General features: G+C 72.8%; 44 protein-coding genes (1 of these 44 only partly in view). 30 read left to right on the plus strand and 14 right to left on the minus strand.

Annotated features, from left to right (window positions below):
- The first annotated feature begins 11 nt into the window (after positions 1–11).
- Positions 12–1571 carry a M1 family metallopeptidase gene (locus ACGF1Z_RS26125; RefSeq protein ID WP_393007971.1) on the plus strand — a complete coding sequence of 520 codons (1560 nt, stop codon included), beginning with the start codon at positions 12–14 and terminating at the stop codon, positions 1569–1571.
- 121 nt (positions 1572–1692) lie between these two features.
- Positions 1693–3186: a GTPase HflX gene (gene hflX / locus ACGF1Z_RS26130; protein ID WP_393007973.1), complete on the plus strand. Its 1494-nt coding sequence runs from the start codon at positions 1693–1695 to the stop codon at positions 3184–3186.
- Positions 3187–3271: 85 nt separating this feature from the next.
- Here hflX and ACGF1Z_RS26135 read toward each other — a convergent pair whose 3' ends face one another.
- Together ACGF1Z_RS26135 and ACGF1Z_RS26140 are read right to left on the minus strand one after the other, a co-directional pair.
- Positions 3272–4447, minus strand: a complete 1176-nt coding sequence (locus tag ACGF1Z_RS26135) for a trypsin-like serine peptidase (RefSeq protein WP_393007975.1) — start codon at positions 4445–4447, stop codon at positions 3272–3274.
- A gap of 154 nt (positions 4448–4601) precedes the next feature.
- A complete protein-coding gene (locus ACGF1Z_RS26140) occupies positions 4602–5780 on the minus strand; it encodes a trypsin-like serine peptidase (RefSeq protein ID WP_393007977.1) in 1179 nt (392 codons plus the stop codon).
- 320 nt (positions 5781–6100) lie between these two features.
- Here ACGF1Z_RS26140 and ACGF1Z_RS26145 point away from each other — a divergent pair, with 320 nt between their 5' ends.
- From ACGF1Z_RS26145 to ACGF1Z_RS26165, 5 genes are all read left to right on the plus strand, one after another.
- A complete protein-coding gene (locus ACGF1Z_RS26145) occupies positions 6101–7528 on the plus strand; it encodes a diaminobutyrate--2-oxoglutarate transaminase family protein (protein ID WP_393007978.1) in 1428 nt (475 codons plus the stop codon).
- A 47-nt stretch (positions 7529–7575) separates the two neighbouring features.
- Complete coding sequence (locus ACGF1Z_RS26150) at positions 7576–9477, plus strand: IucA/IucC family protein (RefSeq protein ID WP_393007980.1); 1902 nt, start codon at positions 7576–7578, stop codon at positions 9475–9477.
- Between the two features lie 401 nt (positions 9478–9878).
- Positions 9879–10589, plus strand: coding sequence for a GNAT family N-acetyltransferase (locus ACGF1Z_RS26155; RefSeq protein WP_393007982.1), 711 nt, complete (start codon positions 9879–9881; stop codon positions 10587–10589).
- 66 nt (positions 10590–10655) lie between these two features.
- Positions 10656–12452, plus strand: coding sequence for an IucA/IucC family protein (locus ACGF1Z_RS26160; RefSeq protein ID WP_393007984.1), 1797 nt, complete (start codon positions 10656–10658; stop codon positions 12450–12452).
- A gap of 50 nt (positions 12453–12502) precedes the next feature.
- Positions 12503–14479 (plus strand): ATP-dependent DNA helicase, encoded by a 1977-nt coding sequence (locus tag ACGF1Z_RS26165; protein WP_393007986.1) that lies wholly within the window; start codon positions 12503–12505, stop codon positions 14477–14479.
- Between the two features lie 180 nt (positions 14480–14659).
- On the opposite strand, the gene lexA is transcribed toward ACGF1Z_RS26165, so the two are convergent.
- Entirely contained in the window at positions 14660–15451 is a 792-nt protein-coding gene (gene lexA, locus ACGF1Z_RS26170) for a transcriptional repressor LexA (RefSeq protein ID WP_376628582.1), read from the minus strand.
- Between the two features lie 501 nt (positions 15452–15952).
- Here lexA and nrdR point away from each other — a divergent pair.
- The 3 genes from nrdR (at position 15953) to ACGF1Z_RS26185 (ending at position 20423) form a co-directional block, all read left to right on the plus strand.
- Positions 15953–16462, plus strand: a complete 510-nt coding sequence (nrdR, locus tag ACGF1Z_RS26175) for a transcriptional regulator NrdR (RefSeq protein WP_393008469.1) — start codon at positions 15953–15955, stop codon at positions 16460–16462.
- Between the two features lie 178 nt (positions 16463–16640).
- Positions 16641–19535, plus strand: a complete 2895-nt coding sequence (locus ACGF1Z_RS26180) for a vitamin B12-dependent ribonucleotide reductase (RefSeq protein ID WP_393007988.1) — start codon at positions 16641–16643, stop codon at positions 19533–19535.
- A 201-nt stretch (positions 19536–19736) separates the two neighbouring features.
- The gene (locus ACGF1Z_RS26185) at positions 19737–20423 is read left to right on the plus strand and encodes a DUF6215 domain-containing protein (protein WP_393007990.1); all 687 of its coding nucleotides are present in this window, start codon (positions 19737–19739) and stop codon (positions 20421–20423) included.
- A 45-nt stretch (positions 20424–20468) separates the two neighbouring features.
- On the opposite strand, the gene ACGF1Z_RS26190 is transcribed toward ACGF1Z_RS26185, so the two are convergent.
- Entirely contained in the window at positions 20469–20999 is a 531-nt protein-coding gene (locus ACGF1Z_RS26190) for a TerD family protein (RefSeq protein WP_393007992.1), read from the minus strand.
- 60 nt (positions 21000–21059) lie between these two features.
- On the opposite strand from ACGF1Z_RS26190, the gene ACGF1Z_RS26195 reads away from it, so the two are divergent.
- Positions 21060–21905: an arylamine N-acetyltransferase gene (locus ACGF1Z_RS26195; RefSeq protein WP_393007994.1), complete on the plus strand. Its 846-nt coding sequence runs from the start codon at positions 21060–21062 to the stop codon at positions 21903–21905.
- 32 nt (positions 21906–21937) lie between these two features.
- Positions 21938–22543, plus strand: coding sequence for a YdbC family protein (locus tag ACGF1Z_RS26200; RefSeq protein ID WP_393007996.1), 606 nt, complete (start codon positions 21938–21940; stop codon positions 22541–22543).
- 138 nt (positions 22544–22681) lie between these two features.
- On the opposite strand, the gene ACGF1Z_RS26205 is transcribed toward ACGF1Z_RS26200, so the two are convergent.
- Both ACGF1Z_RS26205 and ACGF1Z_RS26210 read right to left on the minus strand, forming a co-directional pair.
- Positions 22682–23365: a TetR/AcrR family transcriptional regulator C-terminal ligand-binding domain-containing protein gene (locus tag ACGF1Z_RS26205; RefSeq protein ID WP_393008471.1), complete on the minus strand. Its 684-nt coding sequence runs from the start codon at positions 23363–23365 to the stop codon at positions 22682–22684.
- 279 nt (positions 23366–23644) lie between these two features.
- Positions 23645–23815: a hypothetical protein gene (locus ACGF1Z_RS26210; protein ID WP_393007998.1), complete on the minus strand. Its 171-nt coding sequence runs from the start codon at positions 23813–23815 to the stop codon at positions 23645–23647.
- A gap of 102 nt (positions 23816–23917) precedes the next feature.
- Here ACGF1Z_RS26210 and ACGF1Z_RS26215 point away from each other — a divergent pair, with 102 nt between their 5' ends.
- From ACGF1Z_RS26215 to ACGF1Z_RS26225, 3 genes are all read left to right on the plus strand, one after another.
- Complete coding sequence (locus ACGF1Z_RS26215) at positions 23918–24577, plus strand: phosphoglycerate mutase family protein (RefSeq protein WP_393008000.1); 660 nt, start codon at positions 23918–23920, stop codon at positions 24575–24577.
- Between the two features lie 12 nt (positions 24578–24589).
- Positions 24590–25504, plus strand: a complete 915-nt coding sequence (locus ACGF1Z_RS26220) for an ADP-ribosylglycohydrolase family protein (protein WP_393008002.1) — start codon at positions 24590–24592, stop codon at positions 25502–25504.
- A 224-nt stretch (positions 25505–25728) separates the two neighbouring features.
- Entirely contained in the window at positions 25729–27714 is a 1986-nt protein-coding gene (locus ACGF1Z_RS26225; protein WP_393008005.1) for a DUF4153 domain-containing protein, read from the plus strand.
- A gap of 82 nt (positions 27715–27796) precedes the next feature.
- On the opposite strand, the gene ACGF1Z_RS26230 is transcribed toward ACGF1Z_RS26225, so the two are convergent.
- Positions 27797–29350, minus strand: a complete 1554-nt coding sequence (locus tag ACGF1Z_RS26230) for an MFS transporter (RefSeq protein ID WP_393008007.1) — start codon at positions 29348–29350, stop codon at positions 27797–27799.
- Between the two features lie 136 nt (positions 29351–29486).
- Between ACGF1Z_RS26230 and ACGF1Z_RS26235 the strand changes: the two genes are divergently transcribed.
- The 3 genes from ACGF1Z_RS26235 to ACGF1Z_RS26245 all read left to right on the plus strand — a co-directional run bounded on the left by ACGF1Z_RS26235 (position 29487) and on the right by ACGF1Z_RS26245 (position 31685).
- Complete coding sequence (locus tag ACGF1Z_RS26235) at positions 29487–30104, plus strand: TetR/AcrR family transcriptional regulator (RefSeq protein ID WP_393008009.1); 618 nt, start codon at positions 29487–29489, stop codon at positions 30102–30104.
- Between the two features lie 117 nt (positions 30105–30221).
- Complete coding sequence (locus ACGF1Z_RS26240; protein WP_393008011.1) at positions 30222–30932, plus strand: ribonuclease HII; 711 nt, start codon at positions 30222–30224, stop codon at positions 30930–30932.
- A gap of 129 nt (positions 30933–31061) precedes the next feature.
- Positions 31062–31685: a hypothetical protein gene (locus ACGF1Z_RS26245; protein WP_393008013.1), complete on the plus strand. Its 624-nt coding sequence runs from the start codon at positions 31062–31064 to the stop codon at positions 31683–31685.
- A 371-nt stretch (positions 31686–32056) separates the two neighbouring features.
- On the opposite strand, the gene ACGF1Z_RS26250 is transcribed toward ACGF1Z_RS26245, so the two are convergent.
- Positions 32057–32683: a hypothetical protein gene (locus tag ACGF1Z_RS26250; protein WP_393008015.1), complete on the minus strand. Its 627-nt coding sequence runs from the start codon at positions 32681–32683 to the stop codon at positions 32057–32059.
- A gap of 216 nt (positions 32684–32899) precedes the next feature.
- Entirely contained in the window at positions 32900–35083 is a 2184-nt protein-coding gene (locus tag ACGF1Z_RS26255) for a RecQ family ATP-dependent DNA helicase (protein WP_393008017.1), read from the minus strand.
- A gap of 133 nt (positions 35084–35216) precedes the next feature.
- Here ACGF1Z_RS26255 and ACGF1Z_RS26260 point away from each other — a divergent pair, with 133 nt between their 5' ends.
- From ACGF1Z_RS26260 to ACGF1Z_RS26290, 7 genes are all read left to right on the plus strand, one after another.
- Positions 35217–36731, plus strand: coding sequence for a DUF4192 domain-containing protein (locus ACGF1Z_RS26260; protein WP_393008019.1), 1515 nt, complete (start codon positions 35217–35219; stop codon positions 36729–36731).
- A 397-nt stretch (positions 36732–37128) separates the two neighbouring features.
- Positions 37129–39171, plus strand: coding sequence for a glycogen debranching N-terminal domain-containing protein (locus ACGF1Z_RS26265; RefSeq protein WP_393008021.1), 2043 nt, complete (start codon positions 37129–37131; stop codon positions 39169–39171).
- A gap of 142 nt (positions 39172–39313) precedes the next feature.
- Entirely contained in the window at positions 39314–40078 is a 765-nt protein-coding gene (locus ACGF1Z_RS26270; protein ID WP_393008023.1) for an NUDIX domain-containing protein, read from the plus strand.
- Between the two features lie 119 nt (positions 40079–40197).
- Entirely contained in the window at positions 40198–42318 is a 2121-nt protein-coding gene (locus ACGF1Z_RS26275) for an ATP-binding cassette domain-containing protein (RefSeq protein WP_393008025.1), read from the plus strand.
- Between the two features lie 160 nt (positions 42319–42478).
- Positions 42479–43363, plus strand: coding sequence for a FadR/GntR family transcriptional regulator (locus ACGF1Z_RS26280; RefSeq protein ID WP_393008027.1), 885 nt, complete (start codon positions 42479–42481; stop codon positions 43361–43363).
- Positions 43364–43791: 428 nt separating this feature from the next.
- Entirely contained in the window at positions 43792–45339 is a 1548-nt protein-coding gene (locus ACGF1Z_RS26285) for an RNA polymerase sigma factor (protein WP_393008029.1), read from the plus strand.
- 166 nt (positions 45340–45505) lie between these two features.
- A complete protein-coding gene (locus tag ACGF1Z_RS26290) occupies positions 45506–46324 on the plus strand; it encodes a serine protease (protein ID WP_393008031.1) in 819 nt (272 codons plus the stop codon).
- A 120-nt stretch (positions 46325–46444) separates the two neighbouring features.
- Here the strand turns inward: ACGF1Z_RS26290 and ACGF1Z_RS26295 are convergent, their stop codons facing one another.
- Positions 46445–46675 carry a hypothetical protein gene (locus tag ACGF1Z_RS26295; RefSeq protein WP_365340701.1) on the minus strand — a complete coding sequence of 77 codons (231 nt, stop codon included), beginning with the start codon at positions 46673–46675 and terminating at the stop codon, positions 46445–46447.
- Positions 46676–47105: 430 nt separating this feature from the next.
- Between ACGF1Z_RS26295 and ACGF1Z_RS26300 the strand changes: the two genes are divergently transcribed.
- The 3 genes from ACGF1Z_RS26300 to ACGF1Z_RS26310 all read left to right on the plus strand — a co-directional run bounded on the left by ACGF1Z_RS26300 (position 47106) and on the right by ACGF1Z_RS26310 (position 51477).
- Positions 47106–49223 (plus strand): type IIA DNA topoisomerase subunit B, encoded by a 2118-nt coding sequence (locus ACGF1Z_RS26300; RefSeq protein ID WP_393008033.1) that lies wholly within the window; start codon positions 47106–47108, stop codon positions 49221–49223.
- 185 nt (positions 49224–49408) lie between these two features.
- Positions 49409–49888, plus strand: coding sequence for a DUF485 domain-containing protein (locus ACGF1Z_RS26305; RefSeq protein WP_393008035.1), 480 nt, complete (start codon positions 49409–49411; stop codon positions 49886–49888).
- Positions 49885–51477, plus strand: a complete 1593-nt coding sequence (locus ACGF1Z_RS26310; protein ID WP_393008037.1) for a cation acetate symporter — start codon at positions 49885–49887, stop codon at positions 51475–51477. Before ACGF1Z_RS26305 ends, ACGF1Z_RS26310 begins: the two co-directional genes overlap by 4 nt.
- Before the next feature lie 6 nt (positions 51478–51483).
- Here the strand turns inward: ACGF1Z_RS26310 and ACGF1Z_RS26315 are convergent, their stop codons facing one another.
- A complete protein-coding gene (locus ACGF1Z_RS26315; RefSeq protein WP_393008039.1) occupies positions 51484–52203 on the minus strand; it encodes a response regulator in 720 nt (239 codons plus the stop codon).
- Entirely contained in the window at positions 52200–53879 is a 1680-nt protein-coding gene (locus tag ACGF1Z_RS26320) for an ATP-binding protein (protein WP_393008041.1), read from the minus strand. The genes ACGF1Z_RS26315 and ACGF1Z_RS26320 overlap by 4 nt, the downstream gene beginning before the upstream one ends.
- A gap of 213 nt (positions 53880–54092) precedes the next feature.
- Between ACGF1Z_RS26320 and ACGF1Z_RS26325 the strand changes: the two genes are divergently transcribed.
- Positions 54093–55154, plus strand: a complete 1062-nt coding sequence (locus ACGF1Z_RS26325; RefSeq protein ID WP_393008043.1) for a CobW family GTP-binding protein — start codon at positions 54093–54095, stop codon at positions 55152–55154.
- A gap of 47 nt (positions 55155–55201) precedes the next feature.
- On the opposite strand, the gene ACGF1Z_RS26330 is transcribed toward ACGF1Z_RS26325, so the two are convergent.
- Positions 55202–56653, minus strand: coding sequence for an FAD-dependent monooxygenase (locus ACGF1Z_RS26330; protein WP_393008045.1), 1452 nt, complete (start codon positions 56651–56653; stop codon positions 55202–55204).
- A 92-nt stretch (positions 56654–56745) separates the two neighbouring features.
- Here ACGF1Z_RS26330 and ACGF1Z_RS26335 point away from each other — a divergent pair, with 92 nt between their 5' ends.
- Positions 56746–57405: a TetR/AcrR family transcriptional regulator C-terminal domain-containing protein gene (locus ACGF1Z_RS26335; RefSeq protein ID WP_393008047.1), complete on the plus strand. Its 660-nt coding sequence runs from the start codon at positions 56746–56748 to the stop codon at positions 57403–57405.
- 93 nt (positions 57406–57498) lie between these two features.
- Here ACGF1Z_RS26335 and ACGF1Z_RS26340 read toward each other — a convergent pair whose 3' ends face one another.
- Positions 57499–57671 carry the 3' portion of a DNA topoisomerase (ATP-hydrolyzing) subunit A gene (locus ACGF1Z_RS26340; RefSeq protein WP_393008049.1) on the minus strand. 2284 nt of this gene lie beyond the right edge of the window, so the window shows 173 of its 2457 coding nt (coding positions 2285–2457); its start codon lies beyond the right edge, outside the window; its stop codon occupies positions 57499–57501.

Raw genomic sequence — 57671 nt, forward strand, 5'->3', positions numbered from 1 at the left:
AGCGGTAGCCCATGCCGCTCCCCTCCCGTACGCCCCGTAAGCCGCTCGTCTCCGTCCCGCGCCGTAAAGCGACGGCACGCGCGCGCGTGCTGCGCTCCGCCGTGCTCGTCGCCCTCTCCTCGGGCCTCGTCGCCGCCGCCCTGCCCGCGCCCGGGCCCCTCGGCATCGGGGACCCGCTCTTCCCGCACCTGGGCAATCCCGGCTACGACGTCCTGTCGTACGACATCGCGCTCACCTACCCGGGCCGCAACACCGAGCCGCTCGCCGGTGTCACCACCATCCAGGCGCTGGCCACCGACGACCTGCGGCGGATCAACCTCGACTTCACCCACGGCACCGTCTCCGCCGTCACCGTCGAGGGCGAGCCGGCCACGTGGGCGAGCAGCGGCGAGGACCTGGTCATCACCCCCGCCGAGCCGGTCGACCGCGGCGACGCGGTCGAGATCACCGTCACCCACACCAGCGATCCCCGCGGCCCGGCCGCATCGGGCGGCTGGGTCCGCACCGGCGACGGCCTCGCCATGGCCAACCAGGCCGACGCCGCCCACCGGGTCTTCCCCTCCAACGACCACCCCTCCGACAAGGCGTACTTCACCTTCCGCATCACCGCCCCCAGCACCCTGACCGCCGTCGCCAACGGGCTGCCCTCGGGCCGCACCCGCGAGGGCGCCACCACCACGTGGACGTACCGCACCGCCCACCCCATGGCGACCGAACTGGCCCAGGTCTCCATCGGGAAGTCGACCGTCGTGCACCGCGAGGGCCCTCACGGCCTGCCCGTCCGTGACGTCGTCCGGACCGCCGACCGGGACCGCCTGGAGCCCTGGCTCCGGCGCACCCCCGGCCACCTGGAGTGGCTGGAGCGCCGGGTCGGTCCCTACCCCTTCGAGAACTACGGGGTGCTCATCGCGGACGCCGACACCGGATTCGAGCTGGAGACCCAGACGCTCTCCCTCTTCGAACGCGACCTCTTCACGGAGCCCGGCTACCCGGAGTGGTACGTCGACTCCGTCATGGTGCACGAGCTCGCCCACCAGTGGTTCGGCGACAGCGTCTCGCCCCGCGCCTGGTCCGACCTGTGGCTCAACGAGGGGCACGCGACCTGGTACGAGGCGCTCTACGCGGAGGAGAAGGGCGGGCCGAGCCTGGAACGGCGCATGAAGGCCGCGTACGCCGCCTCCGACGACTGGCGCGCCGCCGGGGGCCCGCCGGCCGCCCCGAAGCCGCCGGCGCCCGGCGAGAAGATCAGCCTCTTCCGCCCCGTCGTCTACGACGGGGCCGCGCTCGCGCTCTACGCCCTGCGGCACGAGATCGGCACGGAGGCCTTCGAGCGCCTGGAGCGCCGGTGGGTCGAGGACCACCGTGACGGCACGGCGACCACCGCCGACTTCACGGCGCTGGCGGCCGAGAGCTCCGGGCGTGACCTCACCCGCTTCTTCGCCGACTGGCTCTACGCGGCGAAGACCCCGCCCATGCCCGGGCACCCCGACTGGCGCAGCCGGGCGCCGCGGGCGGCGGACCCCGGGGCCGGGCGGGCGCTGGCCGGGCGCAGCGCCGTGAAACCGGGATGACGGGCGCGGTCCGGACGTGTCACCATCTTCTGGTCGGCGGCGCGGCCGGAGCCCGGGAATTCTTCCGGGGCGTCACGCGTTGTGACTGCCGTAACGGACTTTTCTTCGACGTAAGGATCCAATGACCTCCTCTTCTTCCCCTTCCCAGGACAAGCAGAGCTTCGCGGAGACGAGCCGCACGGAGAGCCTTCGGGCCGATGCCCTGATGGAAGAGGACGTCGCCTGGAGCCACGAGATCGACGGAGAGCGGGACGGCGAGCAGTTCGACCGCTCCGAGCGTGCGGCCCTGCGCCGTGTCGTGGGCCTCTCCACCGAGCTCGAGGACGTCACCGAGGTCGAGTACCGACAGCTGCGCCTGGAGCGCGTCGTGCTGGTCGGTGTGTGGACCTCGGGGACGGTGCAGGACGCGGAGAACTCCCTCGCGGAGCTCGCGGCCCTCGCCGAGACGGCGGGTGCCCTCGTGCTCGACGGCGTGATCCAGCGCCGCGACAAGCCGGACCCGGCGACCTTCATCGGCTCGGGCAAGGCGCAGGAGCTCCGGGACATCGTGCTCGAGACCGGCGCCGACACCGTCGTCTGCGACGGTGAGCTCAGCCCCGGTCAGCTGATCGCCCTCGAGGACGTCGTCAAGGTGAAGGTGGTCGACCGGACCGCCCTCATCCTCGACATCTTCGCCCAGCACGCCAAGTCCCGAGAGGGCAAGGCGCAGGTCGCTCTCGCGCAGATGCAGTACATGCTGCCGCGACTGCGCGGCTGGGGTCAGTCGCTGTCCCGTCAGATGGGTGGCGGCGGCGGTGGCGGCATGGCCACCCGTGGTCCCGGTGAGACCAAGATCGAGACGGACCGGCGCCGGATCCGCGAGAAGATGGCGAAGATGCGCCGGGAGATCGCGGAGATGAAGACCGGCCGCGACATCAAGCGGCAGGAGCGGCGGCGCAACAAGGTGCCGTCGGTCGCCATCGCCGGATACACCAACGCCGGCAAGTCGTCCCTGCTCAACCGCCTCACGGGCGCGGGCGTGCTGGTGGAGAACGCGCTGTTCGCCACCCTGGACCCGACCGTCCGCCGGGCCGAGACGCCCAGCGGCCGGGTCTACACCCTGGCCGACACCGTGGGCTTCGTCCGGCACCTGCCGCACCACCTCGTCGAGGCGTTCCGCTCCACCATGGAGGAGGTCGCGGACTCCGACCTCATCCTGCACGTGGTGGACGGTGCGCACCCGAACCCGGAGGAGCAGCTGGCCGCCGTGCGCGAGGTGTTCCGTGACGTCGGCGCGGTGAACGTGCCGGAGATCGTCATCGTCAACAAGGCGGACGCGGCCGACCCGCTGGTGCTCCAGCGCCTGCTGCGGGTCGAGAAGCACTCCCTCGCGGTCTCGGCGCGTTCGGGCCAGGGCATCGAGGAGCTGCTCGCTCTGATCGACGCCGAACTGCCGCGCCCCGAGGTCGAGATCGAGGCCCTCGTGCCGTACACGCAGGGCGGTCTGGTCTCGCGGGTGCACGCCGAGGGCGACCTGATCTCCGAGGAGCACACCCCGGAGGGCACGCTGATCAAGGCGCGGGTGCACGAGGAGCTGGCGGCGCTGCTCGCGCCGTACGTTCCGGCCGCGCACTGACGCCGGCCGAGGCGCCGCACACGCGGAAGGCGCCGGCCGCCTCCCTCACGGGAGGCGGCCGGCGCCTTCGTCATTCGTCGTCAGGTCAGCGGGCGAACTTCTTGCTGACCATCTCGTGGGCCGCCTTGGCGCCCCTGCCCAGCTGCGGTCCCGCCAGCCAGCCGTTGCGGCCGGCGGGGCCGATGGAGGTGTTCGACACCAGCGCCGTGGTGCCGTTGGGCAGCGCACGGAACCAGCCGCCGCCGGACGAACCGCCGGTCATGGTGCAGCCGATCCGGTACATGGTCGGCGTGGCCGGGGCCGTGGACAGACGCGTCGCGCGGTCCAGGCACTTGTGCATGATCATGCCGTTGTACGGCGGAGCGGCCGGGTAGCCCCAGGCGCCGATGGTGCCGGCCTGCGAGGGGGCCGGAGCCGAGAAGTCGACCGGCAGGGCCACGCCCACCGTCTCTTCCAGGGACTTGCGGCCCTGCTGCGGCTGGACGTGCAGCACGGCGTAGTCGTACGGCCAGGCCTGGTTGGTGCCGCCGCTCTGGATCCACTCGCCGGAGGTCACGGCCCAGTCGGCCCAGTACTGGCCGTACGGGTAGACCTCGTGCGGCTGCGCGTTGCGCAGCGCGGCGGGGGACTTGCCCAGGTCGTTGAAGGCTGGGACGAAGGTGATGTTGCGGTACCAGCCGCCCTTCTTGCCCGCGTGCACGCAGTGGCCGGCCGTCCACACGAGGTTGGACTTCCCGGGGCGGCGCGGGTCCTTCACGATCGTGCCGGAGCAGACCATGTGCCCCTCGGGGGCATCGAAGAAGATCTTGCCGACCGGGGCCGCGTAGCGGTGGTACGGGGTCTTCTCGCGCTGCGCCGTCACCGGCCGCGGCACGGGGTCGCTGCCGCCGGAGGTCGCCTGGGTCTCGACGGTCGGGTCGGGGCTCTTCGCGGACTGCATCCGCTCGGTGTCCCAGAGACCGTCGATGACCGGGTTGACGAAGTCCTCGGCCTCACGGAGCCAGGTGTCCCGGTCCCAGTTCTTCCACTCGCCCTTCTTCCACTCGTCGAGGTCGACGCCGTGCTTCTTGAGCTTGCCGGCGATGTCCTTCGTCAGATCGGAACCGGCGTCGGAGCCGCCCTCGGAGGGGCCCGCGGCGGTCTTGCCGGCCGGCTTGTCCGACGCCGGGGTCTCCGTGGGGCCGCAGGCCGTGGCGGTCAGCGCGATGGCGAGCGCCGCCGCCACGCCGGTGACGGCGGGCAGGAGTCGTATGGAACGCATGAAGTGGTGTCCCCCTGGGGTGTTCGCGCGCCCGGTCCCGCGGTCAGCTGCGGCCGCACGGGAGTTATTGCCATGGACGCGTCACTAGCGGTGCACAGTATGCCCGTACGGGCCGGGCGGGACCGCAGGGGTCCCGCCCGACCCGCCGGGGCGACTACTGGTTCGCGTACTTCTTGCTCACGCCCTCGTACAGGGCCTTGGCCTCGGCGCCCAGCCGCGGACCGGCCAGCCAGCCGGCCGTCACCGGACCGATCGAGGTGTTCGACACCAGCGCCGGCTTGCCGTCCTTGCCGGTGGCCACCCAGCCGCCGCCGGACGAACCGCCGGTCATGGTGCAGCCGATCCGGTACATCGTCGGCTGCTCGGCCTTCACCGAGAGCCGGCCCGGCTTGTCGCTGCACTGGAACATCTTCTGCCCGTCGAAGGGCTTGCCCGCCGGGAAGCCGGTGGCCGTCATGCTCGCGATCTTCGGCACCGCCGGCGCGTTGAAGTCCACCGGCAGCGCCGAACCGACCGTCTCCTCCAGCGACTTGCCGGTGGAACCCTTCTCCGGCGTCACGTGCAGCACGGCGAAGTCGTACGGAGCGCCCTTGCCGCCGGTCTGCCCACCCTGGTCGATCCACTGCTGGGAGGTCTGCGCCCAGTCGCTCCACCACACGCCGTACGGCGCGATCTCCTCGCGCGTCGCGCTCTCCAGCGCGGCGGTCGACCTCCCGGCGTCGTTGTACGACGGGACGAAGGCGATGTTGCGGTACCAGCCGCCCTTCTTACCCGCGTGCACACAGTGCCCGGCCGTCCAGACCATGTTGGACCTGCCCGGGTGCGCCGGGTCCTGCACCACCGTCGCCGAGCAGACCATCGAGCCCTCGGGGCCGTCGAAGAAGACCTTTCCGGAGGCCGGCGCGTTCGTGTGGTACGGCGCCGGCACGGCCTTCGCCCGCACCGGCTCCGGCGTCGGGTCCGTCACACCCTTGTCACCCGAGAGGTCCTCCTCCTCGACCGGCTTGTCCGGGCGCTCGGCGTCCCGCATCCGGTCCGGGTCCCAGAGGTCCTCGATGATCGGGTTGACGAAGTCCTTGGCCTCACGCAGCCAGGTGTCCCGGTCCCAGTTCTTCCACTCGCCGCCGCGCCACTTGTCGACGTCTATCCCGTGCTCCTTCAGACGCTTCTTCACGTCGTCCGGAATCGTGATCTTGCCGCCTCCGGACGGGGTCGCGGTGGCGCTGGGCTTGTCACCCCCCGCGTTGTCCTCGGTCGGACCGCAGGCAGTCGCCGTCAGCGTCAACGCCGCGACGGCGGACGCTGCGGCCAGCAGCGGACGAATCGATCGCATCTCGTGATCCCCCTGGGACTACGTCAACTTGTGCATCGGTGAACAGCGTCGGCGCGGAGAGCCGCGTCGCGCGAAGCTCCCACTATGCCGGTGCCGGGTGGGACGGTACGACGCAGGTCCGCGGTTCCGCCCCCCACCGTGCCGTTGCCGTGCCGTGATCCCGGACACGCCGAGGAACTCGGCATTCGCCCGTGATCCCCGGCAGGCCCCGTCGTTGGTACGTACGGGGGACCCCTCGGCAGCCGTCAGACCGCCCGACGGGGCTGCCCCGCAACGTACCGATGTGTCATGCAACTGTTATCGCGGGAGGACACCGAGCCGTGGCCGTGACCGAACCAGCTCCGGCCGTACCGCCGGGCGCACCGCTCCACGAGGACCGTCGTGCGGCCGGCGACGGAGGCGCGCACGAGGGCATCCTGCGCCGCCAGGCGCAGCGCGAGTCCGCGGCGCGCACCTACGCGCGCTCGCTGCCCATCGTCCCGGTACGGGCCAGGGGACTCACCATCGAGGGCGCCGACGGGCGGCGTTACCTGGACTGTCTGTCGGGCGCGGGCACCCTCGCGCTCGGTCACAACCACCCCGTGGTCCTGGAGGCCATCCGCAAGGTCCTCGACTCCGGCGCGCCGCTGCACGTCCTGGACCTGGCCACCCCGGTCAAGGACGCCTTCGTCACCGAGCTGTTCGCCACCCTGCCGGAGAAGCTCGCCGCCGACGCCCGCATCCAGTTCTGCGGCCCCGCCGGCACGGACGCCGTCGAGGCCGCGCTCACACTCGTCCGCACCGCCACGGGCCGGCGGGGCGTCCTGTCCTTCAGCGGCGCCTATCACGGCATGACGGCCGGCGCCCTCGACGCCTCCGGCGGAGCCACCGACGTCCGCGTCGCCCGGCTGCCCTACCCGCGCGACTACCGCTGCCCCTTCGGCGTCGGCGGCGACCGCGGCGCCGAACTGGCCGCCCGATGGACCGAGACCGTGCTCGACGACCCCAAGAGCGGCGTCCCCGCCCCCGCAGGGATGATCCTCGAACCCGTCCAGGGCGAGGGCGGCGTCATCCCCGCCCCGGACGGCTGGCTGCGCCGCATGCGGGAGATCACCGAGGCCCGGTCCATCCCGCTCATCGCCGACGAGATCCAGACCGGCGTCGGCCGCACCGGTGCCTTCTGGGCCGTCGACCACAGCGGTGTCGTCCCTGACGTGATGGTCCTGTCCAAGGCCATCGGCGGCTCCCTCCCGCTCGCCGTCGTCGTCTACAAGGCGGAGCTCGACGCATGGGAGCCCGGCGCCCACGCCGGCACCTTCCGCGGCAACCAGCTCGCCATGGCCGCCGGCGCCGCCACCCTCGCCTACGTACGGGAGAACCGGCTCGCCGAACGCGCCGGCACCCTCGGCGCCCGCATGCTCGGACAGCTCCAAGGGCTCGCCGCCACCGACCCCCGCATCGGCGACGTCCGCGGCCGCGGCCTGATGATCGGCGTCGAACTCGTCGACCCCGAGGCGGCCCCCGCGGCCGCCGGGGCCCACGACCCCGCCGCGCCGCCGGACCCCGAACTCGCCCTCGCCGTCCGGCGCCACTGCCTCGACCGCGGACTCATCGTCGAACTCGGCGGCCGCCACAACGCGGTCGTCCGCCTGCTGCCCCCGCTCACCCTCACCGACGAGCAGGCGGCCGCCGTCCTCGACCGCTTCGCCGACGCCCTGGCCGCCGCCGAACGCACCCACCGGCCCCGCCCGTCCGGGTCCTCCCACTGAACCCGGCCCGCCCCCGCCCGGCCCCTTCCCCCTCCCAAGGAAGCCCCGTGAACCCCACCCCCGCCTCCGAGACCACCGGAACCGGCACCGCCTGCGGCCCGCTGACCGAGGAGCCCACCGTCCCCCGCCAGTACCCGGGCCCCCACCACCCCACCACCCACACCCCCCTCGGCACCCCGCCCGCCCCCGCCCTCACGCCCGCGCCCACCTCCTCGCCCGCCCCGGCGGGCGACCCGCTGGACGACCCCGACCCCGCCCGGGCGGCCGACACCGCCGCCGTCGAGAACCTGCTGCGCTGCTGGGTACGGGAGAAGAACCTGCCCGCCCCCGTCACCACCGGCCCCCTGCGCATCCCCCTCGACGCCAGCGGCACCGCCCTCCTCGTGCCCGTCCGCCACTGGTCGCCCACCGGCTGGCACCGCTTCGGCGCCCCCGCCCTCGAAGGCCTCCCCGCCACGGCACCCGCCGTCGACGCCGTCACCGTCGCCGCCCTGCTCAGCCGCGAGACCGGCCGTCCCGAAGGCACCGAGCTCGTCGGCCGCGTCGCGGACTCCGCACGACGCACCGCCGAGTTCATCGCCGAACGCCGCCGCGACCCGCACCCCCACCCCGAGGCCGACCTCTTCCTCAGCGCCGAACAGTCCCTGCTGCTCGGCCACCCGCTGCACCCCACGCCCAAGAGCCGAGAAGGACTCTCCGAAGCCGAAGCCCGGCTCTACTCACCCGAGTTGCACGGCGCCTTCCCCCTCCACTGGATGGCCGTCGACCACGCCGTCCTCGCCACCGACTCCGCCTGGACCGAACAGGGCCGCCCCGTGGCCGCCCCCCAGCTCACCGCCGGCCTGGCCGAGGGACTCGACCTTCCGGCCGGCACCGCCGCCCTGCCGCTCCACCCCTGGCAGGCCCGCGAACTCCGGCACCGCCCCGGCGTCGCCGCCCTCCTCGACGCCGGCCTCCTTCACGACCTCGGCGCCCACGGCGCCTCCTGGCACCCCACCTCCTCCGTCCGCACCGTGCACCGCCCCGGCGCCCGTGCCATGCTCAAGCTCTCCCTCGGCGTGCGGATCACCAACTCCCGCCGGGAGAACCTCCGCAAGGAACTCCACCGCGGCGTGGAGGTGCACCGCCTCCTGCGCACCGGCCTCGTCGACCAGTGGCAGGCCGCCCACCCCGGCTTCGACATCGTCCGCGACCCGGCCTGGCTCGCCGTCGACACCCCCGACGGCGAGCCCGTGCCCGGACTCGACGTCATGATCCGCCACAACCCCTTCGCCGCCGGCGACGACGCCGTCTGCCTCGCCGCGCTCACCGCCCCGCGCCCCTGGCCCGGCTCCCCCCGGATGCGCTCCCGCCTCGCCGAACTCGTCCTCCGGCTCGCGGCCCGCACCGGACGCCCCACCACGGCCGTCGCCGCCGAGTGGTTCCTGCGCTACCTCGACCTGGTGGTCCGGCCCGTGCTGTGGCTCGACGGCCAGGCCGGGGTGGCCCTGGAGGCCCACCAGCAGAACACCCTCGTTCTCCTCGACCCCGAGGGCTGGCCCACCGGTGGCCGCTACCGCGACAACCAGGGCTACTACTTCCGCGAGTCCCGCCGCGAGGAGCTGGAGAGCCGCCTCCCCGGCATCGGCACCGCCAGCGACACCTTCGTCTCCGACCAGGTCACCGACGAGCGCTTCGCCTACTACCTCGGCATCAACAACGTCCTCGGCCTCATCGGCGCCTTCGGCTCCCAGCAGCTCGCCGACGAGCGCGTCCTGCTGGCCGCCCTGCGCCAGTTCCTCGCCTCCGCCACCGGCCTCGGATCCCCGCTGCCGCACCGGCTCCTGGAGGCCGCGACCCTGCGCTGCAAGGCCAACCTCCTCACCCGGCTGCACGGCCTCGACGAACTCGTCGGCCCCGTCGACACCCAGTCCGTCTACGTCACCATCACCAACCCCCTCCGCTCCTGAACCCCCGGCCGGCCCGGGCACCCCGCGCCGGCCCCGAGCTGGCACCACCCACCCGCGGACGGCCGATTCCACGGACCCGACCCCCGGACGCCTGATCCGGGACCCCGATTCCACGGACCCCGACCCTCGCAACCCCGGATCCCGTACCCCCGAGCACCCGCCCCCGGACCGCCGAACCCCGGACGCCTGAGCTCGCCCGCCCCATCCCCTGGGGGGACCGGCCTCCGGGCCGCCGCCCGGTGGACGGTCCGAGCCACCGGTCCCTCCGACACCCGTCCCGGCGTCCCACCTCACCCCGTCCCGACCCGACCCCGTCACCCCGACCCGACCCGTCACCTCACCTCACCTCACCTCACCCCGTCCCGACCCCGTCACCGACCCGCCGAGAGGAGAGCGCCCCCGTGCCTCCCACCGAAGCGCACCCCGGCACCGGCACCCCGCCCGCCGCCGACCGGGGTGCCGACGACACCCTGGACCTCCACCTGCCCGGCGAACTCATCGCCCTCCTCGCCCCGGACCGGCCGAGCGGCAGTGCCCACCGCGACCTGCTCGACGACATCGCCGCGTGGCAGCCCGCCGTCACCCCGGTCGGACGCTTCCGGCTCGTCCCCGTCCGGCCGGACCGCGACCTGCCGCTCATCGCCCGCTGGATGAACGACCCCGCCGTGGCCGCCTTCTGGGAGCTCGCGGGCGCCGACAGCGTGACCGCCGAGCACATCCGCGCCCAGCTCGACGGCGACGGCCGCAGCGTCCCCTGCCTCGGCGTTCTCGATTCCACCCCGATGAGCTACTTCGAGATCTACCGCGCCGACCTCGACCCGCTCGCCCGCCACTACCCGGCGCGCCCGCACGACACCGGCATCCACCTCCTCATCGGAGGAGTCGCCGACCGCGGCCGCGGCGTCGGCACCACCCTGCTGCGGGCCGTGGCCGACCTCGTCCTCGACCACCGTCCCCGGTGCACCCGGGTCCTCGCCGAACCCGACCTGCGGAACACCCCCTCCGTGGCGGCTTTCCTCGGCGCCGGCTTCAGGCTCTCCGCGGAGGTCGAGCTGCCCGACAAGCGAGCCGCGCTCATGGTCCGCGACCGCGCCCTGCGTCACGTCCTCTGAACACCCCCTGCCTCACCTCCACCGCTCGACCCACAGCGGTTCCCAATCCGAGGAGTCCTCGTGTCGATGTCCCCTGCACCCCACGACTCCACACAGCCCGCACCGCCGGTCCTGTCCGCTCCCCCCGAGCTCACCCCCGAGACCTGGTCGCGGGCCTCCTCCCGGCTGCTCGCCAAGGCCGTCGCGGAGTTCGCGTACGAGGAGATCGTCGAACCCCGGCCGGCCGACGGCCCCGACCGCTACACGCTCACCCTCGACGACGGCGGCACCCTCGCCTTCACCGCCCGCCGCGGCGCGTACCACGGCTGGCGCGTGGACCCCGACTCGCTCACGCTCGACGGCCGCCCCGCCACCGACCCGCTGGACTTCCTCGTCCGCGCCCGCCGCCTCCTCGGCCTCGACGGCGCCACCCTCGGCCACCTCATCCGCGAACTCACCACCACCCTCGCCGCGGACGCCCGGCTCGCCCACACCGCCCTGCCCGCCGCCCGCCTCGCCGACCTCGGCTACGCGGAGCTCGAAGGGCACCAGACCGGGCACCCCTGGCTCGTGGTCAACAAGGGCCGGATCGGCTTCTCCGCCGGCGACGCCGCCCGCTGGGCCCCCGAGGCCCGCCGCCCCGCCCGGCTGCCGTGGATCGCCGTCAGCAGCCGGATCGCCGCCTACCGCGGCGTCCCCGGTCTCGAAACCCCCGACCGGCTCTACGTCCGCGAACTGGACCCGGACGTCCGCGAGACCTTCCACGCCACCCTGCGCGCCCGCGGCCTCGACCCGGACGCCTACCTCCTGCTGCCCGTCCACCCCTGGCAATGGGACGAGGTCCTGCTGCCGCTGTTCGCCCCCGCCATCGCCTCCGGGGCCGTGGTCCCCCTCCCGGCCGACGGAGACCTCCGGCTGCCGCAGCAGTCCATCCGCACCTTCCTCAACACCACCCGTCCCGACCGGCACACCGTCAAGCTGCCGCTGTCCGTCCTCAACACCCTGGTCTGGCGCGGCCTGCCCACCGAGCGGACCCTCGCCGCCCCCGCCGTCACCGCCTGGGTCCACGGGCTGCGCGACGCCGACCCCTTCCTGCGCGAGGAGTGCGGCGTGATCCTCCTCGGCGAGGTCGCCTCCGTCACCGTCGAGCACCCGCTGTACGACCGCCTGCCGGAAGTGCCGTACCAGTACAAGGAACTCCTCGGCGCCATCTGGCGCGAGCCCCTGCGGCTGCCCCCGGGCGAGCGCGCCCGCACCCTCGCCTCGCTGCTCCACACAGATCCCGGGGGACGCGCCTTCGCAGCCGAACTCGTGGAGCGCTCGGGGCTCGCCCCCCGAGCCTGGCTCCAGCGCCTCTTCGCGGCCCTGCTGCCCCCGCTGCTGCACTTCCTCTACCGCTACGGCACCGTCTTCTCCCCGCACGGCGAGAACGCCATCGTCGTCTACGACGACCAGGACGTGCCCGTCCGCCTGGCGATCAAGGACTTCGTCGACGACGTCAACATCAGCGCCGTGCCGCTCCCCGAGCACGCCGGCATGCCGGACGACGTGCGGGCCGTGCTGCTCACGGAGGAGCCGGACTTCCTCACCCAGTTCATCCACTCGGGCCTCTTCGTCGGCGTCTTCCGCTACCTGGCGCCGCTCTTCGAGGAACAACTGGACGTGCCCGAGGAGGAGTTCTGGACCCTCGTGCGCGCCGAGATCCTCCGGCACCAGGCGCGCTTCCCGGAGCTGAAGGAACGGTTCGAGCTGTTCGACCTCCTCGTGCCGCGGATCGACCGGCTCTGTCTGAACCGCAACCGCCTCCACCTCGACGGCTACCGCGACCGCCCCGAGCGGCCCCACGCCGCCGTCCACGGCACCGTCCCCAACCCGCTCGCGTGATCACCGTGACGGCCTCCGCTGTCGGTGCCGCCCCGTAGGGTGGAAGGGCTATGACGAAGCCATCCCTCCCCGATCTCCTCCACGCCGCCGTCTCCGCCGTCGGCGGTGTGGAGCGCCCCGGCCAGGTCACCATGGCCGCGGCCGTGGCCGAGGCCATCGACGACGGTTCCCACCTCCTCGTCCAGGCCGGCACCGGCACCGGTAAGTCCCTCGGCTATCTCGTCCCGGCGCTGGCGCAGGGGGAGCGGGTGGTGATCGCGACGGCGACGCTGGCGCTCCAGCGCCAGCTCGTCGAGCGCGATCTGCCGCGGACGGTCGACGCGCTGCATCCGCAGCTGCGGCGGCGCCCGGAGTTCGCCATGCTCAAGGGCCGGTCGAACTACCTCTGCCTGCACCGTCTCCACGAGGGCGTGCCGCAGGACGAGGAGGAGGGGCTCTTCGACCCCTTCGAGGCGGCGGCCCCCACCAGCAAGCTCGGTCAGGACCTGCTGCGGCTGCGCGACTGGTCCGACGAGACCGAGACCGGCGACCGGGACGACCTCACGCCGGGCGTCTCCGACCGGGCCTGGGGCCAGGTCTCCGTCTCCTCGCGCGAATGCCTGGGCGCGAGCAAGTGCGCGTACGGGGCGGAGTGCTTCGCCGAGGCGGCCCGCGAGCGCGCCAAGCTGGCCGAGGTCGTCGTCACGAACCACGCGCTGCTCGCCATCGACGCCATCGAGGGTGCGCCGGTCCTGCCGCAGCACGAGGTGCTCATCGTCGACGAGGCCCACGAGCTGGTCTCCCGGGTGACGGGGGTCGCCACCGGCGAGCTCACCCCGGGGCAGGTCAACCGTGCGGTGCGGCGGTCGGCGAAGCTGGTCGACGAGAAGGTCGCCGATCAGCTGCAGACCGCCGCCGAGGGTTTCGAGAGGGTGATGGAGCTGGCGCTGCCGGGTCGCCTGGAGGAGATCCCGGAGGACCTCGGCTACGCGCTGACCGCCCTGCGCGACGCCTCGCGTGCGGTGATCACCGCCCTCGGCTCCACGCGGGACCGCTCGGTGCAGGACGAGGACGCGGTCCGCAAGCAGGCCCTGGCCTCCGTGGAGACGGTCCACGGGGTCGCCGAGAGGATCACCCAGGGCTCGGAGTACGACGTCGTCTGGTACGAGCGGCACGACCGGTTCGGGGCCTCGCTGCGGGTCGCGCCGCTGACGGTGTCCGGCCTGCTGCGCGAGAAGCTGTTCGCCGACCGCTCGGTCGTCCTCACCTCGGCCACCCTCAAGCTGGGCGGTGACTTCAACGGGGTGGGCGCCTCACTGGGCCTCGCCCCGGAGGGCATCCAGGGCGAGGACCTGCCGGTGTGGAAGGGCATCGATGTCGGCTCGCCCTTCGACTATCCGCGGCAGGGCATCCTCTATGTGGCGAAGCATCTGAACCGTCCCGCGCGGGACGGTGAGCGCGGCGACATGCTGGACGAGCTGACCGAGCTGATGCAGGCCGCCGGGGGACGCACCCTGGGCCTGTTCTCCTCCATGCGTGCCGCCCAGCAGGCGGCCGAGGAGCTGCGGACCAGGATTCCCGAGCTGCCCATCCTGCTCCAGGGCGAGGACACCCTCGGCGAGCTGATCAAGAACTTCGCCGCCGACCCGAAGACCTGCCTGTTCGGCACGCTGTCCCTCTGGCAGGGCGTGGACGTCCCCGGGCCGAACTGCCAGCTGGTCGTGATGGACAAGATCCCCTTCCCGCGACCGGACGACCCGCTGATGAGCGCGCGCCAGAAAGCGGTCGAGGACGCGGGCGGCAACGGCTTCATGGCGGTGGCGGCGACGCACGCCGCCCTGCTCATGGCTCAGGGCGCCGGCCGGCTCGTACGGGCGACGGGGGACCGCGGTGTGGTCGCGATCCTCGATCCCCGGCTGGCGACGGCGCGGTACGGCAGCTATCTGAAGGCCTCGCTGCCCGACTTCTGGTACACGACGGACCGCAACCAGGTGCGGAAGTCCCTGGCGGCCATCGACGCCGCCGCCCAGGCCACGGCGCAGGCATAGCGGCCGACGACTTCGTGGGGCCCTGCCCAGGACCCCACGAAGTCGGAAGCGGCGCTGCCCGCCAGGGCGGACCGCGTCGTGGTGACCCTCGGCAACGAGGCCGAGGGTCACCGGGGAAACAGCAGACCCCGGGACCGGCGCAGTGGGTCCCGGGGCCCGGTCAGGGCGGACGAGGTGGGGTCACACCCGTCGCAGTACGGCGACGACCTTGCCGAGGATGGTGGCCTCGTCGCCGGGGATCGGCTGGTACGCCGCGTTGTGCGGCAGCAGCCAGACGTGCCCGTCCTCGCGCTTGAAGCGCTTGACCGTGGCCTCGCCGTCGAGCATGGCGGCCACGATGTCCCCGTTCTCGGCGACGGGCTGGCGGCGGACCGTGACCCAGTCCCCGTCGCAGATCGCGGCCTCGATCATGGAGTCGCCGACCACCTTGAGGACGAACAGCTCACCGTCGCCGACCAGCTGCCGGGGGAGCGGGAAGACGTCCTCGACGGACTCCTCGGCCAGGATGGGGCCACCGGCCGCGATGCGTCCGACCAGGGGGACGTAGGAGGCGGCGGGCTTGCCCGTGGTGTCCGTCGGCTGCGTGCTCGGCTGGTCCGAGCCGCGTACCTCGTAGGCCCGCGGACGGTGCGGGTCACGGCGCAGGAAGCCCTTGCGCTCCAGGGCCATGAGCTGGTGCGCCACGGACGAGGTGCTGGACAGGCCCACGGCCTGCCCGATCTCGCGCATGGACGGCGGGTACCCGCGACGCTGCACCGAGTCGCGGATGACCTCAATGACCCGGCGCTGGCGGTCGGTGAGACCCGAGCTGTCCGCCCTGATCCCTGGAGGTCGTCCGGGGAGCGAGCGCGCGGGTCGTCCGGGCTCCCCCTCCCCGTTCATGACTGAGTCATTCATCGCGTGCACCGGCTCGAGTCGGCCCTGGGAGCGGTCCTGGGCAGTGATGGTGGCACTGTCTGCGGTGGTGGTCACGTCGGCGGCCCCTCTCGAATGGTCTCCCTGGCTGGCACAACGGTAGTAGCTTTCGAAAGGTTGCGCCAAACACACGTTCGAGTGAAAATTCGCAGTTCGCCTTACGTGTGTATGCGTGGGGGTGTATAGGCAGAACCGGTCGACGTCCCAAATCGGTCATTACGGTAGTCTTCACCGCCGAGCCGGATCGGCGGGCCGTCCGGTCCGGGGCGCCCTCCCAGTGTGGCACCGGCGACCCCGGAACAGCCGCAGCCGCGCCCTTCCCGTACCCTCGTGGCCGGTCGGGGACTCCTCCGGACGCCCGCTCCCGGTGCGACACGCGCAGGGGTGAAATGGCGGACCAACCCAAGATCTAGTGGTTGCATGTCAGCTGCCACCCACAAGTAGTGGTCCCCGGTCTGCCGGGGGTGCTCGGATCGCCTATGCTGGTGGTCGCTTCGAGGGGCCTTGACGGGCCTGGCGAAGCCATTCAGTCGTGCCGTGAGGGAGGGTCGGAACCACATGCACTGCCCCTTCTGCAGGCACCCCGACAGCCGTGTCGTCGACAGTCGCACGACCGACGACGGGACGTCCATCCGCCGCCGCCGCCAGTGCCCCGAGTGCTCCCGTCGTTTCACGACGGTCGAGACGTGTTCGCTCATGGTGGTCAAGCGGTCCGGGGTCACCGAACCCTTCAGTCGCACCAAGGTCATCTCCGGCGTCCGCAAGGCATGCCAGGGGCGGCCCGTCACCGAGGACGCCCTCGCCAAGCTCGGCCAGCGGGTCGAGGAGGCGGTGCGCGCCACCGGGAGCGCCGAGCTGACCACCCACGACGTGGGGCTGGCCATCCTCGGCCCGCTGCAGGAACTCGATCTCGTCGCGTACCTGCGATTCGCGTCCGTTTACAAGGCTTTCGACAGCCTGGAAGACTTCGAGGCCGCCATCGCGGAACTCCGTGAGCGGCCTCCCGCCGGGGACGGTGGGACTGGGGCGACCCCCGGGGTCCCCGTTCCCGCCACCGCCGCCGACTAGGCCGGCGGGCCGGACCCGCCGGGTCCGGCGACCGGGCCGCCACGCGGCCCCCGGAAGACCTGCCCCGAGCGATCCGCGAGGCGTTCGTGGCAAGAGCACTACAGACGTCAGTACAGAAAACGGAGCCCTGGAATTTTCCTGGCGCTCCAGTGTGTTTTGCCCGTATATGGGAGGCGGCATGACAGAGACGGCGAGCGGTCCGGCACGTGGTTCCCGCACCAAGGGAGCCAAGGCGGCGAGCAAGGGCCTGCGTATCGAGCGCATCCACACCACCCCCGGCGTGCATCCGTACGACGAGGTGAACTGGGAGCGCCGTGACGTCGTCATGACCAACTGGCGCGACGGCTCGATCAACTTCGAGCAGCGTGGCGTCGAGTTCCCCGACTTCTGGTCGGTGAACGCGGTCAACATCGTCACCAGCAAGTACTTCCGCGGGGCCGTCGGCACCCCGCAGCGCGAGACCGGTCTCAAGCAGCTCATCGACCGGATCGTGAAGACCTACACGAAGGCCGGCGAGGAGCACGGCTACTTCGCCTCGCCCGCCGACGCCGAGATCTTCGAGCACGAGCTGGCCTACGCCCTCCTGCACCAGATCTTCAGCTTCAACTCCCCGGTGTGGTTCAACGTCGGCACGCCGCAGCCCCAGCAGGTCTCCGCCTGCTTCATCCTGTCCGTCGACGACTCCATGGAGTCGATCCTCGACTGGTACAAGGAAGAGGGCATGATCTTCAAGGGCGGCTCCGGCGCCGGCCTGAACCTCTCCCGGATCCGCTCCTCCAAGGAGCTCCTCTCCTCCGGCGGCAACGCCTCCGGCCCGGTCTCCTTCATGCGCGGTGCCGACGCCTCCGCGGGAACGATCAAGTCGGGCGGTGCCACCCGCCGCGCCGCCAAGATGGTCATCCTCGACGTCGACCACCCGGACATCGAGGACTTCATCGAGACCAAGGTCAAGGAGGAGGAGAAGATCCGCGCCCTCCGTGACGCGGGCTTCGACATGGACCTGGGCGGCGACGACATCACGTCCGTCCAGTACCAGAACGCCAACAACTCCGTCCGCGTGAACGACGAGTTCATGAAGGCGGTCGAGGCCGGCAGCACGTTCGGCCTGCGCGCCCGCATGACCGGTGAGGTCATCGAGGAGGTCGACGCCAAGTCGCTCTTCCGCAAGATGGCCGAGGCCGCGTGGGCCTGCGCCGACCCGGGCATCCAGTACGACGACACGATCAACCGCTGGCACACCTGCCCCGAGTCCGGCCGCATCAACGGCTCGAACCCGTGCAGCGAGTACATGCACCTGGACAACACGTCCTGCAACCTCGCCTCGCTGAACCTGATGAAGTTCCTCAAGGACGACGGCAAGGGCAACCAGTCCTTCGACGTCGAGCGCTTCGCCAAGGTCGTCGAGCTCGTCATCACCGCGATGGACATCTCCATCTGCTTCGCCGACTTCCCCACCCAGAAGATCGGCGAGAACACCCGCGCCTTCCGCCAGCTCGGCATCGGCTACGCCAACCTCGGCGCCCTGCTGATGGCGACCGGCCACGCGTACGACTCCGACGGCGGCCGCGCCCTCGCCGGCGCCATCAGCTCCCTGATGACCGGCACCTCGTACCGGCGCTCCGCCGAGCTGGCCGCGGTCGTCGGCCCCTACGACGGCTACGCCCGCAACGCCGAGCCGCACCAGCGCGTCATGAAGCAGCACGCCGACGCCAACGACAAGGCCGTCCGCATGGACGACCTGGACACCCCGATCTGGGCCGCCGCCACGGAGGCCTGGCAGGACGTCGTCCGCCTCGGCGCGAAGAACGGCTTCCGCAACGCGCAGGCCTCGGTCATCGCCCCGACCGGCACCATCGGTCTCGCGATGTCCTGCGACACCACCGGCCTCGAGCCCGACCTCGCCCTGGTCAAGTTCAAGAAGCTGGTCGGCGGCGGCTCGATGCAGATCGTCAACGGCACCGTCCCGCAGGCCCTGCGCCGCCTGGGCTACCAGGAGGAGCAGATCGAGGCGATCGTCGCCCACATCGCCGAGAACGGCAACGTGATCGATGCTCCCGGCCTGAAGACCGAGCACTACGAGGTCTTCGACTGCGCCATGGGCGAGCGCTCCATCTCCGCGATGGGCCACGTCCGCATGATGGCCGCCATCCAGCCCTGGATCTCGGGCGCCCTGTCCAAGACGGTCAACATGCCGGAGACGGCGACCGTCGAGGAGGTCGAGGAGATCTACTTCGAGGCGTGGAAGCTGGGCGTCAAGGCGCTCGCGATCTACCGCGACAACTGCAAGGTCGGCCAGCCGCTCTCCGCCAAGAAGAAGGAGGACGAGAAGGCCGAGGTGACCGCGAAGACCGAGGCGACGATCCGCGAGGCCGTCGAGAAGGTCATCGAGTACCGCCCGGTCCGCAAGCGCCTCCCGAAGGGCCGCCCGGGGATCACCACCTCCTTCACGGTCGGTGGCGCCGAGGGCTACATGACCGCCAACTCCTACCCGGACGACGGTCTCGGCGAGGTCTTCCTCAAGATGTCCAAGCAGGGCTCGACGCTCGCCGGCATGATGGACGCCTTCTCCATCGCCGTCTCCGTCGGTCTGCAGTACGGCGTGCCGCTGGAGACCTACGTCTCGAAGTTCACCAACATGCGCTTCGAGCCGGCCGGCATGACGGACGACCCGGACGTGCGGATGGCGCAGTCGATCGTCGACTACATCTTCCGCCGCCTGGCGCTCGACTTCCTGCCCTTCGAGACCCGCTCCGCGCTCGGCATCCACTCCGCCGAGGAGCGCCAGCGCCACCTGGAGACCGGCTCGTACGAGCAGTCCGTCGAGGACGTCGACATGGACGTCGAGGGACTGGCCCAGTCCGCCCCGCGCGCCCAGGAGCTGAAGGCCGTCGCCGCCCCGGTGAAGGCCGAGGTCCCGGCCCCGAAGCAGGCCCACACCTCCGCGGAGCTCGTCGAGATGCAGCTCGGCATCAGCGCGGACGCCCCGCTCTGCTTCTCCTGCGGTACGAAGATGCAGCGCGCCGGCTCCTGCTACATCTGCGAGGGCTGCGGCTCGACCAGCGGTTGCAGCTGACCGTCCTGAACAGCGCGTGAGATGAGGGCGCCGGCCCTGAGCCGGCGCCCTCTTCCGCGTCCGCGGCCCTGAGCCGGCTCCCCTCGTCCGTGTCCGCGGCCCTCTGCTCCCGCCCGGTGCGCGGACCGGGCGGGTGCGCCCGGAAAGGATCACCGGTTAGGCTCTGCGGCGCGCGAAGAGCGCGGTGAGCAGGGGGGAATCATGGCTGGTGAAGGGGCCGGGGAGGCCGCGCGTCCGCATGTGGGTGCACAGGTGGCGACGGCGCTGATCCTGGGCGGCATGCTGGCCGGGGGCTTCTGGTACATGGCCGGGAACTCGCCGGAGAGCAGCGCCGCGGAGCGGCCCGCGGTCTGCACGGCGGCGACGGGGACCATGCCGGCGCGGTACGTCTCCGGCACGCGGCTGTGCGAGGTGCTGAACCGTCCGGATCTTCCGGCCCTGCTGGGCACACCCGGGGAACAGGCGAGCACGGCCTGGGGCAGCGACGGGTGGACGGACGGGGACGACAGGAGCCCCTCGCCCGAGGGGAACGTGACCCTGCCGACGTACTCCGTGAAGCTTGCGGTCTCCTACGACAGGCTCCCGGTCTCCCGACTCGGCCGCCTCCTGGGGAACACGGCGGAGCCCACGAAGGTTCTGGGGCGCCAGGCGGTCTTCTACTCGGACCGCACCCTCGCGTTCGCCGTGCCGCTCGGCGGCGGGGGCAAGGCCGAGACCCGCACGGGCGGCATCGCCCGCCATCTGCTGGTCGCCAAGGACGCCAAGGACGGCGGCGGGGCCTACGAGATCGTCATCTGGCGCTACGACCAGGCCTGGCCCGACGACGCGGCACTGCTGCGGATCGCCGAGAGCGTGCTGCCGACGGTCCCGGGCTGGTCGGGACGCTGAGCACGGGAGGAACCGGCCCCCGCGAGCCGGTCCCTCCTCCGTGCCTTACGCGCGCCGTTCGCCCATCACCGCGCCGAAGTCGCCCGGATCCGTGTCGAGTCCGTGGAGGAGGGGGCGGAAGGTCCAGCCCTCCTCGCCGTCGCGGACGAACTCGGCGGCCGTCGCCGCGGTGGCGTCCGCCAGGGACGACAGGTCGTCGACCAGGAGGTCCGTGTAGCCCTCACGCACGCGGACGCCCAGCCCCGCCACCTGGCCGAAGGTGAGCCGTCCGCCGCCCTGCTGTATCGCGAAGCCCACCACCACGCGCGCGTACCGCGGCGCGAGCCGCGTCAGCTCCAGGGTCATCGCCTCGTCGTAGCCGAAGCCCTGACCCGTACGGCTGTCGCGGTGCAGGGTGATGGTGCCGTCGGGGGAGCGGCTGTCGAAGTGCACGAGATAGTCCGGAGGACCGTACGGGGCGTCCGCCGTGTAGACACCCGCCACGATGTCCAGGTCGTGCGCGGGCGCGCCGGCCGGACTGGGGTCCCACTTGAGCGCCACCTCGACCTTGCCGACCCCCTTGTTGAGCCCGCTCATGGTGAATCCCCTCTCTCCGCACGGTTCCTGACGATCTGTTCATGGTGTCATGTGATCAACATGTCATCCGAACAAGGGGGCCACGGGATGTGGGGCGGGGAAGAGCTGGATCTGGACGCATATCTGGCGCGGATCGGGTACTCGGGGCGCCTCACGCCCGACCTCGCGACGCTGCGCGCCCTGCACCGGGCGCACGTGTCGGCGATCCCCTTCGAGAACCTCGACGTCGCGCTGGGGCGCCGGATCTCCCTCCACGTCAGGGATCTTGAGGCGAAGCTCGTCGGCCGGCGGCGCGGCGGCTACTGCTACGAGCAGAACAGCCTGCTCGCCGCCGCGCTGGAGCGTGTCGGCTTCGAGGTGCGGGGGCGCGGCGCCCGGAACCGTACGCGCGGGGACGTGCTGACGCCGATCACCCACGCGCTGCTCGTCGTCACCCTCGACGGTGAACAGTGGCTTGCGGACGCCGGGTTCGGGTGGCAGGGCCCGTTGGAGCCGGTTCCGCTCGCCGACGGCGCGCGCGTCGAGCAGGACGGATGGGTCTTCGGCGTCGGCGCCGAGGCGGAGGGCGTCCACGTGCTGCGCTCGCTTCGCCCGGAGGGGTGGACCGATCTCTACTCCTTCGCCCCGCACGCCCTGTACCCCGTCGACTTCGAGCTCATGAACCACTACAGCTCCAGCCATCCCCGCTCGCGCTTCCTCGGGCAGGTGGTGGCCCATCTGCCCGGCGCCGAGACGCGCAGGGCGCTGGTGCGCGACCGCCTGACCTCGGTCCGTGTCGACGGGACGCCTGAGGAACGACGGGTGGGACCGGCCGAGTTGGCCGGGACCCTCACCGAGCTCTTCGGCATCGCACTGGACGAGGAGGAGACCGAGGGGCTGGTGCGGGTGCACTCCGGCGAGGTCTGACGGCGCGTCGCTCCGCCCCGTACCATGGCGCGGTGCTGGTCAAGTGGATTCGCTGCACCGTGGTGGACCGTCGAGGGTTCGAGCGGGGGCAGCGGAAGTGGGCGGGGCTGCTCGGAGAGCCGGGATTCCGGGGGCAGGGCGGGGGATGGAGCCGGCTGCGGCCGGATGTCGCCCATGTCTTCGCGTTCTGGGAGAGCCGGGCGTTCTACGACTCGTTCATGGCGCGGTCGCACGACCGGCTCGCCGCCGCGCAGGTCGGCACGCACCGGGATCTCCAGGTGAGGCTCTTCGACCACCGCTTCGACGTGAAGACCGGCTTCGAGCCGCGCTTCGCCGACGCCGACGTGGCCCGGGTCGCGCACTGCCGGGTGCATGCGGAGCGCGTCGAACACTTCGCCCTGATGCAGGAGAAGGTGTGGAACCCGGCGATGGCCGGGTCCCCCGGGATGCTCCGTGGCATGTTCGGCGATGCGCCCGGGCACGAGTTCCTGGTCCTGTCGATGTGGAACTCGGCGGCGGAGCACGGCAAGTACCGGGCGGAAAGGGTCGAGCGCCTCGGCCTGCGGGCGCAGACCGAGGCGGACGTGGCCGCGATGACGGGCGACGTGGTGCAGCTCGAACCGACGTGGACGGTGTGAGGGGCGGGACCAGGCCGCGGGGTGGGCCGTGGGCGGGTGCCCGCCGTGTCCCCCGGGGGACGTCCCGAGGACCGTCTCGTGGGCCCGTGTGCGGGGCGGCCCGTGGGCCTTCCCCCGGGCGGGGACGACGGCCGGCGCTCAGGCGCCCGCGCCGTTCGAGGCCCCGACCGCGGGCCCGGCGTGCTCCCGCGTGAAGGCGCCCGCCTCCACCGCCGCCAGGACCGTCCGCGCCGCCTGGTCCGCGACGGCGGCGTCGACCGGCTCCCGCGTGACGAACAGCCGGAGGAAGAGGGGTGCCGAGACCGCGCGCACGACCGCGCCCGCGTCCGTGCCGGCCGGTGCGTCGCCCCGCGCCACGGCATGTTCGACGACACTCTCGCAGCGCCGGAAGCGCTCCTCGTAGAACGCCCGCAGGGACGCGGCGGCCTGCGCGGACTGGAACGCGGCGGCCACCAACGCCGCTGGCGCCGCGGCCTGCCCCGGATCCGCGAAGGCGTCGACCACCTCATGGGCCAGCGCGCGCAGATCGCCGGCCAGGCTCCCCGTGTCCGGGGGCGTCCACTCGTCCTCGCCCGCGAGCGCGTCCGCGACCATCCCCTCGACCCCGCCCCACCGCCGGTAGAGCGTCGTCTTGTGGACCCCCGAGTGCTCCGCGACGTATTCCACGGTGAGTGCCGGATAGCCGTGCTCGGCCAAGCCCGTGAGCACGGCGTCGCGGACGGCGGCGCGGGTGCGGGCGGTGCGGCCGCCGGGGCGCCGGCTGCCGGGAGCGGGGGCGGGAGCGGGGGCGGGAGCGGGGGTGGGCGGTGACGCGTTCGCCATGCGCTGCGACTCGTTCAATTGCTACTCCCGTTGCGTTAGTGGGATGAGTGTGCCACACTCGTCGTAACGCGACACCTGTTGCGTTAGCTGAGCCTCAAGGCCCTGGGGGGCGCCCCTTGCCCACGCAGATCTCACTTCACGACGTGACCGTGACCCGCGGCGGACGCATGCTGCTCGATCGGACCTCGCTCGCCGTGCGCCCAGGCGAGCCGATAGGGGCCGTGGGCGAGAACGGCGCGGGTAGGCCCACCCTTCCGCGCACAGCTCACCGCCTTCCCATCACGCGGCGGATACGAGGCCGACGCGCGCGTCGGCAAGGCGATGCACGGCCTCGGTCTGGCGCACATAGGCCGTGAGCGACGGCTCGGCAGCCTCTCCGGCCGCGAGCAGGCCCGCCCCGGCATCGCCTGCCTGGAGCGGTGGGAGGGGGCCGTGGTCGTCGTCTCCCATAACCGCGAACCGCGCCGCAGGTTCACCGGTCGCACACGCCGGACGGACTTTGGACGCCTGCTCGACCGAGCCGTCCGGCCGAGGGCCGTCTAGGGTCGTCGCATGGCACGACCGCGGCGCATCGTTCTCGTACGGCACGGAGAGTCCGAGGGCAATGTCGATGACACGGTGTACGAGCGGGAGCCCGACCACGCCCTGAGGCTCACCGCGACGGGGTGGCGACAGGCGGAGGAGACCGGACTGCGACTGCGGGAGCAGTTCGGGGAGGAGCGCGTGAGCGTCTACGTCTCGCCCTACCGCCGCACCCACGAGACGCTGCGCGCGTTCCGGCTCGACCCCCGTCGCGTCCGGGTCAGGGAGGAGCCCCGGCTGCGCGAGCAGGACTGGGGAAACTGGCAGGAGCGGGAGGACGTGCGCCTCCAGAAGGTGTACCGGGACGCCTACGGGCACTTCTTCTACCGCTTCGCCCAGGGCGAGTCCGGGGCCGATGTCTACGACCGGGTCGGGGCCTTCCTGGAGAGCCTCTACCGGAGCTTCGAGGCGCCCGACCACCCGCCCAACGTCCTGCTCGTCACGCACGGACTGACCATGCGCCTGTTCTGCATGCGCTGGTTCCACTGGACGGTCGCCGAATTCGAGTCCCTGTCCAACCCCGGCAACGCCGAGACCCGGACGCTGCTGCTGGGGGAGGACGGGAAGTACCGGCTCGACCGGCCCTTCGAACGCTGGCGTACCCCGGAACCGTACGGCCCCACCGGATAGAGTGGCAGGGCGATGACCGCTGACTCCTCTCTCGACCGGCGCTTCGACCGCGCCCTGGCCAGCCTGCGCGGACTGGCTGTGGGAGACGCCCTGGGCTCCCAGTACTTCGTTCCCGCCAACTATCCCCTGCTGAAGCGGCGCGAGCCGCCGACCGGTCCCTGGCAGTGGACCGACGACACGGAGATGGCCTGCTCGGTCCTGGCCGTGCTGGTCGCCCACGGCCGGATCGACCAGGACGCGCTCGCCGAGTCCTTCGCCCGTCACCACGACTTCGACCGCGGCTACGGCCCCGCCGTCAACCGGATGCTCCGGCTCATCCGTGAGGGAGGGGACTGGCGGCAGCTCGCGGCCGGGCTCTTCAAGGGGCAGGGCTCGTGGGGCAACGGCGCCGCCATGAGGATCGCGCCCCTCGGCGCCTGGTACGCCGACGACCCCGAACAGGCGACCCACCAGGCCGAGATCTCGGCGTACACGACCCACCAGCACCGCGAGGCCGTGGTCGGGGCGATGGCCGTCGCCGCCGCGGCCGCACTCGCCGCCGACCCGGCCGGTCCGCCCACACCCGAGGCGCTGCTCGACGGAGTCGTCGCACTGGTGCCGCGCAGCGCCGTCGGGGCCGGGCTCCGCCGGGCCCGCGACATGCTCGACTACGGCGACGCCGGGACGGTCGCCGCGGTCCTCGGCAGCGGACGGCGTACCAGCGCGCACGACACCGTGCCGTTCGCGCTCTGGTCGGCGGCCCGGGCCCTCGGCGACTTCGAGCGGGTGTTCTGGACCACCGCGGGGGTGGGCGGTGACGTGGACACCACGTGCGCGATCGCCGGTGGCGTCGTGGCCGCCGCCGGTCCGGCCGGGGCTCCGCCGGCCGCGTGGCTGGAGCAGACCGAGGCACTTCCCGACTGGGTGCCCGCGGGGGTCCGTTCCTAGAAGCGTGCCGTCCCGGGGCGCCCGCGCCCCGGGACCCGGCCGTCGTCGGGCGGGCCCAGTGTCACGGTCCTGCCACAGCTGCGGCCGGGCCGGTTCACCTGCGCCTGCCGCGGTTAGAGTCGGCCACTCCGCAGCGCTGATCATGACAACAGCGTGCCGACGAGACACCCGGGACCGCCGCCCTCCGCCGCAGGACCGCGCGGACCGGGCCGGGAGGGGGTCCCGTGACCGACACACCGTCCGCAGAACCGCCGAAGGACAGCCCACCGTCCGCAGAGCCGTCGAACGACGGCCCGGAGCCGAGGGACGGGGGCGAGCCCCAGCAGACCGCCGTCGGCGACGCCGCGAGCATCACCGCGAGCGGGAAGGCCGCCGAGCCGAAGCCGGAGACAGGGCAACAGGTCGCCGCGTCTGCGGCGCCGCCGGCCGACGGCCCGCCGCCGGCCGATGCCCTGCCCACGGGCGCCGGCTGGCCTGTTGCCGCACCGGCCGGCGCCGCGGCCGCCGTCCCGGCCGCTGCCGTGCAGCCCGGCCCGGCCGGCGCCGCGACCGCCGCCCAGGCCGCTGCCGTGCAGTCCGGGCCCGTACCCGGAGGGCCCGGACCCGGTCGCCCCGGACCCGGGGGGCCCGTACCAGTCCCAGGGGGACCCGTACCGGGGCCGTACGGGCCGGGGGCGTATCCGCCCTACCAGGCCTGGGGTCAGCCGCGGAAGCCCGCCCCCAGCAGGCTGCGGCCCGCGGAGCCCGCCCGCCCGACCGCCGCGACGCTGGGGGCGATCCTGGCGACCGCACTGTTCGCCGCGCTCTTCCTCGGGGCGGGCGCGGGTGTGAACCTGCTGCTCGTCGCCGTGCCGGCGACCTTCGCCGGGGCCCTCGCCGCCCGCGCGGCCGGCCGTCGGCTGCGCCCCTGGACGCTGGTCTGGGCGATCGGCGGTGCGGCCCTGCTCGTCGTGCCCGCCCTGAGCGACGCCGGCTGGCCGACCTTCCTCGCGATCGTCGCCGCCCTGGGGCTCACCGGCTTCGCCCTGCACGGCGGCCGGAGCTGGCCCAGCATGCTGTTCGGACCGATCGGCCTCTTCGACTCCGTCGGCACCGGCATGCTGTGGACATGGCGCGGTGTGCGCGAGCGCGCGAGCGGCTCGCAGGGCCGCTGGGTACCGGTGCTGCGCACCGTCCTCATCGCCCTCGGCCTCCTGGTCGTCTTCGGCGCGCTGTTCGCCGGGGCGGACGCCGCATTCGCCGACCTGCTCGGCTCGCTCATGCCGGACATCTCGGTGGAACAGGCGCCCTGGCGGGTGCTGTGCTTCCTCCTCGGCCTGTTCGGCGCCCTCGCGGTCGCCCGCACCGGCGCGGCCCCGCTGCGCTGGGACCGGATGACCTTCAGCCCCGGGCGGGCCCGCGGCCGCTTCGAGTGGGCGCTCCCGCTGATCGTCCTGAACCTGCTCTTCGCGGCCTTCATCGCGATTCAGCTCGCGGTGCTCTTCGGCGGCTACGACAAGGTCCTCAGCGAGACCGGCCTCACCTACGCCGAGTACGCGCGCCAGGGCTTCTGGCAGCTGCTGTGGGCCACCCTGCTCACCCTCGCGGTCATCGGCCTGGCGCTGCGCTGGGCGCCGCGCGAGAGCGCGGGCGACCGGCGGCTGGTCCGGGGCGTGCTCGGCACCCTGTGCGTCCTCACCCTGGTCGTGGTCGCCTCGGCGCTGCGCAGGATGGACCTGTACGTGGACGCGTACGGACTCACCCGGCTGCGGATCTCCGTCGCGGCCATGGAGATCTGGCTCGGCGCGGCGATCCTGCTCATCATCGCCGCGGGGATCTGGGGCGCCCGGATGCTGCCCCGCGCCCTCGCGGTGAGCGCCGCCGGTTTCGTGCTGGCCTTCGGAGTGATCCGCCCCGACGCCGTCATCGCCGAGCAGAACGTCCAGCGCTACGAGCGGCTCGACAAGATCGACGTCCGCTATCTGCGGGGCCTCTCCGCCGACGCCGTACCGGCGCTCGACCGGCTGCCCGAGCCCCTGCGCTCCTGCGCCCTCCGGGACATCGCCGACCAGCTCGAGGACGCCCGGGAGAAGAGCTGGTACGAGACCAGCCTTTCCGAGGCCCGGGCCAGGGGCATCCTGGCCGAGCGGGGCGTGAGCGGTCGGGCCGCATGCGGCGGAGCCACCCGCGACGAGCAGTACGACCCGGACGCGGACCCCTACGCGCCCTGATCCCCCGGCCCCCGCACAGCGGACGGCGTGCCGCCCCCCGTACGAGAGGGACGGCACGCCGTCGTGTGCCGGAGGTCAGGTGTCAGGCGACCGGACCGGCCGCCTCCGCCTTGCCGCTGAGGGCCTCCAGGTCGCTCTTGCGGACCCGGATCACGGTCACGGCGGTGACGAGCGCGATCAGCGCCATCGCGACGGCGGCGGTGAAGGCGCTGGAGATGCCGGCCGTCAGCACGTCGTGGGACCAGGGCGCCGGCAGTTGCTTCTCCCTGAGGAACGCCGCCTTCTGCTCCGGGGTCGCGTGGGCGAGGAAGTCCGGCACCTGCTGCTCCCCCTCGTTCCTGCTCGCCGTGCCGAAGACGGTGACCAGGATCGACAGACCGAGCGAACCTCCCACCTGCTGGGTGGCGTTGAGCAGGCCCGAGGCGGCGCCCGCCTCGTGCTGCGCGACTCCCGAGACCGCGGTCAGCGTGAGCGTCACGAAGTTGAGGCCCATGCCGACGCCGAAGGTGACCATGGGGCCCAGCACGCCGCCCAGATAGGAGCTGTCCGGTTCGATGAAGGTCAGCCAGAACAGACCGGTCCCGGTGAGCGCCGCACCCGTCACCATGAACGGCTTCGGGCCGAGGACGGGCAGCAGTCGCTGGGCCAGCCCGGCGCCGACGCCGATGGCGAGCGTGACCGGCAGGAAGGCGAGGCCGGCCTGAATCGGGGTGTAGCCGAGCACGTTCTGCACGAAGAGGACGATGAAGAAGAACATGCCGAACATGGCGGCGGCCAGGCTGAGCATGATCACGTACGTGCCGGAACGGTTGCGGTCGGCGAACATGCGCAGGGGCGTGATGGGTTCACGCGCCCGCGACTCGACGACGGCGAAGGCGGCGAGCAGGATCACCGCGGCGACGAACGACCCGATGGTCAGCGAGTCCTTCCAGCCCTCCTCCGAGGCGCGGATGAAGCCGTAGACCAGGGCGGCCATGCCGAGGGTGGAGGACAGGGCCCCGGCGAGGTCGAAGCGACCCGGGTGACGCTCCGACTCGTTGATGAAGCGCGGGGTCAGGAAGGCGATGAGCAGGCCGATCGGGACGTTCACGAAGAACACCCAGCGCCAGTCGAGCCATTCGGTGAGCATGCCGCCGGCGAGCAGGCCTATCGCGCCACCACCGGCGGAGACCGCCGCGAAGACGCCGAAGGCGCGGTTGCGCTCGGGGCCTTCGGGGAACGTCGTGGTGATCAGGGCGAGCGAGGTGGGCGAGGCGATCGCGCCGCCGGCGCCCTGGAGGGCGCGCGCGGCGAGGAGTTGCCACGGCTCCTGGGCGAAGCCGCCCAGCAGGGAGGCGAGGGTGAAGAGCAGGATGCCGGTCAGGAACACCCGGCGGCGCCCGAGGATGTCGCCTGCCCGGCCGCCGAGCAGGAGCAGACCGCCGAAGGTCAGGGTGTACGCGCTGAGCACCCACGACAGGTCGGTGGTCGAGAAGGAGAGCGCCTCCTGGATGTGCGGCAGCGCGATGTTCACGATCGTGGCGTCAAGGACGACCATCAACTGACAGGCGGCGATGACGGCGAGGGCGATTCCCGGCCGATTCGGATACCGGGCGGTGCCCGGATCGAGCTGGGTGTCCACCGGCGATGTTGTCACTGTGCATCCCCCACGGAAGAATTCAGTGAACGCACTCGTTCACTGTCGTCCACGGTAGTGACTCCCCCTCAGGGAACGCAACCGTTCACTGAGCACCGCCGGGATGACCCGTTTCGATCTCAACAGAGAGGTTCTGATGGGTACTTCGCACTCCGAGGCCGCCGCTCGGCCGCACGGGTCGGCACCACGGCGCCGCGGTCCGGTGCTGGAACGCGCCATTCTGGAAGCCGCCCTCGAACAGCTCGGCACCGTCGGCTGGAACGGCCTGACCATGGAGGGCGTCGCCGTCGGCGCGCAGACCGGCAAGGCCGCGGTGTACCGCCGGTGGTCGTCGAAGGAGGACCTGGTCGCGGACGCGCTGAGGACGGGCCTCCCCGCCCTCGACGAGGCGCCCGACCACGGCGGGGTGCGCGAGGACCTCTACCAGCTGTGCCGCAGGGTGCGGGCCGCGATGTACTCGAAGCCCGGCTATGCCCTGCGCGCCGTCCTTCACGAATGCGACAGCGAGGCCTCCGAGCGGTTTCAGGAACTGATCCTCACCGGGGTGATCGAGCCCTCGCAGAGACTCCTGCGCGCCGTGGTGGAGCGCGGCATCGCCCGGGGTGAGGTGCGTGAGGACGCTGCCCACGAGGCGGTCTACGACGTGATGCCGGCCATGATGATGTACCGGTCCAAGGTGTGCGGAAGCGAATGGAGCGACGCCGAGATCGCCGAGATGATCGACCTGGTCATGGTGCCCCTGCTGCGGCGCTAGCGGGCCGGCCGGGCGGCCGGGCAGGCCGAGATGGGCACCGTGTTTCGGCCCTCAGGGGATCATCACGTGGAATCCGGGTACCGGGCTGGGCTTCCGGCGGCGTAACCTGAGGGCGCCATGCCGTACGAACCACCCACCCACAGTGTCGAGCGCTCGATCCGAGCCACCACCGGCGCCAAGATCATCGCCGGGATCGACGAGGTCGGACGCGGGGCATGGGCCGGTCCCGTCACGGTCTGCGCCGCCGTCACCGGCCTGCGCCGCCCGCCCGCCGGGCTCACCGACTCCAAGCTGATCACCCCGAAGCGCCGGACGACGCTCGCCGCGGAACTCGAGCAGTGGGTCACCGCGTACGGGCTGGGCGACGCCTCGCCGGCCGAGATAGACGAGCTCGGGATGACCGCCGCGCTGCGGTTGGCCGCGGTCCGCGCCCTGCAGGCCCTGCCGGTCCGTCCCGACGCCGTGATCCTCGACGGCAAACACGACTACCTGGGCAGCCCCTGGCAGGTTCGCACGGTGATCAAGGGCGACCAGTCCTGCGTCGCCGTCGCCGCGGCCTCCGTGATCGCCAAGGTCCGGCGCGACAACCTGATGGCCGAGCTGGAGACCGAGGCGGAGGGCTATGCCGCGTACGGCTTCGGGGCCAACGCGGGCTACCCTTCGCCGGTCCACAAGGCGGCGCTCGCAGAGCTGGGGCCCACCCCGCACCACCGGCTTTCCTGGGCCTACCTCGACGCGATGCCGCGCTGGCGGCATCTCAAGAAGGTTCGCATCTCCGCCGAGGCGGCCGCACTGGAAAGCGGGGGCCAGCTCGGCTTCGACTTCTGACTTCCGGCTCCTGGATTCTCCGGTGTTCCCCCTGGGAACCCTCCGGCAGAGCCCCTTTCAGCAGCCGGGGCACACCTGTGTGCCCACCCGCCGGAGCCCCGCGCGACGGCGTTTGATAGATATCCACCCATGCCTCTCATCCCCGAGGAGCCTCAGATTCACGAGAGTGCCCAGGGTCCCCGCGCGACCGCGGCCGCCGGCCGCCCCGTGCCGACCCCTCGACCCGTACCCGGCCCGCGTTCCGCGGCCTCTCCGCGTCCCGGACGTCCGGGCCCCGGACCGGCCAGGCCCGCACCGCCGATGCCGCGCCCGCCCGCTGTCGTCCCCGCCTCCCCGGCGGAGAATCGTTCCGACGCGGGTTCCGCACCGCAGATCCAGGTGATCCCCGCCCCCGCCGACGGCGCGATCGACGCCGCCGAGGAGGCCGTGGACCTGCTCCTGGAGTCCGGCCGGGCGCCCGGCGACGTCCTCGTGCTCACCACCGGTGAGCAGCACCCCTGGGCGGCCCACGAGCTGTCCTTCGGCGAGGCCGCCTACTGGGCGCAGCAGGACGCCCGCGAGGACGTGTTCTTCGCGGACGCCTCCGCCGTGGCCCGGGCGGCCGTCCGCCCCGTGGTGGTCGTCGCGGTCAACGGCGGCTCCGACGAGGACGTCGCGCGCCGACTGCCCGAGGCGATGACGCGGGCGAGTGCCCTGCTGATCGTCTGCGGTGACCCGAAGCGCGTCGACGCCGTGCTCGGCGCGGGCGTCTGATCACACCCGTCCGCACCCCGGCCGCCCCTCGGGCGGCCGGGCGGACTTCCGCGGCGGGACGACCGCCGCAGACGGCCGCTCCGGCCCGTGGTAACGGGCGGTCGTGACCGCCCGCTTCCGGAGACGGCGAGCCGCCTCCCCGGCGCAGCCGCGGATCCGTCCAGCTCCCGCGCCGATCACCAGGTCCGCCGGTGCGCCGCTCTGGAATGGGCGACCCTCGACGCCGGACCGTGCTCCCGACGTTGGTCGCGCCGGTCCTCCGCGGCTCCTGTGGCCGGTCGTTCGGGCCGGTTCGTGGCGTGCGCTGCCGGTTCGTGCCGGGCGCGCGCTGCCGGTGCGATCGGTCCGTACCCCTGTGGCCGGCAGTCCGCTCAGCGGGCGGCGGCCCGGCGCAGGGGTTCGGGCGCACCGCTCGCGATGCGCGGCACCAGCCGGTCGAGGGCGGAGTCCTCGCCCAGCGGCGTCGGCGGCGAGTCGGAACCGGGACTGCGCCCGCCCCGGCCCTCGCCGAGCACCTGCCAGCCGCCTCCGGTCAGCGTGATGTACGCGCCGCAGCGCAGCCCATGGAGCGTGCAGGCGTCCCGCAGCCCCCACATCCAGGCGCCGTCCTCCTCCGTCCAGCGCTCGTCGCCCTCGCGGCAGTAGAGCAGCACGGCCGTGCGTACGGGGACCCGGCGGCGCAGATCGTGCGGGATGACCCGGCGCAGGTGGGCGAGCAGGGCGTTGCGGAACTCCCAGCCGTCGGCCGGGGTCGGCCGACGGGTGAACGAGGCACTGGCGACGAGCCGTTCCTCGTGGTCGAGGACGGCGACGACCGCCGTCGAGGGCGTGGGCGCGTGTCGGGAATGGAGGCCGCTGACGACCTCACGGGGACTGCGCAGCAGAGGGATCCCCGCCGCGGTCCACTCCGCCGGTTCGAGCATCCGGGCGAGGCGGCTGGGCGAACCGGACGACGACGCGGCAGGAACGGCTGAGGACGGAGCGAATCCGAGGGTCACGATCCTCCCTTCGGAGACGCGCCCGCTCCGCGGGCAGGGTCGAGTGAGGGCGCACCACGGCACGGTCCAACCGGACCGCGTTCGGGCCGTGCGGGGCTGCTTCCCAATTCTTCCTGGCCCGTGCGCGGGCGGCAACGAGCAATTGAGGCCGCTGACTGGAATCAACCGGTATGACTCTCATATCCCTGCCCAGTTACCTATTGTTCACGCCCCGTTTCACCCCTGGATGGCGAGTACCAGCGGAAACACTCCCTCGGCTCCCGCCCGCCGCAGGAGCCTCGCCGCCACCGCCAGCGTCCAGCCACTGTCGGCGAGGTCGTCCACGAGCAGCACCGGGCCTCCCGCGGAGACCAGACGCTCCGTCAGCTCCCCGGGGACGACCAGGGCCCGCTGCAGTCCCAGCACCCGCTGCGCACTGTTCGTCCGGGAGATCCGCAGGTCCTGCGCCTCCGGCGCGTACTCCACCGAACCCAGCAGCGGCATCCGCCCGATCTCGGCGATCCGGTGCCCGAGCGACCCCACCAGCCGAGGCCTGCCCTGCGAGGCGACCGTCACCACACCGGCCGGCCGGGGCGGTGCGTCCGCCGCACCCGAGGCCCAACCCCCGGGCCCCTTGGCCCAGTCGGCGAGCACCCGCACCACCGCCTGCACGACGTCGTCCGGCACCTCCCCGTCCGGAGCCGAGTCGGCGAGCATCGGACGCAGGCGATTGCCCCAGCCGATGTCCGAGAGCCGGCCCAGCGCACGGCCGGTGTACGACTGCTCGCCCGCGGGGATGCGCCCCTTCAGATCCACGCCCGCGGCGGGGAGTCCGGTCGGCCACATCTTGCGCGGCTCCACCTCCACGCCCGCCCGGCCCAGCTCGCCACGGGCGGTGTCCAGGGCCGCGTCCGACACCTTCGGGTCGAACCTGGCCCCCGCGCAGTTGTCGCACCGGCCGCACGGTGCCGCGGCCTCGTCGTCCAGCTGACGGCGCAGGAACTCCATCCGGCAGCCGCCCGTCGCCGCGTACTCCCGCATCGCCTGCTGCTCGGCGTCCCGCTGCCGGGCCACCCACGCGTACCGCTCGGTGTCGTAGACCCAAGGCTGCCCGGTGCTCTCCCAGCCGCCCTTGACCCGCTTGACGGCCCCGTCCACGTCGAGGACCTTCAACATCGTCTCCAGCCGCGTCCTGCGCAGCTCGACCAGCGGCTCGAGGGCGGGCAGCGACAGCGGGCGGCCCGCGTGGGCCAGGACGTCCAGGGTGCGCCGCACCTGCTCCTCCGGAGGGAAGGCCACCGAGGCGAAGTACTGCCAGATCGCCTCGTCCTCCTTGCCGGGTAGCAGCAGCACCTCCGCGTGCTCCACACCGCGCCCGGCCCGGCCCACCTGCTGGTAGTAGGCGATGGGGGAGGAGGGCGAACCGAGGTGCACGACGAACCCCAGGTCGGGCTTGTCGAAGCCCATGCCCAGCGCCGACGTCGCCACCAGCGCCTTGACCCGGTTGGCCAGCAGATCGTCCTCGGCCTGCTGCCGGTCGGCGTTCTCCGTCCGGCCGGTGTACGAGGCGACCGCGTACCCGCACTGGCGCAGGTGGGCCGTGACCTCCTCGGCCGCCGCCACCGTCAGCGTGTAGACGATCCCGGAGCCGGGCAGCCGGCCCAGGTTCTCGGCCAGCCAGGCCAGCCGGTGCGCCGCGTCCGGCAGCCGCACCACGCCGAGGCTCAGGCTCTCGCGGTCCAGCGGGCCGCGCAGCACCAGGGCGTCCGTGTCCGTGCCGGTCCCCAGCTGCTCGGCGACGTCCGCGGTCACCCGGGCGTTGGCGGTGGCGGTCGTCGCCAGCACCGGCACCCCGCGCGGCAGGTCCGCGAGCATCGTGCGCAGCCTCCGGTAGTCCGGCCGGAAGTCGTGCCCCCAGTCGGAGATGCAGTGCGCCTCGTCCACGACCAGCAGACCCGTCGCCGCAGCGAGGCGCGGCAGCACCTGATCACGGAAGTCGGGGTTGTTGAGCCGCTCCGGGCTGACGAGCAGCACGTCGACCTCGCCGGCCGCGACCTCCTGCTGGACGGTGTCCCACTCCTCGGTGTTCGACGAGTTGATCGTGCGGGCGCGGATGCCCGCCCGCGCGGCCGCGTCCACCTGGTTCCGCATCAGCGCGAGCAGCGGAGAGACGATCACCGTCGGACCCGCGCCGCGCTCGCGCAGCAGCGAGGTGGCGACGAAGTACACCGCGGACTTGCCCCAGCCGGTCCGCTGCACGACCAGCGCCCGGCGTCGGTCCGCGACGAGCGCCTCGATGGCCCGCCACTGGTCCTCGCGCAGGCGGGCGGCATCCGTCGGGTCCGAGACGAGGCGGGCGAGCACGGAGTCGGCGGCCGCGCGCAGGGCGGCGCGGTCCTCGGGGCGGTCTGCGTTGGTCATGCCCCCATGCAACCCGATCGGTCCGACAAAGCGCGAACGAGCCGCCAGGCCTGTGGATAACTCCGGCGACCGCCCCGCCCGAGTTATCCACAGGGGTTTCGCGATCGGCGGTGCTCGCGGGACCGTCGTGACCATGAACGCGAACCACCACGAATCACACGGATCGTCCACGAGCCGGCAGATCACCCTGCGCGGTCCGGCCGAGCTGGCCGACGCCCTGCCCTTCATGCTCGGCTTCCACCCCAGCGACTCCGTCGTCCTCGTCGCGCTGCACGGCGAGCGCGGACGGTTCGGCGGCCGGGTCCGGGTCGGCATTCCGGGCTCGCCGCGCGAATGGTCCGCCATCGCCGACCACCTGGCCGAGTGCCTCGTCGAGGGCAGCACCCGCCGCAGCGAGGACCGCCCCGACGCCATCGTCGCCTTCCTCTGCCAGGAACCGGCACCGGGCGAGACCGGCAAGCGGGTGATGGAGCGGCTGCGTCCCTTCGCCCAGCGCCTGCGCACCGCCTGCGGCGCGCTGGACATCCCCGTCCTCGAAGCCCTCTGCATCTCCGACGGCCTCTATTTCTCCTACTGCTGCCCCGACGCCCGCTGCTGCCCGCCCGACGGCACACCGCTCGCCCTCTCCGGTACGTCCGTGATGGCGGCGTCCGCCGCCTACGCCGGGATCCAGGTGCGGGGCACCCTCAAGGACATGGAGGCCCGTCTGAAGCCGCGCGGATCGGACGGCGACGCCGTGCAGCGTGCCGCCCTCGACGAGGCAGCCAAGGTCATCGTGCCCCGCCTGCTCGACGCGCCGGCGAGCGGTCCTGCCCGGCAGGAGACGCGGGAGACGACCCTGGCCGTCGTCCGCCGCCTCATCGAGCGGTTCTCGCGACCGGCGGAGCGCCCGGCGACGGACGCGGCCCTCAGGGAATCCAGGGATGCGATTCCGGTCGGCCTCGCAGGCCTCGCGAGCGGGGCGGTGACGGGCACGGCGACGGCCGACGCACACGACGACGCCCTCCTGACTCCGGACGAGGCGGCCACGGTCATCCTCGGACTTCAGGACCGGGAGACCCGCGACCAGGCCGCCGAATGGATGGAGGGTCCGGACGCCCTCCCCGCCTTGCGGCTGTGGCGCGCCCTGTGCCGCCGCTGCGTCGCTCCCTATCAGGAGTACGCGGCGGCCCCGCTGACCCTGGCCGGCTGGGTCGCCTGGTCCACCGGCGACGAGCCCTCCGCCCGGGTCGCCCTCGGTCTCGCTCTGGAAACCGACCCGGACTACCTCTTCGCACGCCTCCTGCACCAGGCCTGCAACGAAGGGCTGGACCCGGAGTCGCTGCGCGACTGTCTGCGCAGGGAACGGGACGCACGTGTCGCAGCGGAGGTCCCACCGGGACAGGACGCGGTCCCCGGCTCGAGCACCCCGGGCGACGGCCGGATTCCCGCACCAGTCGCCGACCCACCCGTCCGTGAGCGCCGACGGGCCCGCCAGGCGGCCCGCCGCACCACCCGCCGGGCCGCCCGGCGTGCCGCCGGGGCGGGCCGAGGCCCCGCGCGAACGGCCTCCGTCCGTCACGACGCGGAATCCAGGCGCCCCAGGGCCGGAGGCGCGCGGCGGACCCGGACGCGTACCCGGCGGCGTGGGGCCAGGAGCGGCGAATGAGGGGGGCCGGCGCCGTGACCGGGCCGCCACGCGGTGCGGTCGGCCCCGGGGGCGCCGGGGGCCCGGCCGCGGACACGCCGGTCCGCGCCCCGGTGGTCCGCGTCGGGGGCCGGGGCGGGGGCCGGGGCGTGGGACGGACGCGCGCCGCCGGGGCGTCCTCCCTCCCCCGTCGCCCGATCGCCCGGAGGAAGGCCGGGATCGGACGGTCCGCTCCGCTCCCGGCCGTGACTCCTCGGCCCGTGCGGGCGTTCAGGTCTGTGGCGGTCCCGCAGGAGCCGTGCCGCCGATCCACGGCCGCGCCCGCGGACCGCCGGTGCCGCCCACGCGGGTCCGACGGCGGACACCCCCGGGGCCGGTCGAGCCACCCGGACCGCACAGAGAGCCCCGAACTTCCGTCATGGTCCCCAGTTCCGCCCAGGCCCCCGGACACCCCGCCCGTAACGGAGCTCCGTCACCGGGGCCGGAAACCGGGGCGGTTCGCCCCGGTGACCTGCCCGCCGTGCACGACATGCTCGTCGGTGTCGCCCTCCCCGCCCTCGTCGTCAGCCCCCGGCACGGCCAGCTCACGGGCGCCGGCCTCGAGGGGGTCTTCCTCGCCGGACGCCGCCTTCTCGCGCGCTGTGTCCTGCGGGTCGCCGGCCGCGAGCCCGTCCCGCTCCGGGGCCGTTCGACCGCCGCGGACCGTGCCGACTTCCTCGGCGTCCTGCGGCTGCCCGGGGACACCGGCCCGGACCCCGGCCTCGTCGTCGAGCGGTCGCGCGAAGCCGACGGAACCGAGCGCATCACCCTGCGCAGCTCCGCCGCCCGGCCGCTGCGGCTCCCGGTGGAGCTCGTTCTGGGCACGGATCTCGCGGACCTGGGCCCGGTGGCGGCCGGGCGCCCCGGCGCCGAGCTCTCCGCGAGCGTCCACGGCACCGGCCTTCGCTGGACCGCGGACGACGGAGCCGCCGTCACCGTCTCGGCGGACCCACCGCCCAGCGACGCCCTGGCAGCGGCCGGACTCCTCCGCTGGGAAGCCGAAGTGGCCCCGGGAGACTCCTTCGCCCTCACCCTCCGGGTCCGTGGTGAGCGCTCCGGCCGACCGCTCGGCGCGAGCGGCGGCCGGCCCGGCGGGCACGTCCTCGCCGACGCGGTCGCCGAGGGGGACGACCCGCGGCTCGGACCCCTGCTCCGGGCCTCCGTCGCCGATCTGCGCGCCCTGCTCCAGCGCGACCCCGAGCACCCCGCCGACGTGTACCTCGCCGCCGGAGTGCCCTGGCGCTCGGGACCCGTCACCGCCGAGGCGCTCTGGGCCGCCCGCATGGCCCTCCCGCTCGGTACCCGGCTCGCCGCGACCACCCTGCGGGCCCTCGCCCGCACTCAGAGCGCCGGGACGGGGCCCGACGCGGGAAGGATCCCCGGACCGCTCAGGGACGCCGGCCCGCACCTACCGCCCCGGTGCACCGGCGTCGAGGCCACTCTCGCCTTCCCCGCCGTCCTGGCGGAGGCCCGACGCTGGGGGATGCCCGAGCAGGACCTGGCCGAGCTGCTCCCCGCCGCCGAGCGCTGCCTCGGATGGCTGCGCGGTGCCGTCGAGGACAGCGGGTTCGTGCCGGACCCGTGGCCCGCCGGACCGGCGAGGGCCGAGACCCAGGCGCACGCGCACCGCGCCGCCGTGCTCGGTGCCGACCTCCTCGACGCCTGCGGCCGCCCCGGCGGGGAGTGGTGGCGCGAGTGGGCCCGCGAACTGCGCGAACGCTTCCGGAGCGGGTTCTGGATCGACGACCCCTCCGGCGGCCGGCCCGTGCTGGCCCGCACGGCGGACGGCCGGCCGCTACCCCACCTGGGCGGCTGGGCGGCCCATCTCCTCGACAACGGGCTGACCGCTGCCGGATGCGACGCCCCGGGACTGCTGAACAAGTCCCAGACGGAGCGCCTGGCCCGGTTGCTCGCCGCTCCGGGGCTCGACTCAGGCTGGGGCCTGCGGGGGCTGGGGGAGAAGGAGCCCGGGTACAACCCCTTCGGGCACCGGTCGGGGGCGGTCCGCGTGCACGAGACGGCGGTCGCCGTCGCGGGCCTCGCGGCGGCCGGGCACGAGAGCGAGGCGGCGGCGCTGCTGCGCGGGGTACTCGACGCCGCCGAGGCCTTCGACCACCGGCTGCCCGAGATGTACGCGGGGGAGCGCCGGACGACCGGGGCCCTGCCGGTACCGCACCCCGCGGCCTGCCGACCCGCGGCGATGGGCGCCGCGGCCGTGGTGCAACTGCTGACCGCGGTCCTCGGCGTCCGGCCCGACGCCTCGGGGCGCACGGTGGCGCTGCATCCGCTGCGGTCGGCTCCGCTCGGTGAGGTACGCCTGTCGGGGTTGAGGGTCGCCGGCGAGCCGTTCGCGGCACGCGTCGGCCGGCTCGGGCTCGGCATGGTCGAGGAGGCCGCGCCCGGCCTCCAGCTGGGGGTCTGACCTCGCCGCGGGCGTTTCCACGGCGGAAGACGAGCCCCGGCGGAAGAAGAGCGGGACGGGGAGCGGCGGGGCGGAGAAGAACTGGCTTCGGATCCCTCCGGCGGGCGTGTTTATCGTCAGGGAGACGACTATGATCACGGGCATGTCTCCCTACGACCCGTCGGCCTTTCCGCCCTTCGCCGTCACCGTCGATCTGGTCGTGCTCACCGTGCGGCGCCATGCCCTGTGCGCCCTGGTCGTGAAACGCGGGGAGGCCCCGTTCCAGGGCCGCTGGGCGCTGCCGGGCGGCTTCGTCAGGGCCGACGAGGACCTCGACACGGCCGCCGCGCGCGAGCTGGTCGAGGAGACGGGGCTCTGCGTTCACGACCCCGGCCAACCGGAGCGCGAGGCCGGCAACGGCGCCCACCTGGAACAGCTGGCGACCTACGGGGCGCCCGACCGGGACCCTCGCATGCGCGTGGTCAGCGTCGCCCACCTGGCGCTCTCGCCCGATCTGCCCGCGCCCCGGGCCGGCGGCGACGCCAACAGCGCGCGCTGGGCGCCCGTGGAGGAACTCCTCGGATCGGGTGCGGCAGCCGAGGGAGAGCCGCCGGCGCCGCTCGCCTTCGACCACGCCAGGATCCTGGGCGACGGCGTGGAGCGCGCCCGTTCCAAGATCGAGTACTCCTCCCTGGCGACCGCCTTCTGCCCGCCCGAGTTCACTGTCGGCGAGCTCCGCAGGGTCTACGAGGCCGTGTGGGGCGTGGCCCTCGATCCGCGCAACTTCCACCGCAAGGTGACCGGCACGCCCGGCTTCCTCGTACCGGCGGGCGGCACCACGACCCGTCAGGGCGGGCGCCCCGCCCAGCTGTTCCGCGCTGGTGGAGCCACCCTGCTGAACCCGCCCATGCTCCGGCCGGAGGTGTGACCGGGCTCTTCCCGGCGGCCCGAGCCGCCAACCATGCACCGAAAGTCCGAAATCTGGCGTTATCTTGCTGGGAAAGCCGCCCTGCCGCGGAGCGGTCTCACCTACCCGCGAGAGAAGCGATGCTCCAGGCCATCGGACTCACCAGCACCCCCCGCCGGGACCGCCCGCCCGCCGTGGACGACCTCTCCTTCGAGGCCCGGCCGGGCACCGTCACCGCCCTGCTCGGACCCGCCGGCGCAGGCAAGACCACCGCCCTGCGCCTCATGCTGCAGCTCGAACCGGGCCGCGGCGTCACCTACTTCCGGGGCCGCCCGCTGCACCGCGTCGCCCACCCCGCCCGCGAGGTCGGCGTGCTCCTCGGCGACGTCCCCGGCCACCCCTCCCGCACCCTGCGCAGCCAGCTGCGCATGCTCTGTGCCGCGACCGGCGTCCCCGGCACGCGGGCCGACGACATGCTCCGGGCCGTGGGCCTCACCGGAATCCACGACCAGCGCATCGGCACCCTGTCCCGCGCCATGGAGCGTCGACTGGGCCTCGCCTCGGCCCTGTTGGGAGATCCGCACACCCTGCTCCTGGACGAGCCGGCAGCCGGACTCTCCGTCAACGAGAGCGCCTGGCTCCACGAACTCCTGCGCGCCCACGCCGACGAGGGCGGCACGGTCGTCTACACCACGGCCGATCCGAAGGACGCCGCTCGCAACGCCGACCGTGTCGTCACCCTCGACGGCGGTCGGCTCGTCGCCGACCAGGACGCCGCCGACTTCACCCGTACCCGGCTGCGCCCCCGGGTCGCCGTGCGCACCCCGCACGCCGCCCGGCTCGCCGCGGTCCTCACCCAGGAGTCACGCGCCGCCCGCCGCCCCGTGGAAGTGGTCACGGAGGGCGGCAACCGCCTCTCCGTGTACGGGAGCGACTGCGCGACCGTCGGCGAGAGCGCCTTCCGTAACGGTGTGCTCATTCATCAACTCGCCGACGAGATCGGTGCCGCGGGCGATCGCGGCCTCGCAGCCGGGACGGGCGGCGGGGGAGCCGGGCGTACGCGTTCCACCGCCCCCACCACCGCCCGGACCGCAGCTGCCGGGGCCGCCTTCTCCGAGGCGGCCCCGGCAGCCACGGACGCCCCGGGCGCCCTGGAGGCCGGGAGCGCCGCCCGTCAGGAGGCGGGGGAGCGGCGGGGCGAAGGGGACTCCACCGGGGGCGACGTCCGGAAGAGGCGGGCCTGGAGGAGGTCTGCCAGAAATCAGCCGACCCGGAAGAGGTGGCCCAGGAGGAGGGCCGGGGGTGATCCCGCGGCCGGAGCCATCTCTCTGACAGGCGGAGTCGCCTCGCCCGGCGACGGAGCCTCGCCCACCGCTGCCGGCCGGGCGTCCCCGGACGCGTCCCGTGCCTCCGGAGCCGCGGCCCCCGTCCCCCGGGCCGCCGCGGGCGGTCCCGCCCCGCGGCCTGCCCGTTCGCGTCGCGCCCCTCACCGTTCCCCCCTCCGTCCGCTGCGCTACGAGATCCGGCGGCTCCTCGGAGTGCCGTCCACGCCGCTCGTCGTCGCGGGCGTCCTGCTGGTGTCCGTGACGCTCGCCGTGCTGCTCGCGCGCGGTGAACGGACTCCCCTGCCCGCCGCCGTGGCCGGCTGGCCGGGGATCTCCCCGCTGCCGCCCGCGGCCCTCGGGGCCGGGCTCCTCGGGGCCTTCTCCTTCGCGGAGGAGTACCGCTACCCCGCCCTGACCACCGGGCGGGGCGCCGTCCCCCGCCGCCTCGGTCTGCTGCTCGCCAAGCTCGGGGTCGCCGCGGCCGTCGGGGCGTGCCTCGCGGTGGTGGTCGTCGTGGCCGACCTGGAGGCCCTGCGTCTCGTCTACGGCGGCGACTTGATCCCGGTGCCGGGGAACTGGCCCACTCTGTGTGCGAATTGGTTCGGGCTGGTGGTCGGATGCGCCTGGGCGGGGGTGCTCGGGGCGGGGGTCTTCCGGGCCGCGGCCGCCGGCGTCGCCGCGGTCCTGGCCGTGCCGGTGCTCTTCGCGCCGCCCCTGCAGCGTGTTCTGGCCGGAGCGCCCCGCCGCTCCGTCACCGGACTTCCGGCCCGACTGCGCGAGTTCGCGCGCGCCGAGTGGGCGTCGGCCGCCGACCGGTGGCTGATGGGGGCATTGCGGGTGGTCGGACAGCCCGTGGGGGTGGCTCTGACCCTGACGTTGACGGTCCTGCTCTGCGCTTATGTGCTCACGGGGCGCCACAGCAGGGCCCGTTGGTGATCACCTTCGGATCGATCGATTGCGCAGCGCAGACAACTCCCTGAAAAAATACCCGTTATGTCCGATTAATCGTCAATTGTGTAGGGGGTGCCGATCACCCTTTCGTGTGCTTTTCACCAAAGACCTCAAGGGGTGCGAGAGCAACGCCGACAAAGGATGCGTGAGTACCCTTGCGCATACGATGATGACCACCGCCCGCCCCGTCGAGTCCGGCCTCGGCGCGCCGGGCGACCTCGACCGCTACCCCTACGCGGAGGCGCCCGGAGCGGACCGCGTCGGTCCGCCGGCCTGGGAGGCGACGGAAGAACTCGGCCGGGTCGGCCGCAGGACCGCCGGCAGCCGCGGCCGCGGCCTGCACGGACAGCTCGTCCAGCAGCTCGGTCAGATGATCGTCTCCGGTGACCTCGGCGCCGACCGCCCCCTCGTCCCCGAGGAGATCGGTCAGCGCTTCGAGGTCTCACGCACCGTCGTCCGTGAGTCGCTGCGCGTCCTCGAGGCCAAGGGCCTGGTCAGCGCCCGCCCCAATGTCGGCACCCGGGTCCGTCCGGTCAGTGACTGGAACCTGCTCGACCCCGACATCATCGAGTGGCGCGCCTTCGGTCCACAGCGCGACGACCAGCGCCGCGAGCTGAACGAGATGCGCTGGACCATCGAGCCCCTCGCCGCGCGGCTGGCCGCCGGGCACGGTCGCCCGGACATCCAGCAGCGTCTCGCCGACATGGTCGAGATCATGGGCCACGCGTACGCGCAGGGTGACGGAATCACCTTCGCCCGCGCCGACGCCGAGTTCCACGCCCTTCTCATCCAGCTCGCCGGCAACCGGATGCTGGAGCACCTCTCCGGCATCGTCGGCGCGGCCCTGCAGGTCTCCGGGTCGCCCGTGACCGGCTGTGACCGCCCGAGCGACAGCTGCCTCGGGCACCACGGCCGGATCGTCGACGCGCTCGCCGCCGGGGACGCCGTCGCCGCCGAGTCCGCCATGCGCCAGCTGCTGACCGTCCACCCCGAGGTGGAGCGCGTCGTGCCCGCTCCCCGCGAGCACTGATCCGCGAGCCATGGCCGGGAGCGCCGTCACACCCGCACCGCGTGCCGCCCGACCCGAGCGGGGTCCGGGGGCGGAAATCCGCCCCCGGGTACGCCCGGGTCTGGCGGCACGGGGGTGTGATCGTGGAAGGTGGGACCGGAATCATCCGGTCCGAACCCCTTGATCGTGTCGCGTTCCGGAGGTTTCATGGTGGATTGGCCGCAGATGGGGTGTGACTCGGGCCACGCGGATTGGGCGTAACACTCTTCGAAGCCGCGCGATGACCTAAGAGGTGACAGCCGAGGAAGGAATACAGCAGCCGCTCGCGGCGCTGTCCAGTTCCCCGGTCCAGCCCGCGCCGTCGGCACATTCCTGGCCGATGGTCGTCGGCTCCAGCCTGATCCCGGGCGGGGCCGGAAGCCGTTTTCCATCGTTCCGAGAGGTTGTTCGTGTCGGCCAGCACATCCCGTACGCTCCCGCCGGAGATCGCCGAGTCCGAGTCTGTGATGGCGCTCATCGAGCGGGGAAAGGCTGATGGGCAGATCGCCGGCGATGACGTGCGTCGGGCCTTCGAGGCTGACCAGATTCCGCCAACCCAGTGGAAGAATGTTCTGCGCAGCCTCAATCAGATCCTCGAGGAAGAGGGTGTGACGCTGATGGTCAGTGCAGCGGAGTCGCCGAAGCGCGCCCGCAAGAGCGTCGCAGCGAAGAGCCCGGCCAAGCGCACCGCCACCAAGACCGTCACCGCCAGGACGACCGTGACGAAGACCGTCTCGGCCGCCACCGCGGCCCCGGCGGCCGAGAGCGCGGACCCGGCCGACGAGGCCGGAGCGCCGGCCAAGAAGACCGCGGCCAAGAAGACCGTCGCCAAGAAGACCGCGGCGAAGAAGACCGTCGCGAAGAAGACCGCGGCGAAGAAGACCACGGCCAAGAAGGGCGAGGACGAGGAGCTCATCGAGGGCGAGGAGCTCATCGAGGACGCCGCGCCCGGCAAGGACGAGGAAGAGGCCGAGGGCGAGAACAAGGGCTTCGTCCTCTCCGACGAGGACGAGGACGACGCCCCGGCGCAGCAGGTCGCCGTCGCCGGTGCCACCGCGGACCCGGTCAAGGACTACCTGAAGCAGATCGGTAAGGTCCCGCTGCTCAACGCCGAGCAGGAGGTCGAGCTCGCCAAGCGCATCGAGGCCGGTCTGTTCGCCGAGGACAAGCTGGCGAACTCCGACAAGCTGGCCCCCAAGCTCAAGCGCGAGCTGGAGATCATCGCCGAGGACGGGCGCCGCGCCAAGAACCACCTCCTGGAGGCCAACCTCCGTCTGGTGGTCTCGCTGGCCAAGCGCTACACCGGCCGCGGCATGCTCTTCCTGGACCTGATCCAGGAGGGCAACCTGGGTCTGATCCGCGCCGTCGAGAAGTTCGACTACACCAAGGGCTACAAGTTCTCCACGTACGCCACCTGGTGGATCCGTCAGGCGATCACCCGCGCCATGGCCGACCAGGCCCGCACCATCCGTATCCCGGTGCACATGGTCGAGGTCATCAACAAGCTCGCCCGTGTGCAGCGCCAGATGCTCCAGGACCTGGGCCGCGAGCCCACCCCGGAGGAGCTGGCCAAGGAGCTCGACATGACCCCGGAGAAGGTCATCGAGGTCCAGAAGTACGGCCGCGAGCCGATCTCGCTGCACACCCCGCTGGGCGAGGACGGCGACAGCGAGTTCGGTGACCTCATCGAGGACTCCGAGGCGGTCGTCCCGGCCGACGCGGTCAGCTTCACGCTTCTGCAGGAGCAGCTGCACTCCGTCCTCGACACGCTCTCCGAGCGTGAGGCCGGTGTCGTCTCCATGCGCTTCGGTCTCACCGACGGTCAGCCGAAGACCCTCGACGAGATCGGCAAGGTCTACGGCGTGACGCGTGAGCGCATCCGTCAGATCGAGTCGAAGACCATGTCGAAGCTGCGCCACCCCTCGCGCTCGCAGGTGCTGCGCGACTACCTCGACTGATACGCGACCCCCTCAGGGTCTCGTCGCGCCGAGGGCACGTACGACGCACGAAGGGCCCGGTTCCCCCGCTCGGGGAGCCGGGCCCTTCCGCGTGCGCGCGGGTGCACGGCGCGCACGCCTGGACGACGCTGGGTGAACCGACATCATCGGAGCGTCAGGAGGCCCCATGCGTCGTCCCCTTGCCCGAGCACTGACCGGTGCCCTGGGCCTGCTCGCGGGGGCCGCGGCCCCCCTCGCCGCCACGGCCCCCGCGTCCGCCGACAGCGTCGTGGTGGGCGGTCAGCCGGCCCGGATCGCCGAGGCCCCCTGGGTCGTCGCGCTGTCCAGCCGTGACCGGTTCGGGGGTACGCGAGCGGGCCAGTTCTGCGGAGGAGTGGTGGTGGCCCCCACCAAGGTGCTCACGGCGGCCCACTGCCTGGGCCGCGAGGTGCTGGGCGGGGAACCCTCGCAGCTCGCCGACTTCAAGGTGATCGCGGGGCGCACGTCCCTGCGCGGCCAGGGCGGCGCAGAGATCGGGATCAGTGACACCTGGGTCCACCCGCACTACGACCCGGCGGCCAACTCGGACGATCTGGCGGTGCTCACGCTTCAGAAGGCGCTGCCCACGGCGTACGTGATCGACGTGGCCGCCCCGGAGGACCCGGCGATGCACCCGGGCACCCCAGCCACCGTGTACGGCTGGGGGGACACGACCGGCAACGGCTCGTACGCGACGTCGCTGCGCTCGGCCCAGGTGCAGGTGCTGCCCGACGAGGCCTGCGAGCGGGCCTACCCCGGCGGCTCCGGTGTCTCGTACCGCGGCGACAGCATGCTCTGTGCCGGGGATCCGGCCGGGGGCCGGGACGCGTGCCAGGGCGACAGCGGAGGGCCGCTGGTCGCGAAGGGACGCCTGATCGGGCTCGTCTCCTGGGGGAGCGGCTGCGGTCAGGCGGAGAACCCCGGGGTCTACACCCGGGTGTCCGCGGTCCTGCCGACGCGCCTCTGACTTTCCGTCGTGGCGTCATGACGGTACGAGAACGGGCAGCCACCCCCCTTGGACTGCGGGAGTGGCCGCCCGTGGGCCGGTCTCAGCGACCGGCACGTCGCTCGTCGTGGATGCGAGGCGTCAGTGCTCGTCGCCCATGGTGCGCGCAGGCACGTCGGTGAGCCGGTCGGTCTCGTCCTGTATCTCTGCGGCGATCTTCTTGAGTTCCGGCTCGAACTTGCGCCCGTGGTGGGCACAGAAGAGCAAGTCACCGCCGCTGACAAGGACGACACGCAGGTAAGCCTGGGCGCCGCAGCGGTCGCAGCGGTCAGCGGCCGTCAGGGGGCTCGCGGGGGTCAGAACAGTAGTCACGTCGCCTCTTCTCTAGCTCGACGAGCTGTCGTACCAGGGTCAACATCCAACCAGGCCGAAAACGTTCCCGCTCGTGGCTTTTCCTCGAAACTTCTTCCAGGTGGCTGTCTGCTGCCGGTTGGCGGCGAATGAGCCGTATTGCTTCGCTCTACGGGTTTCGCATTGCTGTGTGTGGTTGCGTCCCTCCGGCGGGTTGCCGGTTGTTCATGAGGACGTGCCCGAACCCTAAATGGTTCATGCGCGGAAGGGAACGTGATGTTCGCGTCACCCCATCGAGGGATCGAACATCTATACGACCCTGGACTAGCATGAGGAATCAGGAGGGTGGCGTGACAACGGCTCTACCAGGCATCGGTACCCTCTGACCGGTGACCGACGCCGGGCCTTACCCCACCGGGCCAGATTTCAAATTCAGCGAGGAGCGAACCGCGTGACCGCCGAGAAGTCCGTGCCGTCCAGTGCGCTGCTGACCGCAGACCGTGACGGATCCAACTACACCGCGCGGCACCTGCTCGTCCTCGAGGGGCTCGAAGCCGTCCGCAAACGCCCCGGTATGTACATCGGGTCCACCGACAGCCGCGGCCTGATGCACTGCCTCTGGGAGATCATCGACAACTCCGTCGACGAGGCCCTCGGGGGCTACTGCGACCACATCGACGTCGTCCTCCACGACGACGGCTCGGTCGAGGTCCGGGACAACGGCCGCGGCATCCCCGTCGACGTCGAGCCGAAGACCGGCCTCTCCGGCGTCGAGGTCGTCATGACCAAGCTCCACGCCGGCGGCAAGTTCGGCGGCGGCTCGTACGCCGCCTCCGGCGGTCTGCACGGTGTGGGCGCCTCCGTGGTCAACGCGCTCTCGGCCCGTCTCGACGTCGAGGTCGACCGGAACGGCGCCACACACGCGGTCAGCTTCCGCCGCGGCGTCCCCGGCATCTTCACCGAGCAGGGCCCCGACAGCCCCTTCGACCCGGCCGGCGGCCTGCGGAAGGGCAAGCGCGTCCCCAAGACCCGCACCGGCACCCGCATCCGCTACTGGGCGGACCGCCAGATCTTCCTCAAGGACGCCAAGCTCTCCCTGGAGACGCTGCACCAGCGCGCCCGGCAGACCGCCTTCCTCGTCCCCGGCCTCACCCTCGTCGTCCGCGACGAGCGCGACCTGGAGGGGATCGGCAAGAGCGAGGAGACGTTCCGCTTCGACGGCGGCATCAGTGAGTTCTGCGAGTTCCTCGCCCAGGACAAGGCCGTCTGCGACGTGCTGCGCCTCACCGGCCAGGGCACCTTCAAGGAGACCGTCCCGGTCCTCGACGACCGTGGCCACATGACCCCGACCGAGGTCACCCGCGAGCTCGGCGTCGACGTCGCCCTGCGCTGGGGCACCGGCTACGACGCCACCGTCCGGTCCTTCGTCAACATCATCGCCACGCCCAAGGGCGGCACCCACGTCTCGGGCTTCGAGCAGGCGATCACCAAGACGGTCAACGAGGTGCTGCGCTCCAGCAAGCTGCTGCGCGTCGCCGAGGACGACATCGTCAAGGACGACGCCCTGGAGGGCCTGACCGCCGTCGTCACCGTGCGTCTCGCCGAGCCGCAGTTCGAGGGCCAGACCAAGGAGGTGCTCGGCACCTCGGCGGCCCGCCGGATCGTCGCCACCGTGGTGAGCAGGGAGCTCAAGGCGTTCCTGACCTCCACCAAGCGCGACGCCAAGGCCCAGGCCCGCGCCGTCCTGGAGAAGGCCGTCGCCGCCGCCCGTACCCGGATCGCGGCCCGCCAGCACAAGGAGGCGCAGCGCAGGAAGACCGCCCTGGAGTCCTCCTCGCTGCCCGCCAAGCTCGCCGACTGCCGCAGTGACGACGTCGAGCGCAGCGAGCTCTTCATCGTCGAGGGAGACTCCGCGCTCGGCACAGCCAAGCTCGCGCGCAACAGCGAGTTCCAGGCCCTGCTGCCGATCCGCGGCAAGATCCTCAACGTCCAGAAGTCCTCCGTCTCGGACATGCTCAAGAACGCCGAGTGCGGAGCGATCATCCAGGTCATAGGAGCGGGCTCGGGCCGCACCTTCGACATCGACGCCGCCCGGTACGGAAAGGTCATCATGATGACCGACGCCGACGTCGACGGCTCCCACATCCGCACCCTGCTGCTGACCCTGTTCCAGCGCTACATGCGCCCCATGGTCGAGCAGGGACGCGTCTTCGCCGCCGTGCCGCCGCTGCACCGCATCGAGCTGGTCCAGCCCAAGAAGGGCCAGGACAAGTACGTCTACACGTACTCGGACACAGAGCTGCGCCAGACCCTGCTCGAGTTCCAGCGCAAGGGGGTCCGCTACAAGGACTCCATCCAGCGCTACAAGGGCCTCGGTGAGATGGACGCCGACCAGCTGGCGGAGACCACCATGGACCCGCGGCACCGCACCCTGCGCCGGATCAACATCGGTGACCTGGAGGCGGCCGAGCAGGTCTTCGACCTCCTCATGGGCAACGACGTGGCACCCCGCAAGGAGTTCATCACCAGCTCCGCGGCGACCCTCGACCGCTCGCGCATCGACGCCTGACGGATACCGACCCGTCAGCCCCGACCGGCCCGCCCGATACGACTGTCGGACGGGCCGGTCAGGCATGTCAGGGGTGAAGTCACACAATGGGGTGAAGAGGGGCGGGAGAAGAGTCCGGGATCTTCCCGCTCTGTCCATCCTTGTACACGCGGCCGAAACGGTTCGCTGACAAGGAGAGTTCACGGGTGGACAATCAGGAAGGGCGCGACCCCGCAGCGGTGCGGATCGACGATCCCTGGTACGAGGAGCTGGCCGCCGGCTGGGGCGAGCACGACGGGGTCGGACCCGAGGGCGCCGGGGCGGTGCGCGGCGCCCTGCCCCGGCAGCAGAGCGCCCCGACGGCGGCCGACATCTACCTGGAGGTCCAGCGCAGCCCGGCCTTCCAGGAGGTGCGGGGCCGCTACCGCCGGTTCGCCTTCCCGGCCGCCGCCGCATTCCTCCTCTGGTACCTGGCGTACGTCGTCGCCGCGACCGCCGCCCCCGGCCTCATGGCCCGCCCCGTCGCCGGAGCGGTCAACGTCGCCATGGTCGCCGGGCTCGCCCAGTTCGCCACGACCTTCCTGCTGACCTGGGCCTATGCCCGGCACGCCCGGCTGCGCCGGGACCGCGCGGCCCTCGAACTGCGCTGGGACACCCAGGAGATGACCCGGGGAGCGCGGCCGTGAGCGGAGACCACCAGACCCTCGCGCTGCTGCTGTTCAGCGTCTTCATCGCGGTCACCCTGGGAATCACCACATGGGTCGGCCGCAACCGGCGGGGCTCGGCCGAGGAGTTCTACGCGGGCGGTCGGCTCTTCTCGCCGATGGAGAACGGCTTCGCCATCGCCGGCGACTACATGTCCGCCGCCTCCTTCCTCGGCATCTCCGGCCTCATCGCGCTGTTCGGCTACGACGGCATGCTCTACTCGGTCGGCTTCCTGGTCGCCTGGCTGGTCGTGCTCCTGCTCGTCGCCGAACTCGTGCGCAACTGCGGCCGGTTCACCCTCGCCGACGTCGTCGCCTCCCGCATGGCCGAGCGCCCGGTCCGGATCGCGGCGGGGACGTCCTCGGTCACCGTCTCCGTGCTGTACCTGGTGGCCCAGATGGTCGGCGCCGGAAGCCTCGTGGCCCTCCTGCTCGGCGGGACCAGCGACGCCGCCCGCTCCTGGACGGTGATCGGGGTCGGGGCGCTCATGGTCGTCTACGTGTCGCTCGGCGGCATGCGGGCCACCACCTGGATCCAGATCGTCAAGGCCGTGCTGCTCATGGCCGGCACGATCACCCTCACCGTGCTCGTCCTGCTGCGCTTCCACGGCGACTTCGACCAGCTCCTCACCACCGCCGCCGAACGCAGTGGTCACGGCCGGGACTTCCTCGCCCCCGGACTGCGCTACGGCGGTGACTGGTCCGCGCGCCTCGACTTCGTCAGCCTCGGGATCGCCCTCGTCCTCGGCACCGCCGGACTCCCGCACATCCTGTCCCGCTTCTACACCGTGCCCACGGCGCGCGCCGCCCGCCGTTCCGTCGTCTGGTCCATCGGTCTCATCGGCAGCTTCTACCTGATGACGATCGTGCTCGGCTTCGGCGCCGCGGCCCTGGTCGGGCCCGACACCGTCCGTGCCTCCAACGCCGCGGGCAACACCGCCGTACCGCTGCTGGCCCTGGACCTCGGGGGCGGTGCGGGTTCCACCGGCGGCACGGTGCTCTTCGCGGTCGTCGCCGCCGTCGCCTTCGCCACCATCCTGGCCGTCGTCGCCGGCATCACGCTCGCCTCCTCCGCGTCCGTCGCGCACGACCTCTACGCCTCGCTCCGCCGTCGGCAGGCCCGGCAGGTCAGCGAAGTGACCGTCGCCCGGTTCGCCGCGGCCGGGATCGGGGTCGCCGCCATCGGGCTGGGGCTGCTCGCCCGCGACCTCAACGTGGCCTTCCTCGTGGGCCTCGCCTTCGCCGTCGCCGCCTCCGCGAACCTCCCCGTCCTCCTCTACTCGCTGTTCTGGCGCAGGTTCACCACCCGTGGCGCCGTCTGGTCGGTGTACGGCGGGCTGATCCCGGCGATGCTGCTCGTGCTGGTCTCGCCGGTCGTCTCGGGCAGCCCCGAGTCGCTCTTCCCCGGGGTCGATTTCCAGGTCTTCCCGCTGCAGAACCCGGGTGTGGTCTCCATCCCGCTCGGCTTCCTCGCGGGCTGGATCGGCACCGTCACCTCGGCCGAGCCGCCGGACGAGGCCCGGCACGCCGAGACGGAGGTCCGGGCGCTCACCGGCGCCGGGGCGGTCTGAGGGCGCTCAGCGGGCCGCCGAGGCGGCCCAGACGTACCGGTGCTCCGGTCTGCCTGTCTCGCCGTACTTCAGGGAGAGCCGCACCCGTCCGGTCCGCTCCAGGAGCTTGAGATAGCGCTGGGCGGTCTGCCGGCTCACCCCGGCCCGCTCGGCGATCTCCTGCGCCGACAGCGGACCGTCCGCCGCGAGCAGCACCTGGCGTACCAGCTCGGCCGTCGTGGGGGAGTGGCCCTTCGGCAGCTCGGGCTCGACCGCGCCCGCCGAGAGCTGGGCGAAGATCCGGTCCACCTCGGCCTGTTCGGCCTCACCGCCACCGTCCAGGGTCTTCCGCAGCGCCGCGTAGGCCTCCAGCTTGGCGCGCAAGCCGGCGAAGCTGAACGGCTTCACCAGGTACTGCAGGGCTCCCTGGCGCATCGCCGCCTGGACGGTCGCCACGTCGCGGGCGGCGGTCACCATGATCACGTCGCACGGGCGGCCGAGGGCGCGCAGCTCGCGCACGACGGCGAGACCGTTGCCGTCCGGAAGGTAGTGGTCGAGCAGGATCAGGTCCACCGGGATGTCGGACGCGGCGAGTTCGGCGCTGCGGTCCAGTGCCTCGGCCGCCGAGTGCGCCACGCCGACCACCCGGAAGCCGGGCACCTTGGCCACGTAGGCGGCGTTGATCCGCGCCACGCGCCGGTCGTCGTCGACGACGAGGACGCCGATCCCCACCGCCTCCCCGCTCATCGTTCCTCTCCTGCGGGTGCGGGCACCGGCGGCACGTCGGCGCCGGGAACGGTGTCGGCCAGTGCCTCCGGCAGGACCACGGTGAACTCGGCGCCCCCGTCGGCGCTCGTGCCGACCCGGGCGCCGCCGCCCCGGCGCTCCGCGAGCCGGCGCACCAGAGGGAGGCCGAGCCCGCGCTTGCCGTGCACCGGCGGCTCCTTGGTGGTCCAGCCCTCGGCGAAGATCAGCTCGCGCCGCTCCTCGGGCACACCGGTGCCGCTGTCCCCGACCCGCAGCACGACCGTCCGCCCCTCGGCCCGCAGCTCCACCTCCACGCGTGCGTGGCGGTTGCCGGAGGCGGCGTCCAGGGCGTTGTCGACGAGATTGCCGACGACGGTGACCAGCTCGCGGGGGTCGACGAGCCGGTCCGGGAGGAGCGTGTCCGGGGCGATGTGCAACGAGACGCCCCGCTCGGCGGCGACGGCGGCCTTGCCGACGAGGAGCGCGGCGAGCAGCGGGTCGTGGACCTTCTCGGTGACCTGCTCGGCCGTGGCGCGGTGCACGCCGATCACCTCGGTGACGAAGTCGGCCGCCTCGTCGTACATCTCCAGTTCGAGCAGTCCGAGCATTGTGTGCATCCGGTTGGCGTGCTCGTGGTCCTGGGCGCGCAGCGCGTCGATCAGGCCCCGCGTCGAGTCCAGCTCGCGGCCGAGCCGCTCCAGCTCGGTCCGGTCGCGGAGGGTGGCGACGGCACCGCCGTCGTCCGTGGGCATCCGGTTGGCGACGAGCACCCGGCTGCCGCGCACGGTGACCAGGTCCTCGCCGGTGGCCCGGCCCGCGAGCACATCGGCCGTGCGGCCCGTGCCCAGGACCTCCTCCAACGGGCGCCCGGCGGCCTCGGGACCGAGACCGAGCAGCCGCTGCGCCTCGTCGTTCAGCAGGCGGATCCGGCCGGTCGGGTCGAGGGCCACGACGCCCTCGCGGATGCCGTGCAGCATCGCCTCGCGTTCGGCGAGCAGCGCCGAGATGTCGGAGAACGCCAGGTCGTGGGTCTGTCGCTGGAGCCGTCGGGAGATCAGATACGCGGCCAGCGCGCCCGCCGCCAGAGCCCCGCCCGCGTAGCGGAGGAGGCCGGGGATGGCGGCCACGAGCCGGTCGCGGACGCTGTCGTACTCGATGCCCACGGAGACAGCGCCGACGATCTCGCCCCGGGAGTCCCGCAGCGGCGCCTTGCCCCGGGCCGAGCGCCCGAGGGTGCCGCTGTCGATCTCCATGACCTCGTGGCCGGCGAGCACGCCGCTCGGGTCGGTGGACACCACCTCGCCGATCCGCGCGGGGTCGGTGTGCGACCAGCGGACCCCATGGGTGTCCATCACGACCACGTACTCGGCGCCGGTCGAGCGCCGGATGCGTTCCGCCTCCGCCTGCACGGGCCCCCGGGCGGACGGCCGGGTGGTCGCCACCTCGGCGGCGACCTGCGGGGAGGCCGTGGTCTGGGCGACGGCGAGGGCGCGGCGCATGGCCTGGTCGTCGAGCTGGGCACTGAGCGGGGCCAGGAACAGGCCGGTCGCGAGCACCGTCACCCCGGTCGCGATGGCCAGCTGCATCAGCAGGACCTGCGAGAACACCCGCCGCGGCCACCCGAACCGGCGCCGGCGGACGGGCGGCCGCGCGGAGGGGCTCGATGCGGGGCTCATGGCGGAAACGGTACGGGTGAGGGGACGCCGACCGGAAATGCCGCCTGCGCCCGGCCGTACTGGCGCCCCCGCCCGACCGGAAGTGCCGCCCCCGCTCTGCCGGGACCGCCGATGCCGGAGTACCGGCCGCCGCCTGCCTATCCTGGGGCCTTCGCGGTCGAGGGACCGACCGCGGGCACCCACGCACCCACCCACGGCCCGGAGGCTTGACCCTTGACCACCCAGCAGATCCCCGTCGTCGTCCTGGCCGGGTTTCTCGGGGCGGGGAAGACCACCCTGCTCAACCATCTGCTGCGCAGCGCGCGCGGAACGCGGATCGGGGTCATGGTCAACGACTTCGGGGACATCGGCATCGACGCCATGACCGTGGCAGGACAGGTCGGCTCCACCGTCTCCCTCGGCAACGGCTGTCTGTGCTGTGCGGTGGACGCGAGCGAGCTCGACGAGTACCTGGAGGTGCTGACCCGTCCCGAGGTCGGGCTGGACGTGATCGTGATCGAGGCCAGTGGTCTCGCGGAGCCGCAGGAACTCGTCCGGATGGTCCTGGCCAGCGACAACGAGCGGATCGTCTACGGCGGCCTGGTCGAGGTGGTGGACGCGGCCGAGTTCGCCGCCACCCGCGACCGTCACCCGGAGACCGACCGCCATCTCGCCGTCGCCGATCTCGTCGTGGTGAACAAGGCCGACCGCGTGACGCCGGACGCGCTCCGCACGGTGCGGGAGACGGTCACCGGGCTGGCCCCGCGGGCAGCGGTGGTCGAGGCCGCGCACGGGCGGATCGACCCGGAGCTGCTCTTCGACCGGGTCGTGCCCGAGGACGAGATCGCCGGTCAGATGTCGATCGAGGACATCCTCTACGGCTCCGGGGACGACGAGCACGCCCACCCGCACGCCGCCTACGAGACGGTCTCGCTCGCGTCCGCGACCCCGGTGCATCCGCGTCGGCTGATGGCCTTCCTGGACTCCCGCCCCGAGGGCCTCTACCGGATCAAGGGGTTCGTGGACTTCGGCGCCGCCGACCCGGCCAACCGCTACACCGTCCACGCGGTCGGCCGCTTCCTGCGCTTCTACCCCGAGCCCTGGCCCGCCGGCGAGGAGCGCCTGACGCAGCTCGTCCTCATCGGCGCCGGCGTCGACGCGGCGGCGCTCCGCAAGGGGCTCGCCGGCTGCGAGCTCGAAGGCCCGCAGGACGTGCCGGACGAGCACAGCATGTGGGGCGTCCTGCGGTACGTGCGGCAGGCCGACGACGAGCCGGGCGAGGCGTCGGCCGGGTAGGCGGCGCAGGCGCCGTACCTGCCCCGGGAAGGGCCCGGGGGCCGCCCTCAGCCGGCGGCCCATGCCGGGTCCGTGGCGCCCACGGCCGCGAAGTAGGCGTCGAGGCCGTGCGTGGTCTCGCCGGCCCAGCCCACGTAGCCGTCCGGCCGGATCAGGAACAGCCCCCTGCCGTACGCCTCGTACGCGGCGAGCCGGGCCGCCCGCACCCTCCCCGGTGCCGATGCCGGGAGCGGGACGCCGACCGCGACCAGGGTGAAGTGCGGTCCGCGGAAGAGGTCGAACAGACGGCCTTCGCCGCACGGTCCGTCCGGGGCACGGTCGCCCGCGCGCAGGGCGTCCTCGGGGAGTCCGGCGCGGGTCTCCACGGCGAGGGCCGAGTCCCGGTAGCCCAGCACGAGCTGCTGGACCTCCTCGCCGCGCTGGGCGCCCTTGCCGTCCGAGTTCGCCCGGTGGATGCGGGTGCTGAGGCCGAGGACATCGGCGGCGACGGGCATCCGCTCGGCCTCGTAGGAGTCGAGCAGGGTGGCCGGGGCGCTGTGCCGCAGCACTTGGCCGAGCTTCCAGCCCAGGTTGTAGGCGTCCTGCACGCTCGTGTTGAGACCCTGCCCGCCGGCCGGGGAGTGCACATGGGCCGCGTCGCCCGCGAGGAAGACCCGCCCGGCGCGGAAGCGGTCCGCCATCGCGGCCCGCGCCCGGAAGTCCGAGGCCCACGACACCTCGACGACGTCGGCCTCGGCGAGCGGGGTGCGGGCGGCGAGCAGCGCGCGCACCGCTTCGGGCGAGGTGTCCACGGCCGCCTGCTCGTCCTCGGAAGCGGCGATGAGCTGGAAGCGGTCGCCTCCGGGCAGGGGGCACAGCGCCACGGCGCCGCCCGGCGCCTTGGGCCAGAGGTGCCAGTTGCCGCGGTCGACGATCGTGTCGGGGGAGAGCCGGACGTCCGCGACGAGCATCGGCCGGGGGTCGACGGTCTCGCCCGTCATGCCGATGCCGAGCGTCCTGCGGATCGTGGAGCGCCCGCCGTCGGCCGCCACCAGATAGGCGGCCCGCAGGGTCTCGCCGGTGGAGAGGTCCGCCTCCACGCCGTCCTCGCACTGGCGGAGCCCGGTGAGGGCGGTGCCGAACCGGATGCCGCCGCCGAGCTCGGTCAGCCGCTCGTACAGCAGCTCCTGGGTGCGGGACTGCGGGATGAGCAGGGTGTTCGCGTACGGGACCTGTTCGGTCGGCTCCGCGCGCTTGATCATGTCCCACTCGGTGAGGCGCTCGGCGCCCTCCCAGCCCAGCATTCGCGGGTAGAGCGCGCTCGCCGCCAGGATCGCGGGCAGCACGCCGAGGTCGTCGAGGACCTCCAGGCTGCGCGGCTGGAGCCCTTTGCCGCGCGAGCCGGGAAAGAGTGCCTCCCCTTTCTCGACGAGCACCGCGCGCACCCCGCGGCGGGCGAGATCGATGGCGAGCACCAGTCCGGTGGGTCCCGCTCCGACGATGACGACGTCCGTGTCCATGACCGCTCCTCCGAGCCCTTAACGCCGTTAAGTTCCGACACGGAGAGCATCCCCTTAACGTCGTTAAGCTGTCAAGGGGATAACGTGGCGGGGTGGCGACCAAGAAGACGACCCGGCTGCAACCCGAGACAGTGGCGGAGACCGCCCTGCGCCTGCTGAACGAGCGGGGGCTCGACGGACTGACCCTGCGTGCCATCGCCCAGGAGCTTGACGTCCAGGCGCCCGCGCTCTACTGGCACTTCAAGAACAAGCAGGCGCTGCTCGACGAGATGGCGACCGTGATGTACCGGCAGATGGTCGCCGACCCCGCGGCCCGGCCGCCCGGCGACGGGAGCTGGCAGGAGCGGATCCTCGCCTCCAACCGCGGCCTGCGCGCAGGGCTGCTGCGCTACCGCGACGGCGCCAAGGTCTACAGCGGCGCCCGGTTCACCGGCACCGACCACGCCGCCGACATGGAGGAGCAGCTCGGCGCGCTCGTCGACGCCGGCTTCTCGCTGCGTGACGCGGTCCGGGCGAGCACCACCGCCTACATGTACACGCTCGGCTTCGTCACGGAGGAACAGGGCACCGAGCCGCTGCCCGGGCAGCCCCGGGAGGGCTTCGACGTCGGCGAGCGAGCGGAACGCCTCGCCGCGTTTCCGCTCGCGGCGGCCGCCGGGGCGGAGATCTTCGCGGACTGCGACGGCCGCTTCGAGGAGGGGCTCCGCCTGATCGTCGCCGGCATCGAGGCGACCTACGCCCCCCGCGCCTGACCGGCCTACGCGCCCCGCGCCTGACACGACGACGCCCCCCGCCCCGCGCCGTCGCGCGGGACAGGGGGCGTACGGGACGCGACCCCGGGCCGGCTAGCTCGCCGGGCCGGCCAGCACGTCCACCGGGTTCCCCAGCGGCGTGCCCGATCCGTCACGGCGCGGGTCCAGCTCGGGAAGCTCGGCCGGAGTGCCGTTCTTCTGCGCGGCACGGGCCGGGGAGGCACCCGCCCAGGCAAGGATCAGGACGTCCTCGCCCTTCAGGAAGC

The sequence above is a fragment of the Streptomyces sp. NPDC048018 genome (assembly GCF_043202995.1).
GTDB lineage: Bacteria > Actinomycetota > Actinomycetes > Streptomycetales > Streptomycetaceae > Streptomyces.

What these genes read in the sequence shown, in the direction of transcription:
- ACGF1Z_RS26125 (WP_393007971.1), top strand. Translation starts at nt 12, where the DNA reads ATGCCGCTCCCCTCCCGTACGCCCCGTAAGCCGCTCGTCTCCGTCCCG.
- hflX (WP_393007973.1), top strand. Translation starts at nt 1,693, where the DNA reads ATGACCTCCTCTTCTTCCCCTTCCCAGGACAAGCAGAGCTTCGCGGAG.
- ACGF1Z_RS26135 (WP_393007975.1), bottom strand. Translation starts at nt 4,447, where the DNA reads ATGCGTTCCATACGACTCCTGCCCGCCGTCACCGGCGTGGCGGCGGCG.
- ACGF1Z_RS26140 (WP_393007977.1), bottom strand. Translation starts at nt 5,780, where the DNA reads ATGCGATCGATTCGTCCGCTGCTGGCCGCAGCGTCCGCCGTCGCGGCG.
- ACGF1Z_RS26160 (WP_393007984.1), top strand. Translation starts at nt 10,656, where the DNA reads ATGTCCCCTGCACCCCACGACTCCACACAGCCCGCACCGCCGGTCCTG.
- ACGF1Z_RS26165 (WP_393007986.1), top strand. Translation starts at nt 12,503, where the DNA reads ATGACGAAGCCATCCCTCCCCGATCTCCTCCACGCCGCCGTCTCCGCC.
- nrdR (WP_393008469.1), top strand. Translation starts at nt 15,953, where the DNA reads ATGCACTGCCCCTTCTGCAGGCACCCCGACAGCCGTGTCGTCGACAGT.
- ACGF1Z_RS26180 (WP_393007988.1), top strand. Translation starts at nt 16,641, where the DNA reads ATGACAGAGACGGCGAGCGGTCCGGCACGTGGTTCCCGCACCAAGGGA.
- ACGF1Z_RS26185 (WP_393007990.1), top strand. Translation starts at nt 19,737, where the DNA reads ATGGCTGGTGAAGGGGCCGGGGAGGCCGCGCGTCCGCATGTGGGTGCA.
- ACGF1Z_RS26190 (WP_393007992.1), bottom strand. Translation starts at nt 20,999, where the DNA reads ATGAGCGGGCTCAACAAGGGGGTCGGCAAGGTCGAGGTGGCGCTCAAG.
- ACGF1Z_RS26195 (WP_393007994.1), top strand. Translation starts at nt 21,060, where the DNA reads ATGTCATCCGAACAAGGGGGCCACGGGATGTGGGGCGGGGAAGAGCTG.
- ACGF1Z_RS26205 (WP_393008471.1), bottom strand. Translation starts at nt 23,365, where the DNA reads ATGGCGAACGCGTCACCGCCCACCCCCGCTCCCGCCCCCGCTCCCGCC.
- ACGF1Z_RS26210 (WP_393007998.1), bottom strand. Translation starts at nt 23,815, where the DNA reads ATGGGAGACGACGACCACGGCCCCCTCCCACCGCTCCAGGCAGGCGAT.
- ACGF1Z_RS26215 (WP_393008000.1), top strand. Translation starts at nt 23,918, where the DNA reads ATGGCACGACCGCGGCGCATCGTTCTCGTACGGCACGGAGAGTCCGAG.
- ACGF1Z_RS26220 (WP_393008002.1), top strand. Translation starts at nt 24,590, where the DNA reads ATGACCGCTGACTCCTCTCTCGACCGGCGCTTCGACCGCGCCCTGGCC.
- ACGF1Z_RS26235 (WP_393008009.1), top strand. Translation starts at nt 29,487, where the DNA reads ATGGGTACTTCGCACTCCGAGGCCGCCGCTCGGCCGCACGGGTCGGCA.
- ACGF1Z_RS26240 (WP_393008011.1), top strand. Translation starts at nt 30,222, where the DNA reads ATGCCGTACGAACCACCCACCCACAGTGTCGAGCGCTCGATCCGAGCC.
- ACGF1Z_RS26245 (WP_393008013.1), top strand. Translation starts at nt 31,062, where the DNA reads ATGCCTCTCATCCCCGAGGAGCCTCAGATTCACGAGAGTGCCCAGGGT.
- ACGF1Z_RS26255 (WP_393008017.1), bottom strand. Translation starts at nt 35,083, where the DNA reads ATGACCAACGCAGACCGCCCCGAGGACCGCGCCGCCCTGCGCGCGGCC.
- ACGF1Z_RS26260 (WP_393008019.1), top strand. Translation starts at nt 35,217, where the DNA reads ATGAACGCGAACCACCACGAATCACACGGATCGTCCACGAGCCGGCAG.
- ACGF1Z_RS26265 (WP_393008021.1), top strand. Translation starts at nt 37,129, where the DNA reads ATGGTCCCCAGTTCCGCCCAGGCCCCCGGACACCCCGCCCGTAACGGA.
- ACGF1Z_RS26270 (WP_393008023.1), top strand. Translation starts at nt 39,314, where the DNA reads ATGTCTCCCTACGACCCGTCGGCCTTTCCGCCCTTCGCCGTCACCGTC.
- ACGF1Z_RS26275 (WP_393008025.1), top strand. Translation starts at nt 40,198, where the DNA reads ATGCTCCAGGCCATCGGACTCACCAGCACCCCCCGCCGGGACCGCCCG.
- ACGF1Z_RS26290 (WP_393008031.1), top strand. Translation starts at nt 45,506, where the DNA reads ATGCGTCGTCCCCTTGCCCGAGCACTGACCGGTGCCCTGGGCCTGCTC.
- ACGF1Z_RS26315 (WP_393008039.1), bottom strand. Translation starts at nt 52,203, where the DNA reads ATGAGCGGGGAGGCGGTGGGGATCGGCGTCCTCGTCGTCGACGACGAC.
- ACGF1Z_RS26320 (WP_393008041.1), bottom strand. Translation starts at nt 53,879, where the DNA reads ATGAGCCCCGCATCGAGCCCCTCCGCGCGGCCGCCCGTCCGCCGGCGC.
- ACGF1Z_RS26330 (WP_393008045.1), bottom strand. Translation starts at nt 56,653, where the DNA reads ATGGACACGGACGTCGTCATCGTCGGAGCGGGACCCACCGGACTGGTG.